General features: G+C 71.6%; 37 protein-coding genes (1 of these 37 cut by a window edge). 12 read left to right on the top strand and 25 right to left on the bottom strand.

What is annotated here, in order from left to right; all coding sequences use genetic code 11:
- Window positions 1–121: 121 nt before the first annotated feature.
- The 4 genes from M1E25_RS19540 to M1E25_RS19525 all read right to left on the bottom strand — a co-directional run bounded on the left by M1E25_RS19540 (window position 122) and on the right by M1E25_RS19525 (window position 4,421).
- Complete coding sequence (locus M1E25_RS19540) at window positions 122–595, bottom strand: phospholipase (protein WP_251417405.1); 474 nt, start codon at window positions 593–595, stop codon at window positions 122–124.
- A gap of 482 nt (window positions 596–1,077) precedes the next feature.
- Complete coding sequence (locus M1E25_RS19535; protein WP_251417403.1) at window positions 1,078–2,817, bottom strand: flavin monoamine oxidase family protein; 1,740 nt, start codon at window positions 2,815–2,817, stop codon at window positions 1,078–1,080.
- 58 nt (window positions 2,818–2,875) lie between these two features.
- Window positions 2,876–3,676, bottom strand: a complete 801-nt coding sequence (locus M1E25_RS19530; RefSeq protein WP_251417401.1) for a carbon-nitrogen hydrolase family protein — start codon at window positions 3,674–3,676, stop codon at window positions 2,876–2,878.
- 289 nt (window positions 3,677–3,965) lie between these two features.
- Window positions 3,966–4,421 (bottom strand): Lrp/AsnC family transcriptional regulator, encoded by a 456-nt coding sequence (locus tag M1E25_RS19525; protein WP_251417400.1) that lies wholly within the window; start codon window positions 4,419–4,421, stop codon window positions 3,966–3,968.
- Window positions 4,422–4,601: 180 nt separating this feature from the next.
- Between M1E25_RS19525 and M1E25_RS19520 the strand changes: the two genes are divergently transcribed.
- The gene (locus M1E25_RS19520; protein ID WP_251417398.1) at window positions 4,602–5,630 is read left to right on the top strand and encodes a GDSL-type esterase/lipase family protein; all 1,029 of its coding nucleotides are present in this window, start codon (window positions 4,602–4,604) and stop codon (window positions 5,628–5,630) included.
- A gap of 60 nt (window positions 5,631–5,690) precedes the next feature.
- Here the strand turns inward: M1E25_RS19520 and M1E25_RS19515 are convergent, their stop codons facing one another.
- The 6 genes from M1E25_RS19515 to rpe all read right to left on the bottom strand — a co-directional run bounded on the left by M1E25_RS19515 (window position 5,691) and on the right by rpe (window position 12,905).
- The gene (locus M1E25_RS19515; RefSeq protein WP_251417396.1) at window positions 5,691–7,127 is read right to left on the bottom strand and encodes a GuaB1 family IMP dehydrogenase-related protein; all 1,437 of its coding nucleotides are present in this window, start codon (window positions 7,125–7,127) and stop codon (window positions 5,691–5,693) included.
- Between the two features lie 170 nt (window positions 7,128–7,297).
- Window positions 7,298–8,443, bottom strand: a complete 1,146-nt coding sequence (locus M1E25_RS19510; RefSeq protein ID WP_251417394.1) for an RNA polymerase sigma factor — start codon at window positions 8,441–8,443, stop codon at window positions 7,298–7,300.
- 4 nt (window positions 8,444–8,447) lie between these two features.
- Entirely contained in the window at window positions 8,448–8,855 is a 408-nt protein-coding gene (locus tag M1E25_RS19505) for a YciI family protein (protein WP_251417392.1), read from the bottom strand.
- A gap of 203 nt (window positions 8,856–9,058) precedes the next feature.
- On the bottom strand, window positions 9,059–10,318 hold the full coding sequence (locus M1E25_RS19500) for a cytochrome P450 family protein (RefSeq protein ID WP_251417389.1): 1,260 nt from the start codon (window positions 10,316–10,318) through the stop codon (window positions 9,059–9,061).
- Window positions 10,319–11,102: 784 nt separating this feature from the next.
- Window positions 11,103–12,089, bottom strand: a complete 987-nt coding sequence (locus M1E25_RS19495) for a sugar-binding transcriptional regulator (protein WP_251417387.1) — start codon at window positions 12,087–12,089, stop codon at window positions 11,103–11,105.
- A 129-nt stretch (window positions 12,090–12,218) separates the two neighbouring features.
- Window positions 12,219–12,905 carry a ribulose-phosphate 3-epimerase gene (gene rpe / locus M1E25_RS19490; protein ID WP_251417385.1) on the bottom strand — a complete coding sequence of 229 codons (687 nt, stop codon included), beginning with the start codon at window positions 12,903–12,905 and terminating at the stop codon, window positions 12,219–12,221.
- 157 nt (window positions 12,906–13,062) lie between these two features.
- On the opposite strand from rpe, the gene M1E25_RS19485 reads away from it, so the two are divergent.
- The 10 genes from M1E25_RS19485 to M1E25_RS19440 all read left to right on the top strand — a co-directional run bounded on the left by M1E25_RS19485 (window position 13,063) and on the right by M1E25_RS19440 (window position 26,272).
- Window positions 13,063–15,177 (top strand): MMPL family transporter, encoded by a 2,115-nt coding sequence (locus M1E25_RS19485; protein WP_251417384.1) that lies wholly within the window; start codon window positions 13,063–13,065, stop codon window positions 15,175–15,177.
- Window positions 15,178–15,323: 146 nt separating this feature from the next.
- The gene (locus tag M1E25_RS19480; protein WP_251417383.1) at window positions 15,324–16,838 is read left to right on the top strand and encodes a PucR family transcriptional regulator; all 1,515 of its coding nucleotides are present in this window, start codon (window positions 15,324–15,326) and stop codon (window positions 16,836–16,838) included.
- A gap of 134 nt (window positions 16,839–16,972) precedes the next feature.
- Window positions 16,973–18,589: a purine-cytosine permease family protein gene (locus M1E25_RS19475; RefSeq protein ID WP_251417380.1), complete on the top strand. Its 1,617-nt coding sequence runs from the start codon at window positions 16,973–16,975 to the stop codon at window positions 18,587–18,589.
- Between the two features lie 28 nt (window positions 18,590–18,617).
- Complete coding sequence (locus tag M1E25_RS19470) at window positions 18,618–19,586, top strand: carboxyltransferase domain-containing protein (RefSeq protein ID WP_251417378.1); 969 nt, start codon at window positions 18,618–18,620, stop codon at window positions 19,584–19,586.
- Window positions 19,586–20,629 carry a 5-oxoprolinase/urea amidolyase family protein gene (locus M1E25_RS19465; protein ID WP_251417376.1) on the top strand — a complete coding sequence of 348 codons (1,044 nt, stop codon included), beginning with the start codon at window positions 19,586–19,588 and terminating at the stop codon, window positions 20,627–20,629. The genes M1E25_RS19470 and M1E25_RS19465 overlap by 1 nt, the downstream gene beginning before the upstream one ends.
- Window positions 20,626–21,402, top strand: coding sequence for a LamB/YcsF family protein (locus M1E25_RS19460; RefSeq protein ID WP_251417374.1), 777 nt, complete (start codon window positions 20,626–20,628; stop codon window positions 21,400–21,402). The genes M1E25_RS19465 and M1E25_RS19460 overlap by 4 nt, the downstream gene beginning before the upstream one ends.
- A gap of 31 nt (window positions 21,403–21,433) precedes the next feature.
- Window positions 21,434–22,780, top strand: coding sequence for an acetyl-CoA carboxylase biotin carboxylase subunit (locus tag M1E25_RS19455; RefSeq protein WP_251417371.1), 1,347 nt, complete (start codon window positions 21,434–21,436; stop codon window positions 22,778–22,780).
- Between the two features lie 13 nt (window positions 22,781–22,793).
- Window positions 22,794–23,009: a biotin/lipoyl-binding carrier protein gene (locus M1E25_RS19450; protein ID WP_251417369.1), complete on the top strand. Its 216-nt coding sequence runs from the start codon at window positions 22,794–22,796 to the stop codon at window positions 23,007–23,009.
- 107 nt (window positions 23,010–23,116) lie between these two features.
- Window positions 23,117–25,660: a SpoIIE family protein phosphatase gene (locus M1E25_RS19445; RefSeq protein WP_372501130.1), complete on the top strand. Its 2,544-nt coding sequence runs from the start codon at window positions 23,117–23,119 to the stop codon at window positions 25,658–25,660.
- Between the two features lie 93 nt (window positions 25,661–25,753).
- Window positions 25,754–26,272: a DM13 domain-containing protein gene (locus M1E25_RS19440; protein ID WP_251417365.1), complete on the top strand. Its 519-nt coding sequence runs from the start codon at window positions 25,754–25,756 to the stop codon at window positions 26,270–26,272.
- Between the two features lie 76 nt (window positions 26,273–26,348).
- Here the strand turns inward: M1E25_RS19440 and M1E25_RS19435 are convergent, their stop codons facing one another.
- The 3 genes from M1E25_RS19435 to fmt form a co-directional block, all read right to left on the bottom strand.
- Window positions 26,349–27,776 (bottom strand): RsmB/NOP family class I SAM-dependent RNA methyltransferase, encoded by a 1,428-nt coding sequence (locus M1E25_RS19435; RefSeq protein WP_251417363.1) that lies wholly within the window; start codon window positions 27,774–27,776, stop codon window positions 26,349–26,351.
- Window positions 27,777–27,895: 119 nt separating this feature from the next.
- On the bottom strand, window positions 27,896–29,830 hold the full coding sequence (locus M1E25_RS19430) for an ABC transporter ATP-binding protein (protein ID WP_251417361.1): 1,935 nt from the start codon (window positions 29,828–29,830) through the stop codon (window positions 27,896–27,898).
- Window positions 29,831–30,061: 231 nt separating this feature from the next.
- The gene (gene fmt / locus M1E25_RS19425; RefSeq protein ID WP_251417359.1) at window positions 30,062–30,994 is read right to left on the bottom strand and encodes a methionyl-tRNA formyltransferase; all 933 of its coding nucleotides are present in this window, start codon (window positions 30,992–30,994) and stop codon (window positions 30,062–30,064) included.
- A 250-nt stretch (window positions 30,995–31,244) separates the two neighbouring features.
- On the opposite strand from fmt, the gene M1E25_RS19420 reads away from it, so the two are divergent.
- Window positions 31,245–31,766 (top strand): hypothetical protein, encoded by a 522-nt coding sequence (locus tag M1E25_RS19420; RefSeq protein ID WP_251417357.1) that lies wholly within the window; start codon window positions 31,245–31,247, stop codon window positions 31,764–31,766.
- A 12-nt stretch (window positions 31,767–31,778) separates the two neighbouring features.
- Here M1E25_RS19420 and M1E25_RS19415 read toward each other — a convergent pair whose 3' ends face one another.
- The 12 genes from M1E25_RS19415 to M1E25_RS19360 form a co-directional block, all read right to left on the bottom strand.
- On the bottom strand, window positions 31,779–33,920 hold the full coding sequence (locus tag M1E25_RS19415; RefSeq protein ID WP_251417355.1) for a primosomal protein N': 2,142 nt from the start codon (window positions 33,918–33,920) through the stop codon (window positions 31,779–31,781).
- Between the two features lie 174 nt (window positions 33,921–34,094).
- Complete coding sequence (gene metK, locus M1E25_RS19410) at window positions 34,095–35,309, bottom strand: methionine adenosyltransferase (RefSeq protein ID WP_251417352.1); 1,215 nt, start codon at window positions 35,307–35,309, stop codon at window positions 34,095–34,097.
- Window positions 35,310–35,558: 249 nt separating this feature from the next.
- Window positions 35,559–36,770, bottom strand: a complete 1,212-nt coding sequence (gene coaBC, locus M1E25_RS19405; RefSeq protein WP_251417350.1) for a bifunctional phosphopantothenoylcysteine decarboxylase/phosphopantothenate--cysteine ligase CoaBC — start codon at window positions 36,768–36,770, stop codon at window positions 35,559–35,561.
- Between the two features lie 170 nt (window positions 36,771–36,940).
- A complete protein-coding gene (rpoZ, locus tag M1E25_RS19400; protein WP_251417348.1) occupies window positions 36,941–37,213 on the bottom strand; it encodes a DNA-directed RNA polymerase subunit omega in 273 nt (90 codons plus the stop codon).
- Between the two features lie 53 nt (window positions 37,214–37,266).
- Window positions 37,267–37,884, bottom strand: coding sequence for a guanylate kinase (gene gmk, locus M1E25_RS19395; protein ID WP_251417345.1), 618 nt, complete (start codon window positions 37,882–37,884; stop codon window positions 37,267–37,269).
- A gap of 36 nt (window positions 37,885–37,920) precedes the next feature.
- The gene (locus M1E25_RS19390; protein ID WP_031515413.1) at window positions 37,921–38,244 is read right to left on the bottom strand and encodes an integration host factor; all 324 of its coding nucleotides are present in this window, start codon (window positions 38,242–38,244) and stop codon (window positions 37,921–37,923) included.
- Between the two features lie 216 nt (window positions 38,245–38,460).
- Window positions 38,461–39,342 (bottom strand): orotidine-5'-phosphate decarboxylase, encoded by an 882-nt coding sequence (gene pyrF / locus M1E25_RS19385; RefSeq protein WP_251417343.1) that lies wholly within the window; start codon window positions 39,340–39,342, stop codon window positions 38,461–38,463.
- The gene (locus tag M1E25_RS19380; protein ID WP_251417341.1) at window positions 39,342–40,457 is read right to left on the bottom strand and encodes a quinone-dependent dihydroorotate dehydrogenase; all 1,116 of its coding nucleotides are present in this window, start codon (window positions 40,455–40,457) and stop codon (window positions 39,342–39,344) included. Before M1E25_RS19380 ends, pyrF begins: the two co-directional genes overlap by 1 nt.
- A 93-nt stretch (window positions 40,458–40,550) precedes the next feature.
- Window positions 40,551–43,862, bottom strand: a complete 3,312-nt coding sequence (gene carB, locus M1E25_RS19375) for a carbamoyl-phosphate synthase large subunit (protein WP_251417338.1) — start codon at window positions 43,860–43,862, stop codon at window positions 40,551–40,553.
- Complete coding sequence (carA, locus tag M1E25_RS19370) at window positions 43,855–45,003, bottom strand: glutamine-hydrolyzing carbamoyl-phosphate synthase small subunit (protein ID WP_251417336.1); 1,149 nt, start codon at window positions 45,001–45,003, stop codon at window positions 43,855–43,857. The genes carB and carA overlap by 8 nt, the downstream gene beginning before the upstream one ends.
- Entirely contained in the window at window positions 45,000–45,593 is a 594-nt protein-coding gene (locus M1E25_RS19365; protein ID WP_285830972.1) for a PH-like domain-containing protein, read from the bottom strand. The genes carA and M1E25_RS19365 overlap by 4 nt, the downstream gene beginning before the upstream one ends.
- 32 nt (window positions 45,594–45,625) lie before the next feature.
- A protein-coding gene (locus M1E25_RS19360) for a dihydroorotase (RefSeq protein WP_251417334.1) crosses the window boundary here: on the bottom strand, window positions 45,626–46,179 show its end. It continues 742 nt past the right edge of the window; only the last 554 of its 1,296 coding nucleotides appear in the window; its start codon lies beyond the right edge, outside the window — the gene reads right to left on this strand; the stop codon is at window positions 45,626–45,628.

The raw sequence follows: 46,179 nt of genomic DNA, 5'->3' as shown, positions 1-46,179 counted from the left end.
GCGGCTTCCGGGTGCCGTGGGGGCCTCGCTGGGCTCAGGGGCCGTGCACCGATTTCAGGTGAGGGCCGGTTTCACGGAGAGAATCCGGACTCGGGCCGGAGACCGTCAGGCCTGTGCCCCCTCATCCGCCCAGGGTCGCGTTCTTGTATCCGAAAACGCTGACGGCCTCGTAGTACGTCCAGGCGGTGGCGTTGCAGGAGCTCTTCGTGGCTCCGCTGTAGCGGTTGCACACGCGCTTGAGGTCCTCGTAGAAGGCGCTGTCGAGACGTGACTTGTTGGCGTCGAACGTGCCCATGGCCTTGTAGTTGCGGTAGCCGAAGTCATGGCGGGCACAGGACTGTTCGAAGGGGAAGCCGAACGGATTGTCCGGCGAGTTGGAACAGAGGTCCGTCGACCAGTCGTAGCCGTACGCGGCCCACGCTCCCTGGTTGGCATTGGCGGCGATCCAGGCGTTCTGGCTGCTCGCGCTGGTCTGGGTCCAGCTCGCGAGTACCTGCGGCTTGTCCGCGGGGGCGGCCGAGGCGGCGGTGGCCGTACCGACGAGGGTCAGAGTGGCGATGAACGATGCGGCAATACCTCTCAGGACTTTTCGCATCTCATGTCCTCCCGTTGAAAAACGGCCCCGCCCGTCGGAGCCGTCTTTAGCGAGGACATGACAGCATGCCTGTTTTTCACATTGCCATACTCTGTCGATGAGTTGGCCGAAAAGCGGGCGAGGCCGCATATTCGGGAATTTTGTATTCCGATTCCTGCGGAGCGGATGACGGTGTGGTCAGCGCTACCGGACTCCCCCAGCCGGACACCGCCGTCGCGAAAACGCGAACCCGGCGAACGTGGCCGGTAGTTGCTCAGGGCAATGCATTCCGGAACGCACGGGACCGGCCCGTCAGGTCACCGGCGCCGCACACCGGAAGGGGAGACGACGACCGGGATGCGAGGAGTTCACCGGCGAAGACACCAGCACTCGGCGACAAAGCGACGAGGCGACAATTGCCCACAGTCGGGAGCGGGTTCCTGCCGCTCGAGGGTTTCGGGGAATCCGGGGCGCCGGCAACCGGCGGCACCCCGGACGGCCCGTCAGTCCTCCGGCAGCTCCACCGGCGCGATCGCGTCGTAGACGTCGCCCGGTCCGGGGTTGGACGGGTCCGTCCCGCCCCCGAACTGCTTCATGACGCCCCACACCGCGTTGAGCGCAGTCTGGACCGCGCCTTCCGCCCACCCCGCCGTCCACGAGATGTCGTCACCGGCAAGGAAGATCCCGCGCTTGTCCTGCGGGAGCCGGTCCTGCATGAAGTGGGTGAACAGGCGCCGCTGGTACCGGTAGTGGCCGGGCAGGTTCGCCTTGAACGCGCCCATGAACCACGGCTCGTTCTCCCAGGAGACGGTCACCGGGTCGCCGATGATGTGCCTGCGGATGTCGACCTTCGGATAGATCTCCGACAGCGACTTCAGCATGACGTCCATCCGCTCCTTCGCGTTCAACGGCAGCCACTTGAGGCTGTCGTCGCACCAGGTGTAGGAGAGGCAGATGACGGCCGGCCGGTCCGGTCCGTCGTCGAGGAGGTAGGTTCCCCGCGTCATGCGGTCGGTGAGCGTCATGCTCATCACGTCACGGCCCGTGGGTTCGCCCCGGTCGTCGACCTCCTGGTCCCGCCAGAACGGCCGGTCGACCGGCACGAAGAGCTTGGACGACTCCATGTAGTGGGTACGCTCCATCGCCGTCCAGTGATCGATCGGGAAGAGCGAGTCGTCGCAGTCGATCCGGGACAGCAGCAACCAGCTCTGTGCCGTGAAGACCGCGGCACGGTAGGTGCGGACGGCTCCCGAGGCGTCCGTGACCGTGACCCGGTTGCCGGCGGTGCGGTGCAACCGGGTGACCGCCGGGCGCGGCGCGCCGTCGTGCAGCGAGGCGAGCGAGGTCCCGTACGGCCAGTGCACGACCTTGGCCGGCTCCCGCTCCCACAGCCGCAGCGGCAGCTGCTGGCTGCCGCCGACGATGCCGCGGTGGTCGTCGTCCGCGCCGGTGTAGACGACGCGCAGGATCTCCAGGATCGAGTTCGGGAAGTCGGTGTCCCAGCCGCCGGTGCCGAACCCGACCTGGCCGAAGATCTCCCGGTGCCGGAAGGACTTGAAGGCCGGCGAGTCGCAGAGGAAGCCGTAGAAGGTCTGGTTGTCGAGCTTCTCGACGAGCTGCGACCAGATCTCGCGGATCCTCGGCACGTCGCGCTCGCGGATGGCGCGCTGCATCCCGGAGAAGTCGGCGCCCTCCTCCAGACAGCGGTTCCAGGCGTGCATGACCTGGTGGTAGACCTCGGGGAGGTCGTCGAGGCTGCGCGCGTAGTGGGACTCGCCCTTGAGGTCGACGACGGTCGAAGGGGTACCGGGGGACAGGGGGTTGGGGAACGGCTTGGTCTCCAGGTCGACGAGGTCGACGTAGTGGCGGAAGGCCGTCGAGCTCGGGGGGAAGCGCATGGCGCCCATCTCCGCCGTCAGCGGAGCGCCGTCCCCGGCGGCCGCGTCGCAGCCCTCGAAGCCCACCGTGCGCAGCCGGCCGCCGATTCGGTCGGCCTCGTAGACCACGGGCCTGAGGCCCATCTTCATCAGTTCGTACGCGGTGACGATGCCGGAGAGTCCGCCGCCGATGACCGCGACCTCGCTGCCGTGCTCGGTCGCCGGAACCGATCCGAGACCGGCCGGGTGGGCGAGGTAGTCGTCGTAGGCGTAGGGGAAGTCCGGGCCGAACATGGTGATCGGCGGGTCGGCCTGCGCCGCGGCGTGCTGCTCGTCGTGGACCGCGGTGGGCACCGTGGACGTCATGGGCTGAACTCTCCTGCGGGAAAAGGTGATTCGGGGTCTGATCGGAGTGGTCGGCGGCTCAGACCAGCGAGGTGTAGAGCGCCGGGCGGCGATCGCCGAGATAGGGATTGCGCAGCCGGGAGGCCGTCAGCAACGCGGTGTCGGCCTCGGCGACGAGAAGGTCGTCGTCGGCTCCGGCGCGGGCCCGCACCGTGCCGTCGGGGGCGGCGAGGCAGCTGAGGCCGGCGAAGTCGAACTCCCCTTCCCGGCCGCAGCGGTTGGCGTAGGCGATGTACATCTGGTTCTCCCAGGCGCGCACCGGGAGAACGGTCTGCGGGACGATCTCGAAGGGCCGCATCAGGGCGGTCGGCACCAGCAGCACTTCGGTTCCGGCGAGCGCGTGGGCACGCACGGTTTCCGGGAACTCCACGTCGTAGCAGATGAGCAGACCGACGGTGACACCGTCGACGACGGCCTGGACCACGGGGACGTCCCCGGGGGTGAAGTGGGCCGTCTCGAAGTCGCCGAAGAGATGGGTCTTGCGGTAGTTGGCCTGCCGGCCGCCGTCCGGGCCGATCAGCTGGACGGAGTTGTGGAGCGCCTCGCCGTCCCGCTCGGGGTAACCGTAGGCGACGGAGATGCGGTGCTCGGCGGCGATCTCCGCCACCCGCCGCGCGCCGTCGCCGTCGGCGGGCTCGGCCAGATCCCGGACAGCGCCGCCGAGGGCATAGCCCGTCAGATAGAGCTCCGAGGCGACCAGCAGCGATGCGCCGGCGGACTCGGCACGGGCCGCGGCGCTCTCGAGCGCGGTGAGGCTTTCGCTGCTGGTGGCGGGGACGCCGCTCGGACCTTGGTGCAGCGCAATGCGCAGCGGCGTCATGGTTCCTCTTGCGTGGTGCGGTGGGGCTCTTTCGGAGTGACGTCATCGACGGTACGGCCGGCTCTCGCGGCGGACAAGGCTGCTCCGTTGCGCACCGGCGTGCGATTCGTTGCGCGTTTCCGGCCCGATCCGGCGATTCGTTGTCTGATGGGCGCCGGTCACCGGTCGGGGTTCGACGCCATGGATGTCAGCCGCGGCCCGAGGGCCACCAGAGAGGGAGAAGCGCGTACCGATGCTGGTGCCGACTCCCGGTTCGCGCGCTCTCAACTGCGGTGCTCCGCAGGGCGGTTCAACCGGGAGTGCCCGAACCGTAGCGGCGCAGCAGCGGGGAGAGCACCAGCACGGACTTGGTGCGCTCCACGAACGGCTCGCCCGCGATCCGCTCCAGGACGCGCTCGAAATGGCGCATGTCGGAGGCGAAGACCTGGACGATGGCATCGGCCTCGCCGGTCACGGTGGAGGCGGAGGCCACCTCCGGGTATCGGGACAGCCCCCGGTGGATCGCCTCGGGCGAGGTGTTCCGGCGGCAGTACATCTCGATGAACCCCTCGGTCTCCCAGCCCAGTGCGGCCGGGTCCACCCGCACGGTGAACCCGGTGATGGCCCCTTGGGCGCGGAGCCGGTCGACCCGCCGTTTGACGGCGGGCGCCGACAGGCCCACCTCGGCGCCGATGTCCGCGTAGGAGCGGCGGGCGTCCTCGGCGAGGACGTGGACGATGCGTTCGTCGAGATCGTTGAGTCGCACGACGGGTGGATCACTTCTCCGAGGGGGCGTGTGGGCTCTGCCGGATGCGGCGCCGAAGCCGCATCTGAAGTACAACACGAGGCAGACGGGCTCTCGCAGCACCGGAAGATCACATTCCTGCGTGGGTCCGGCCCGGGGCGGGGTAGCCGGGATGCGACCCCTGACGAACGGCGGTGAGCGATGAGCGGCGACTGGCAGGATCCGGCGCCCTACCTGCGAGGTCTGTCCTGGTGGTACGAGGGTCGGCCGGTGCGGGCGGACCCCGACGACCGGCTGCGGTTGCCCCTGGACATGTGGGAGCGCGCGGCGCTGCCGGCCGGCGTCCGGCTGGAGCTGACGGCCGACGCGGGTGCGCGTCTCGAGGTGCGCTACCGCGCGGGCGAGCCCGGTCCGGCCGAGGCCCTCAGGGTGGCCGAGCCCGTCTTCGAGGCGTGGCGCGGCGACGTACCGCTCGATCGTGTACCGGCGGTGGTGGGCGAGGACGAGACGGTGCGACTGACCCTGCCGCCGGGCCTCGGCCCGGTCACCGTCCACCTGCCGGAGTCCCTGTCCCCCGTCGTCCTGGGCGTGCGCGGCAGCGGAGCCGTTGCCCCCGCACCCCCGCGACCGCGCTGGGTCGTGCACGGCGACTCCATCACCGAGGGCTGGCTCGCCACCCGCCCTGCGCTGAGCTGGCCGTCCGTCGTGGGACGCACTCTCGGGCTCGACACGGTCAACCTGGGCTACGCGGGTTCGGCGCACGGCGAGGCCGCGTGCGCCGAACAGATCGCCGCGCTCCCCTGCGACCTGATCACCCTCGCCTTCGGCACCAACTGCTGGTCGGGAGTGCCGGCTTCGGCTGCGCTGCTGTACGAGACGACGCGGACCTTCCTCGACCTCGTCCGGCAGGGCCGGCCCGGTACGCCGCTGCTCGTCGTGTCCCCGCCGCTGCGTCCCGAGGCGGAAGACGTCCCGAACCGGCTGGGCGCCACGCTCGGCCGGTTGCGCGACGCCCAGGAGTCGGCGGTGCTGGAGCGTGCGGCAGCCGGGGACCGGCATCTGGCACTGCTGCCGGGCCTCCGGCTGCTGGGTCCGGAGCATCTCGCCGACGGTCTGCACCCGAACGACGACGGGCACGCGACCTTGGCCGCCGCCGTCGCGGACGCCCTGCGCATGGCCGTCACCCCGCCCTCAGCCGGCGGCGGCCGCCGCCGGCTGAGGGCGGGGTGACGGCAGGCGTGCGCTGCGCCTGCCGTCACCCGCGGCCGGGCCCCAGGGGTCCGGCCGCGACTACCAGCTGGCATGCAGGGGCTTGCCCTCCGCGTACCCCGCAGCGCTCTGCACTCCGACGACGGCGCGCTCGTGGAACGCTTCCAGGGTGTCGGCGCCCGCATAGGTGCAGGAGCTGCGGACCCCGGCGATGATCGAGTCGATCAGGTCCTCGACTCCGGGCCGGTCCGGGTCGAGGAACATCCTCGACGTGGAGATGCCCTCCTCGAACAGGCCCTTGCGGGCCCGGTCGTAGGCCGATTCCTCGCTGGTGCGGTTGAGCACGGCGCGGGCCGAGGCCATCCCGAAGCTCTCCTTGTACGGGCGGCCGTCGGCCGCGTGCTGGAGGTCCCCCGGCGACTCGTAGGTGCCCGCGAACCAGGAGCCGATCATGACGTTGGAGGCACCGGCTGCCAGGGCCATCGCGACATCACGGGGGTGCCGGACCCCTCCGTCCGCCCAGACGTGCTTGCCGAGCCGGCGCGCCTCGGCGGCGCACTCGAGAACCGCGGAGAACTGCGGGCGGCCCACGCCGGTCATCATCCGGGTGGTGCACATGGCGCCCGGCCCGACGCCCACCTTGACGATGTCCGCCCCGGCTTCGACGAGGTCGCGGACGCCCTCGGCCGCGACGACGTTGCCGGCGACGACGGGGACCTGGGGATCCAGCGCGCGCACGGCCCTGAGCGCGTTGATCATCGACTCCTGGTGGCCGTGCGCGGTGTCGACCACGAGGGTGTCCACACCGGCGTCGAGCAGGCCCTCGGCGCGCCCCGCGATGTCGCCGTTGACGCCGAGGGCCGCGGCGATCCGCAGCCTTCCCCGGTCGTCGGTGGCCGGGGTGTAGAGCGTGGCGCGCAGTGCCCCCTTGCGGGTGAGGATGCCGGCCAGCCGCCCGTCGCGGTCCACGGCGGGCGCGAGCTTGCGGTGGGCGGAGTCGAGACGGTCGAAGGCCTCGTGCGGGTCGATGTCCGCGGCGAGCAGCAGGAGCTCCCGCGACATCACCTCGGACAGCTGCGTGAAGCGGTCCACGCCGGTGAGGTCGGATTCGGTGACGACGCCGACCGGACGGCCCTCGGCGACGACGACTCCCGCGCCGTGCGCCCGCTTGGGCAGCAGGGACAGTGCGTCGGCGACCGTCGAGTGCGGCTCGAGCACGATGGGCGTGTCCAGGAGCAGATGCCGCTGCTTGACCCATCCGATGACCTCGGTGACCACGTCCAGCGGGATGTCCTGCGGGATGACGGTCATGCCGCCCCGGCGGGCGACCGTCTCGGCCATGCGGCGGCCGGCGATCGCGGTCATGTTGGCGACCACGAGGGGAATCGTGGTGCCCGTCCCGTCGGGCGACGACAGGTCGACCTGCTGACGGGAGCCGACCGCGGAACGGCCGGGCACCATGAACACGTCGTCGTACGTCAGGTCGTACGACGGTTCGATGTCGTTGAGGAAACGCATGCTGACTCTCTCACCTGCTGCTTCGCGTCGGGGCTGGTGGGGAGTTCAGTGCCGTCCGGCATCCGGAGCGGTCTCCGGCTCCTCGATCATCATCTCCGATGACCCCCGTCCGTGGCCATCCAGGGTCCCGCACGGCCGTCACGGAGGCCGGAAGAGCCGATCCCGACCCGTCAGCGGCACCGGGCATTGAGCCGGGCGGCCCGGCGCGTCAGGTGGTCACGCTCGGCGAGGTTGGAGGCCTGGCATGCCGCCTCGGCGTACAGACGTGCGGCCGTCACCAGGTCGCCGTCGCGCTCGTGGAGGTGCGCCGACACCGCCGCATGGCGGGGCATGGAGGCGTCCACCTCCGCAAGCGCCGCCAGCCCGGCGCGCGGCCCGTCGGCCTCACCGACGGCCACCGCGCGGTTCAGTCGGACGACCGGGCTGCCGGTAAGGCGTACGAGCTCGTCGTACCACTCGACGATCTGCCCCCAGTCGGTCTCTCCGGCGGTGGGTGCGTCGGCGTGGAGTGCAGCGATGGCGGCCTGGGCCTGGTACTCCCCCAGCCGGTCGCTGGCGAGAGCCGCCTGGAGGATCTCGATGCCCTCGGCGATCGACTCGGTGTCCCACCGGCTGCGGTCCTGTTCGGCGAGCGGCACCAGGCTGCCGTCGGGCGCGGTCCGGGCGGAGCGCCGTGCGTGGTGGAGCAGCATGAGGGCGAGCAGACCCGCCACCTCGGGATGGTCGATCGCGGCCGCCAGTTGCCGGGTGAGCCGGATGGCCTCGGCGGCGAGGTCGACGTCGCCCGAGTAGCCCTCGTTGAAGACCAGGTAGAGGACGCGCAGCACGGTGGCGACATCGCCGGGCCGGTCGAACCGCACCCCGGAGACGGTGCGCTTGGCACGGCTGATGCGCTGCGCCATGGTCGCCTCGGGGACCAGGTAGGCCCGGGCGATCTGGCGGGTGGTCAGCCCGCCGACGGCGCGCAGCGTGAGCGCGACCGCCGACGACGGCGTGAGGGACGGGTGGGCGCACAGGAAGTACAGCCGGAGCGTGTCGTCCACCGCGGGCCCGGGCGCCGGCTCCGCCGCGTCGACGCTGACGAGGTCCTCACGCCGGCGGCGGGCGGTGTCCGCCCGGGCCCGGTCGAGGAACTTGCGCCACGCGACGGTGACCAGCCAGCCCTTCGGGTCCTGCGGAGGACCGGCCGGCCAGAGGCGGACCGCCTCGACCAGCGCGTCCTGCACGGCGTCCTCGGCCGCCGCGAAGTCGGCTCCGCGGCGGACGAGGACGGCGAGCACGCTCGGCGTGAGGCTCCGGAGCAGGGCCTCGTCCATCTGTTCACTCCGTGACGGTGGGCGGCGCGGTCAGGAACGGGCGGACCTCGAGCCACTCGTGGATCGGCTTGCCGCCCGCCCCGGGCGCGGCCGACAGTTCCCCGGCCAGCTCGACGGCCCGCTCGTGGCTGTCGACGTCGATCACCATCCAGCCGGCGATGAGGTCCTTCGTCTCGGCGAACGGGCCGTCGGTGACCGGCGGGAGTCCCTCGCCGTCGTACCGGACCCACGTCCCCTCGGGGGCGAGCGCCTGGCCGTCGACGAACTCGCCGGACCTCTCCAGCCGGGCCGCGAAGTCGTTCATGTACTGCACGTGCGCCGAGATCTCCTCCGGCTCCCACTGGTTCATGGGCACGTCGTTGACCGGAGCCGGGGCGCCGCGGTAGTGCTTCAGCAGCAGGTACTTGGCCATCGTGGTTCTCCTCGGTGCTGGTGCGACCCATTGTGGTCGCGTTCACACCGGGGACGGAGCCGGTCACGGGTTCTCGACACCGCCGCGCGAGGTTTTTTCCGCTCTCCGGACGACACGCATGCCGGTGATCTCCGCGAGCCTCCCACCGCGCAGATCACCGGCACACGAGGCGCCCGGATGCCGACTCGGTGCTGCTTGGTTTCTCAGGCTGCGAGAGCCTGCGGCTCCAGATGGACGGGCAGCGCCTGGAGGCCGTTCATCCCGTAGGACGTGAGGGGGACGAGGTCGCGGTCGGCCACGGCCGCCGTCAGTCGGGGGAAGCGCGTGAAGAGCGCCCGCAGGGCGATCGCGGCCTCCACGCGGGCCAGCGGCGCGCCGATGCAGAAGTGGGCACCGGCGCCGAAGGCGATGTGGGAGCGGTTGTTGCGGGTGATGTCGAAGCGTTCGGCCTGCGGGATCACGTCGGCGTCGCGGTTGGCGGAGGCAAGGGCGACCATGACGGGTTCGCCGGACCGGACCAGGGTCCCCGCGATGTGCGTGTCGCGGGTCGCGAACCGCAGGTAGATGCCGCGGACGGGTCCGGACCACTGCAGACCGGCCTCGACCGCGTCGGCCCAGTCGTGCACGCCCCGCTGCAGCCGGTCGAGCTGATCGGGGTGGGACAGCAGGGCCCGGACGGTGTTGGTGATGAGATTGACGGTGGTGTCGTGGCCGCCGAGCAGGAACAGCAGAAGCGTGTCGATGAGTTCCTGTTCGCTGAGCCGGTCGCCGTCCTCCGCGTGGGCGGCGATGAGTGCGGTGGTCAGGTCGTCGCCCGGGACGCGCCGCTTGCCGTCGACGAGCCGCCGCAGCTCGCTCTGGATACCGAGGTGGGCGGCCTGGAGTTCCTCTGGTGTGGGCGTGCTGCTGAGCAGGGTCTCGAAGTGGGTGTGCAGGGCGTTCCGGTCGCGCGGGTCGGGGACGCCGAAGAACTCGCAGATCACCGCCATGGGCATCGGGTAGGCGAACTCCGCCTTGAGGTCGGCCGGTCCGTCGGCGGTCCCCGCCGCAAGACGGTGGAGGAGCCCTTCGGTGATCTCCTCGATGCGGGGGGTGAACTCCCGGATCCGGCGCGGGGTGAACGCCTGGGCGATCAGCGTGCGCAACCGCCTGTGGTCCGCGCCGTTGGCGTTGAGCATGTTCGCCCCGGCCAGGATCGGCAGCAGCGGCCAGCCCTGCGGAACCCGGCCCTCCTGGAGGGCCCGCCAGTGCGCGAGGCCCTTGGCCAGGTCCGGGTGGTGGTCCAGCACGGCCTTCGAGGCGGCGTGTCCCGTGGTCATCCAGACCGGCACCCCGGAGACCGTCACCGGGATGATCGGACCGTACCGGCGCAGGAGTTCGCCCTCGGTGTGGAGGTCGGCGGCGTCCGGGTCGAGGGCGCCCACGGGGTGGTCGAGTGTGTGGACTGCGGGACAGAGAACCATGGCGCTGCCTCCACAAAACGGGTGGCCGGACGGGACGCGTGGACCGGCCGGGGTGCTGCCGAGCGCCGGCCGGACCGCTGTCCCGGTACCGGGTGCGGGTGTTCAGGCGCCGGGTGCTGCGGACTCGGCCGTTTCCGATCGCACCCGTCCCTACCGAATGTGACGGCCGGGGCCCGTACCCGACAGGGCGCACGGTCGCGTGGAACGCCGCGGCCGTGGGTTCGTGGGTCGCCCCGCCCGGCCGGTGACTGTCCGGACGGGACGGCTCGAGGGCCGTACGAGCTGACCGGCACGGTGTCCGGGCCGGTCAGCGGCGGGAGCGGGCCGAACCCTGGCCGGAGGCGGTCCGAGGTTCACGAGGGGAGCACACCCAGCGTTGCCGTTCGAAGGGTGTTCGGCAGAACTGACCGCGTCATAGTCGGATGTCAAGGACCGTATCGGCCCTGCCCGGCAGAACCCGCGTTCCTGCCGGTTCCAGGGGGCACGCGACGACCGTGCCGCAGCCTCGCTGGGTGTCTCCACGAACCGGCGTCGCGTCGCTGAACTGCTTGTTCACCCGCCCGTCGGCGCCGGCTGGGCAGTTCGGCAGCCGTCGTGAGGAGGACCGTCCGTGCGGGCACGGCCAAGGGACCGGCTCCGTCATCGGCGAGCGGTCCGTCACCTTCCGGATGCTCCCGTGCGCCCCTTCCGGAGAGGCTTGCCGACGCTGTCACGGGGAAGCAGGAAGACCTGCCGCGGCACGGGCCGTCCGGCACCGCCGGAGGAGACGTCCGGGGCGGCCGGGTCAGCCGTCCGGGTCTGCGCGGTCCAGAGCCGGGCGCGGGCCGGGAACGCTCTCGTGGAGCAGGAAATCGGCGGCAGCGGTGTCCGTGACCAGGCTGGTGACCAGGCCGGATCGCAGGACGGCGCCGATCGCCGCGGCCTTGCGGCGGCCCCCCGCGATGGCGACGACCTCAGGGATCCGGCGCAGCCGGTCCGCCTCGACCGTGATGCAGCGCTCCTGCAGGTCGCGGCCGATCCGCCGGCCCTCGGAGTCGAAGAGGTGGGCCGACATCTCGGCGGCGGTGCCGAGCGAGGCGTAGTGGGCGCGCTCGTCGTTGGACAGCATGTCGTACACCGTCGAGACGCCCGGCTCCCACGAGCCGATGGACACGCACGCGACCGTGACCTTGTCGAAGTACTCGAAGGCCCGGGCGATACCGGTCTGTCCGCGCAGGGCGGCGGCCGTGGCGGGATCCGGCAGCAGCATGGGTGCGTAGATGGGGTGCGCCTCGCCCCCGGAGACCTGCGCCGCCCGGCGCACCGCCTCGACGGAGCCGCGCTCGGCCGTCCCCGCGTCGTACACCCCGGTGAGCTGGACGACCGTGCAGGGCGGAAGGCGGTCCAGGGCGGCGGCCATGTGGATGGTGGAGCGGCCCCAGGCCAACCCCAGAACGTCCCCCTCCGTCACGAGTTCACCGAGCAGGCCGGCCGCGACCTCGCCCAGGTTCTCGGGGTCGGGTGCGTCGTCCGCGGCGTCGGCCGGGGACTCGACGACGACGGCATGCCGAAGGCCGTACCGGGCCCGCAGGGCGTCGGAGCGTTCCGCGTCGAGCTCGGCCGGCACCCGGATCTCGATCCGGACGAGATCGCGTTCGAGCGCGGTCTCCAGCACCCGCGCGACCTTGAAACGGCTGACCCCGAATTCCTCCGCGATCTGGATCTTGGACTTGCTCTCGAGGTAGAAGCGGCGGGCCATGGCCGCCGCCTGCACCAGCTCAGCGGGTCCCATCCGGCCAGTCGACACCGCGATCTCCTCACTGCTCAATTGCTCGATCTGATGCTCATCCTGTCAGACGCCATAGGAGTCGATCATCCTCGCGCGTCCCCGGCCTGCGGCGACCGGAGCGAGACCCCCGGGTCAGTGGGCGCAGGCCCACGGAGCCTTGTGCGTCGCCTCCTCGGCCTGGTTCCGCAGCGCCTCGACGGCCGCTGCGGGGTTGTCCGCCCCGTAGACGGCCGATCCGGCGACGAACACATCGGCGCCCGCCTCGGCACAGCGTTCGATGGTGGACGCCGAGACCCCGCCGTCCACCTGGAGCCACAGCTCGAGCCCGTTGCGGGCGATCAGTTCCCGGGTACGGCGGATCTTCGGCAGCATGACGTCGAGGAACGCCTGGCCGCCGAAGCCGGGCTCGACGGTCATGACCAGCAGCATGTCGAGTTCGGGCAGCAGGTCCTCGTACGGCTCGATCGGGGTGGCCGGCTTCAGTGCCATCGACGCCCGCGCGCCCTTGGCCCGGATCTCGCGGGCCAGGCGCACCGGCGCGGCCGCCGCCTCGGCGTGGAAGGTGACCGAACCGGCCCCGGCCTCCACGTACGCAGGCGCCCACCGGTCTGGGTCCTCGATCATCAGATGGCAGTCGAGCGGCGTGCCGGCGGCCCGGCTGAGGGATTCCACGACCGGCACGCCCAGGGTGAGGTTGGGGACGAAATGGTTGTCCATGATGTCCACATGAAGCCAGTCGGCGCCGTCGACGGCCTTCGCCTCCTCCGCCAGGCGCGAGAAGTCGGCGGAGAGGATACTGGGGTTGATCTGCACGGCCATGGCACAAGCCTGCCATGGCCGACGGCTGCGCACGGACACGGAACGGGCACATTCCGGAAGCCGTCGGGCCGAATCGTATGGGGAACTGTTTCGTGGGCGTCCGCCGGGCACGCTCACCGGCGATGGGGGCCCTGTGTCGAACAGACCGCGTGGGAGCGTGGCGTGGCTGGTGTGCGGCCGCCGCTCCAAGTGGCTGGTGCTGCTGCTGTGGCTGCTGGTGCTGTTTGCGCTGGCACCTCTGGCCCAGAAGCTCGGTGACGTCGAGGACAACGACGCGGTCTCGTGGCTGCCCGGGGGCGCCGAGTCGACCCAAGTGCTGGAGCTGTCCAAGGAGTTCCGGCCCGAGACGCTACCCGCCGTGGTGCTCTACGCACGGGCGTCCGGCCTGACGGACGCCGACCGCCGGGAGATCGCCGGAGCAGCGGCCCGCTTCCGGACTCTGGACAAGAACGGCATCCGCGGCGAGCAGACCCGCGGCCCCGTCTACAACAGCCCGTCGGCTCCCCGGGCCGCCCTGGTTCTCGTGCCGGTCACGGTCGGTGAGAAGGGTTTCGACAGTGTCGCCGAGGCCGTCGACGTCATCCGCCGGGACGTGGGCGGTGGCGGCGGGCTCTCGGTCCACGTCACCGGACCGGCGGGTACCGCGGCGGATTTCTCGGAGACCTTCGCGGGAATCGACTCGACCCTGCTGCTGGCGGCCCTCGCCGTCGTGGTCGTGGCCCTGCTGATCACCTACCGCAGTCCGACGCTGCTGCTGGTTCCGGTGGTGTCCGTGGTGGCCGCGCTGCTGTGCGCACAGGCGATCGTCTATCTGCTCGCCGCACACGCCGATCTGACGGTCAACGCGCAGAGCGCCGGCATTCTCACGGTGCTCGTGTTCGGCGCCGGCACCGACTACGCCCTGCTGCTGGTCGCCCGCTACCGCGAGGAACTGCGCCGCCACGAGGACCGGCACGAGGCGATGGCGCTCGCCCTGCACCGGGCCGGGCCGGCCGTGCTGGCGAGCGGTGCCACGGTCTGCATGGGCATGCTCGTGCTTCTGGTCGCCGAGATGAACTCGACCAGCGGCCTGGGACCGGTGTGCGCGGTCGGCGTCCTGATCGGCGTGATCGCCATGCTCACGCTGTTCCCGGCGCTGCTGGTGATCGTAGGGCGGTGGGTCTTCTGGCCGCCGATCCCCCACCAGGGGACCGTCGAGCCGACGGAGAAGGGACTGTGGGCCCGCGTGGGCAGGCGGCTGGCCGTGCGGCCGCGGGCCGTCTGGGTGATCACGGCCGTGGTCCTGGGCGCGGTGTCGTTCGGCATCCTCGGGCTGCGTGCCGAGGGCATCAGCAACGCCGATGCGTTCACCGAGGACAAGGAGTCGATCACCGGGCAGCGGCTGGCCGCACGGTACTTCCCGGCGGGCAGCGGCGACCCGCTGCTGATCGTCACCCGTACGGGCACCGAGCGGGAGGTCGGTCGGGTGGTGGCGACCACCCCCGGTGTCGTCCCGCGGTCGATCGGGATCCCGCAGGGTGCGGCGCCCCGGCACGACGGCAGGGTGCTGTTCGAGGCGACGATGACCGCGCCGTCCGACAGCCAGGCGGCCAAGGACACCGTCCGGCGCGTGCGCGACGCCGTGCACACGGTACCGGGGGCCGACGCGAAGGTCGGCGGCGGCACGGCGGCGCTGCTGGACGCGCAGACGGCGTCCTCCCGCGACAACGTCGTGGTGATCCCGCTGGTGCTCGTCGTGGTGCTGGTGATCCTCACCCTGCTGCTGAGGGCCCTGGTGGCGCCCCTGGTGTTGATGGCCACGGTGGTGCTGTCGTTCGCGGCCGCTCTGGGCATCAGTGCCCTGGCCTTCCGTCACGTCTTCGACTACGCAGGCGAGGACAGCGCGTTCCCGCTCTTCGTGTTCGTCTTCCTGGTGGCCCTCGGCATCGACTACAACATCTTCCTGTCCACCCGGATCCGCGAGGAGTCCGCCCTGGAGGGCACCCGCCGCGGAACGCTCACCGCCCTGGCCGCGACCGGCGCGGTCATCACCTCGGCCGGTCTGGTACTCGCCGGCACCTTCGCGGCGCTGGGGACACTGCCGCTCACCGGCTTCTCCGAGATCGGTTTCACGGTCGCCGTCGGCGTGCTGCTGGACACCTTCATCGTGCGGTCCGTCCTGGTCACCGCACTGTTCCTGGACGTCGGGCCGCCCATGTGGTGGCCGCACCGGCTCAGCCGCCGCCCGGACGAACCCGAGCACAGCGGCACGGCGGGCACCCCGGAATCCTGACCGGCCGATCCGCGCGGGGCAGGTGCGGACGCCGCCGCGCGGACCGGCCGGAAAGCACCCGGCTCAAAATCCGGCAAACACGCCATACTGGACGTAATCGAATCCGCGCCCCTCGCAGGCCCCGGCCTGTGCGCCCGGGAGAACAGATGCCGTCCTCGCTCAGCTTCCTGCTGGCGCGCCGGGACCTGGCTCTGAAGGCGATCGTGCCCGCCGAACCGGACCGGCCGGTGTGCCGCGTCCATGTGAGCGAACTCGACGATCCCACCCCCTACCTCGAGCCGGGCGAGCTTCTGCTGACCACCGGGCTGCAGCGCACCGAACCGGACCCCGGGTGGGACGGGTACGTCGCCCGGCTCGCCGAACGGCGGGCCGCCGGACTCGGATTCGGAGTCGGCCCGGCACATGGCGAGATCCCCGGTGCGCTCGTCGAGGCCGCCCGCCGGCACGGCTTCCCGCTGATCGAGGTCCCGTCCGCGACGCCCTTCATCGAGATCAGCAAGGCCGTCGCCGGGGCCGTCGCCCGCGACGAGCAGCAAGGCCTGCTCGGAGCGGTCCAGGCCCAGTACAACCTGACGCGCGGAGCGCTGTCGTCCGGCGGGGTCCGCGAGGTCGTCAACCGGCTGGCCCGGGCTCTCGACTGCTGGATCCTGCTGCTGGACCCGACGGGGTCCCTGCGCTGCGGGGCGCCGGAGTCGGCCCGCAAGCACGCCGCCAGGGTGCGGATCGAGATCGATCGGCTGTACACCGCGGACCCGCAGCGCAGCGTCGCGCTGACCATGGCCGGGGAGAGCGTCGCGATGCTGCCGCTGCCGGTGCACGGCCGGATCGGCGGCTTCCTGGTGGCCGGCCGGGCCACCGCGCTCAGCCCGGTCGAACGGTCGGTGCTGACCACCGCGGTGGGGCTGCTCTCCCTGGACCTGTACGGACGGTGGGACCTGCGGGAAGCCGACCGGCGGGCCCACTCGGCCGTCGTCCAGCTGGCGGTGAGCGGTCACTGCGACCTCGCGGTCCGGCTCGCGGAGACCCTCGCCGTCCCCTTCCCGGACCCGCCGCTGCGCATCGCCGTGCTGGGCGCTCCGCACGAGCAGTTGCCCGATCTGCTGCAGGCTGCCGAGGACCATCAGGCGCTGCGCATGATGTCCGCTCTGACCGCTTCCCACGAGCCGGACATGGTGCTCGTCGTGCTCTCGGAGGCCGAGGGCGAGACGACGAGCCTCGAAGAGGTCCTGATGCACGTACCGCACTCGCGCGGAGCGGTCAGCGATCCCGCCCCGATGAACGAACTGCCCGACGCCTGGCGGCGGGCGCGCGCCGTCTTCCATGCCTCACCGTCGTCGGGCCGTCTCGTTCTCGCCCGGGACCTCGCGGCGGCGGGACTGCTGAAGCATCTGCGCACCCCGGACGCCGCCGGCTGGGCCGGGTCGCTGCTGGAACCGCTGGACCGTCACGCGAACCGGTCACGGCTGGACCTGGTGGCCACGCTCCACGTCTTCCTCTCCCACAACGGCCTGGTCGACGCCTCCGCATCGGCACTCGGCATCCACCGCCACACGCTGCGCTACCGGCTCAACCGGATTGCCGAACTCCTCGACTGCGAGCTGGACGATCCCACGGTCCGCGCCGAACTCTGGATCGCCCTCCGGCTTCGCGAACAGTCCTGACCTGCGAAATCACCCAGTGGGCCAAAGCCCTTCGCCGAGCTGTCCCAACCGCGCATTGGTCGGGGACGTCTTCATCCGGAGTCTGGCTTGCACGCCTCGCCAGGAGAGTCCGGCGAATGCGTGGGAGGTTGCGCATGTCCCGAGAAGCAACCGAGCGAGCCGAGCTCGAGGTCTCGTTCGAAGACGACCCCAGAGTGGTGAAGGAAGCGGCGACGGAGGACTACTCCACACACGTCGTTCCGCGTTCCTGGCGCAGCGGCCGGCTGTCGCTGTCCATGGCCTGGGCCGCACTGTTCAGTGCGATGTTCTGGCTGGTGGTGGCCGCGTCGGTGGCCTCCGCCGTGGGCACCGGGCCGGCGCTCGTCGGCATCGGTCTGGCCGTCGCCACCCACGGGGGGCTCAACTACGTGCTGTCCCGCTACGCCGCCCGCACGGGCCTGACCGTCGCGCTGATGTCGCGCCGCATGTTCGGCTACTTCGGCGCCGTGCTGGCCCCGCTGATCTTCGCCGCAACCGCGATCTACTACGCGGTGTTCGAGGGATCCGTGGTGGCCGTGGCCCTGCATCACTACTTCGGCGGCATGGACATCGCCTTCTGGTACCTGGTCGTGGTGGCCTACAGCGTGCCGCTGGTGTTCGGTGGCGTCCGCGCCTGGCTCGACAAGCTGAACGGCGTCCTGCTGCCCTTCTACGTCATCGGCCTGACCGCCGCCGTCATCTGGGCGGGCGTCCGCTACGGCTTCAGCGGAGACTGGCTGCATGTCCAGGCCACGGCGCCGGCCGTCCCCGGGGTCCCCGGATGGCTGTTCGCCTACACGACGTACATGGGCGTGTGGATCATGATGATGTACACGATCGACTTCGCCCGGTTCTCCAAGGAGCGCGACGCCCGGTTCCACGGCGCGGTCACCTTCGGCCCCGTCTTCTACCTGGCGACCTTCCTGGTCAACGGACTCATCGGGATCTACCTGGCCTCCACCGTTCCCACCGAGGGCGGCTTCAGCGAGGTGTCCGTCGTGTACGCGGTGGTGGGGCTCATGGGCCTGGCCGGAGTCGGCCTGATCTGGGTCAGCCAGACCCGCATCAACACCGCCAACTTCTACCTCGCCTCGACGAACCTCGAGGCCTTCTGCTCCCGCCTGTTCAAAGTGCGGCTGCACCGCACGGTGTGGACGGTCGCGGCCGGCGTCCTGGTCTACCTGCTCATGCTGACCGACGTGCTCAGCTACCTCCTCACGGCACTGCAGTGGCAGGGCGTGTTCGTGGTGGCCTGGGTCGGCATCGCCCTCACCCACATCGTGCTCGCCGAGGACGACCGCGACGGCCTGCCCGAATTCCGGCCCGGACGGCTGCGTCTGATGACGCCCGGCGTCCTGGTCTGGCTGGCGGCCGCCGGCACCGGCATCGCGATGGCCGAGTTCGGCGGCCCCACCGCCGCGTCCTGGTCCGCCCCCGCCAGCCTCGCCCTGGCCGTCGGCGGCTACGCGGCGGCGCTGAAGCTCGGCCCGGGTCCGCTGCTGCACCGCGGGAACGACCCGCGCGACGAGGTCGACGACATCTGGGAGGCCCGCATCCGCTGCCACGTCTGCGACAAGCACTACGTGGCCGTCGAGATGGACCGCGACCCCAGTGCGCAGCACGCCGCGATCTGCTCCGGCTGTGCCGCCGAGAGCCCGGGCTTCTATCACGCCGCCCGTGCCGAGTCCGCAGAACGGCGCGCCCCGAAGGCCCCCGCGCTCAAGGGCGCCTGAGCAGCCGAGACCACGTCAGGAGACACCCATGACTGCTCCCGCGATCATCTCGACGACACCCGCGGTCGCGGACCGTCCCGCCATCACCTACCGCCCCGCCGGGGACCGTCACATCCTGGTCGAGTACGGCGAGCCCAAGCTCGACCTGCGGCTGAACTTCTTCGTCATCGCCGCGCTGGCCCGGCTGACCGAGTCCCCTCCCCCGGGCTTCGTCGAGGCGGCACCCGGGCTGCGTTCCATCCTCGTCAGCTTCGACCCCACCGTGACCAGGCGCTCCGATCTGATCGACGCGCTGGAGGCGGTGCACGACGCGGAAGGCGACACGTCGTCGCTGGTCATCCCGAGCCGGCGGATCACGCTGCCGATCGCCTTCGAGGACTCGACGAGTTTCGACGCCGTCGAGCGCTACATGACGACCATCCGGCAGGACGCGCCCAACTGCGTGGGTGGCAACAACATCGACTACGTCGTGGATCACACCGGACTGGCCGACCGCGAGGCGCTGTACGAGAACATCATGGCCACCGAATGGTGGAACGCCTTCACCGGTTTCTTCCCCGGCCTGCCGTTCATGTTCCCGCTGGATTCGCGACGCGAGATCACCGTTCCCAAGTACAACCCGACGCGTACCTGGACGGCGGAGGGCGCGGTGGGCATCGGCGGTCCGTGCGTGGCCGTCTACCCGGTGGAATCGCCGGGCGGCTACCAGCTGTTCGGGCGCACGGTGCCGATCTTCGACATCCTCGGCCGGCACCGTGCCTTCCACGACAACCCGCTGCTGCTGCGGCCGGGTGACCGCGTCCGCTTCACCCGGGTCAGTGAAGAGGAACTCCTGGAGTTTCGCCGCCGGGTCTTCGAGGACGACTACGAGTACGCGATCGAGGACTCGCCCTTCGTGGTCGCCGACCACCTCGCCGAGGCCGAGCGGCATGCCGCCGAGGCCGAAGAACTGCGCGCGCAGCGCGCCGCCGCCGTCAGAAACGTGGAGGTGCCGTGATGGCAACGCCGTCCCAGCCGACGAATCCCGCCGACTCCTCCGGGACGACCGAGCGGCCGGTGGCCCTCGAGGTCATCGAGCCGGGCGTACAGACCACCGTGCAGGACTACCCGGGCCGGCGCGGACTCCAGGCGAAGGGCTTCTTCCCGGCAGGACCGGTCGACCACCTTGCCTTCCGGGTGGCCAACCTGCTGGTCGGCAACGAGCAGGGGGCGGCCGGGCTGGAGATCCCCATGGGCCGGTTCAAGGCCCGGTTCGGGTTCGAGGGGACCGTTGCCGCCACGGGTGCGGAGGGGGCCAAACCGACCCTCAACGGCGAACCCATGCCGCTGTGGGAGTCCGTCCGGGTCTCCCCCGGTGACGTCATCGCCTCCGGCATCGCCAAGGGCCCCGGCTTCCGGCTGTACCTGGCCGTCTCCGGCGGCATCGACGTACCCGAGGTCCTCGGTTCCCGGTCGACCTACACGATGGGCGGCATGGGCGGCCTCGACGGGCGCGCACTGGCCCGCGGTGACCGGCTGTTCGTCCTTCCCGAGGGCGTCGGCCGGACCCGTCGGCTGCGGCTGCCGCAGTCGCTGCGCCCCGCCTACACCAACGAGTGGGAGATCGAGGTCATGCGCGGGCCGCACGCCGACCCCGACTTCCTCACCTCGCAGGACTGGAGCGACTTCTGCTCATTGAGCTGGAAGGTCGACCTGAACTCGAACCGGGTCGGCACCCGCCTCAACTCCCACCGCTTCACCTGGGCGCGGGAGAGCGGCGGAGTCGCCGGCGGCCACCCGTCGAACGTGCTGGACGGCAGCTATCCGCTCGGCGGCATCAACACCAACGGCGACGTCCCGGTGATCCTCGGGCCGGACGGACCCACCTCCGGCGGGTTCACCATCATCGCCACCGTCGTCCACCCGGCCCTGTGGAAGATCGGCCAGCTGCGACCGGGCCGCGACACCATCCGTTTCCGCGAAGTGGACTTCGACGAGGCCATGGCGCTGACCGAGCACGTCGGGTATCTCCTCGACCCGGCCCACCTGGAGGAACTGTGAGCACCACCCCACGCATCGACGTCAACTGCGACATGGGCGAGAGCTTCGGCCGCTGGTCGCTGGGCGACGACGCGGCGATGATGCCGTACCTGTCGTCGGTCAACATCGCCACCGGCTACCACGCCGGCGACCCCGTCACCATCCGCCGGACCGTCGAGGGCGCGGTGGAGCACGGGCTGGGCATCGGTGCTCACATCGCCTTCCCCGACCTCATGGGCTTCGGCCGTCGGCGCATGGTCATCCCGCCCCGGGATCTGCAGGACTACTGCCTGTACCAGATCGGCGCGCTCCAGGGCTTCGTCCGCGCGGCCGGCGGGCGTCTGGCGCACGTCAAGCCGCACGGCGCGCTGTACGTGATGGCCTCCGAGGACCCGGAGATGGCACACGCCATTGCCGCGGCCACCGCGGCCGTCGACCCGTCGCTCCCCCTGATGCTGCTGAACCGTCAGTGCGAGGACGCGGTGGTGCGGGCCGGCGTCACCCTGGTTCCGGAAGCTTTCCCCGACCTGGGTTACGACGACCACGGCAAGCTCGTGATCGAGAAGTCCAAGGCCGCCTGGAACCCGGACACCGTGGCCGAACGTGCCGTCAGGATGGCCGTCGAGGGCAAGGTCGCCTCGGTCGGCGGCGTCGACATCGACGTCGACGCCCGGTCGCTGTGCATCCACGGCGATGCCCCGAACAGCGTCGACATCGTCCGCACCGTCCGCGCGGCGCTCGACGCGGCGGGGGTCGACATCGTCCCGCTCGGCTCCCTGATACCGGCTGTCTGAATCGCCCGCTGACACGTTAAGGAAATCCACCGTGTTCGACACAGTGCTCGTCGCCAACCGTGGCGAGATCGCGCGCAGGATCCTGCGCACCGCCCGGCGCCTCGGCATCCGCGGGGTCGCCGTGTACTCCGACGCCGACGCGTCCATGCCCTTCGTCACCGAGGCCGACACCGCCGTCCACCTGGGCGGTTCCGCACACGCGGAGTCGTACCGCAACATCGACAAGGTCATCGCCGCCGCACGGGAGTCGGGGGCGCAGGCCGTGCACCCCGGCTACGGCTTCCTCTCCGAGAACGCCGAGTTCGCCCGTGCCGTCCAGGATGCCGGCCTGATCTGGATCGGCCCGGACCCGGAGGTCATCGACCTCATGGGAGACAAGATCAACGCCCGGAACGTCATGGAGCGTGCCGGGGTGCCGGTGGGCAAGGGGACCGGGGACCCGGTCACCGACGTGGAGGCGGCCGTCAAAGCCGCGGCGGCCATCGGCTACCCGGTGATGATCAAGGCATCGGCGGGCGGCGGCGGCATGGGCATGACCGCCGTGCACGGCGAGGAGGAGCTGCGCAAGCAGTTCGACGCCATCCAAGGCTTCGCCGAGCGGACCTTCGGCGACGCGTCGATCCTGCTGGAACGCTTCTTCCCGCAGGCCCGCCACGTCGAGGTGCAGATCCTCGGCCTGGCCGACGGACGGGTCGTCGCCCTCGGCGAACGGGACTGCTCGGTGCAGCGGCGCAACCAGAAGGTCGCCGAGGAGACGCCCTCGCCCGGCGTCGGCGAGGAGCTCCGGCAGCGCATGCTGGAGGCAGCCGTACGGGCCGGGGAGGCGGTCGGCTACCGCAACGCGGGCACCGTCGAATGCCTCGTCAGCGGGGACGAGTTCGTCTTCCTGGAGATGAACACCCGGCTCCAGGTCGAGCACCCGGTCACCGAGGCGGTGTTCGGCATCGACCTGGTGGAGGAGCAGTTCCGGGTCGCGGCCGGCGAACCCGTGACGTTCGACCCGGACACGCTGACCGCCACGGGGCATGCACTGGAACTGCGGATCAACGCCGAGGACCCGAAGCGCTTCCTGCCCGGCCCCGGCGCGATCACCCAGTGGCGGGAGCCCACGGGCGAGGGCGTCCGGGTCGACTCCGGATACGCCGCGGGCACCAAGGTCACCCCGTTCTACGACTCCCTGATGGCCAAGCTGGTCGTTCACGCACCCACCCGGGAGGAGGCACTGGCCCGCGCCCGGAGTGCGGTGGCGGAGTTCGAGGTGCAGGGTCCCAAGAGCAACCTGGCGTTCTTCACCGAACTGCTCGACCACGAGGAATTCGTATCCGGTCGGTACGACACCGGGCTCGTTGCCCGCATGCGCCGTCCGTCGGCCCCCTGACAGGAGAACCGAAATGGCTGAGAAAGTCGTCGCCGAGCTCGCCGCCAATGTCTGGAAGGTGCTCGTGACCGAAGGAGCCACCGTCGAGGAAGGTGACACGCTCGTGGTGCTGGAGTCGATGAAGATGGAGATCCCGGTGCTCGCCGAGATGTCCGGAACGATCGCCTCCGTCGCCGTGTCCGAGGGCTCGGTCGTCGACGAGGGCGATCCGATCTGCGAGATCACATGACCGGACGGTGTCCGTGCCCGTCATCCCCGGCCGCGGACCCGTTCCCCGCGGGGGCGGCAGGCCGCCCGCTGCCGCCGCGCGGTTGTCCGTGACCCGGGCGGTGGCGCATGCTGGGGAGGAAGCGTGATCAGTGCAGCATGCCCGGACACGCGGTCACCTCAGCGAGACGGGGCGGTATGAACGCCTTCGATGCCCTTCCCCTCAGCGGGCGAGAGGCGGAATCGAACGCCCTGAGCGCAGCCGTGATCATGGCTGACGACCAGGGTGTGGTCACGGGGTGGAGCCCTGCGGCCCAGCGTCTGCTCGGGCACGCCACGGCCGATGTCCTGGGCCGCCCCGCGACCGACCTCCTTCACGCCCTCGGGGGTCCTCCGTTCTGGAAGCTCCCGGCCGGGGAGCACGTCTGGCTGGGCGAGCTGGCGATGCTGCACCTGGACGGTCACTTCCTGCGCATCGAGGCCGTCTGCTACCGGGTGGCGGAGGACGACGCCCGGGATCGCTGGCTGCTGGTCGCGGGCGGTCGCGGGGAGCCCGATCATTCGGGGGCCGTGCACGACCGCGCAATGCTGGACTGGCTCTTCACCCGCTCGTCGGTCGCCCTCAGCGTCTACGACCGGGAGCTCCGCTTCGTCCGGCAGAACGCGGCGATGGAACGGCTGTGCGGCGTGACCGAGGAGGAGCGCCGCGGGACACGGCTGCCCCAGATCCTCACCGGCGACGACGCCGTCGCCTGGGAGCGGCGCATGCGCGAGGTCGTCGAGACCGGTGAGCTCGCGGCCAGCGAGGAGATACGCGGCCGGATGCCGGCCGACCCGGAGGCCGACCACTTCTACTCGGCCGTCGCCTCTCCGCTGCGGGACGCTCAAGGCAGGGTGCTGGGCCTGTGCACGACCGTCAGCGACGTCACCGAGCAGCACCACGCCCGGGAGCGGCTGGCCATGCTCAACGAGGCGGGCACCCGGATCGGCACCACCCTGGACGTGATGCGCACCGCGCAGGAGCTCGCCGACATGGCAGTCCCGGTGCTGGCCGACTGGATCAACGTCGATCTCCTCGAGACGCTGCTCGGAGGCAAGGAGCCCGGCCTGTTCCGCGGCGGGGTCGCCCTGCGCCGGGTCGCCAACCAGTCGGTACTGCACGGTGCCGAGGCGCTTCACCAGCCCGGCGACGTCGACTGCTACCCCGCTCACTCCCCGCCCGTGCGCTGCATGACGACCGGCGAGTCGCTCATCCACGAGGTCGGGGACGAGGCCACCCGCTCGTGGCTCGCCGCCGACGACATCCGCGCCGACAGCTTCGCCGAGCACGGCTTCCGGTACGTGATGTGCGTACCCGTGCGGGCCCGGGGCACCACGCTGGGAGTCACCGTCTTCCTCCGGCGCAGCGAGCAGCCCTACAGCAAGGACGACCGCCTGTTCGCCGAGGAACTGGTCGCCCGGGCCGCCGTCTGCCTCGACAACGCACGGCGCTACACCCGGGAGCGCACCGCAGCCCTCGAGCTCCAGCACAACCTGCTCCCCCAGCGGCTTCCCACCCAGATCGCGGTCGACGCCGCGTCCCGCTACCTGCCCGCCGGAGGGCAGTACGGCCTGGGCGGCGACTGGTTCGACGTCATACCGCTGTCCGGCGCCCGCACGGCTCTGGTCGTCGGTGACGTGGCAGGACACGGCATCAACGCGGCGGCCACCATGGGGCGGTTGCGTACGGCAGTGCGGACCCTGGCCGACGTCGACCTGCCGCCGGACGAACTGCTCACGCATCTGGACGACCTGGTCTCGCGGCTGGCGTCCGAGGAGTACCAGGCGGACAGCGAGGCCGAGGACCTCGGCGCCACCTGCGTGTACGCGGTCTACGACCCGGTCTCGCGGAGGTGCTCGATCGCCCGGGCCGGGCATCCGCCGCCGGTGCTGGTCACACCGGACGGCGAGGCGCGGTTCGTCGACGTGCCCCCGGGGCCACCGCTGGGGCTGGGGACGCTGCCGTTCGAGGCCACGGAGCTGGAACTCGACGAGGACACTCTGATCGCCCTGTTCACCGACGGCTTCTTCGAGCGGCAGGGGGACATGGAAGGGGGGATGGAACGGCTGTGCCGGGCTCTCGCCAAGCCGGCCCCGTCACTGGAGGAGCTGTGCGACAGCATCCTCGCCGACGTCCTGCCGGAGCATCCGAGCGACGATGTCGCCCTGCTCGTCGCCGCCACCCGCGCGCTGGGCGACGAGCAGGTGGCCGTCAGGGACCTGCCGTCCGACCCGGCCGCGGTGTCCGATGCCCGTGCCTGGGCCGGCGACCGGCTCGCCGAGTGGGGCCTGGAGGACGCCTTCGTCACCGAGCTCGTGGTGAGCGAGCTGGTCACCAACGCCATCCGCTACGGGCACGGCCCCATGCAGTTGCGGCTGATCCGGGACCGGACGCTGATCTGCGAGGTGTCCGACGCCAGCAGCACCGCCCCGCACCTGAGGCGGGCACGGCTGTCCGACGAGGGAGGACGCGGATTGCTGCTGGTCGCCCAGCTCACCGAGCGCTGGGGGACCCGGCACACCCGGGACGGCAAGACCATCTGGTGCGAGCAGGTGATTCCCGGTCAGGAGGGTGCCCCCGACCCGCTCGACGTCGCCGGCCTGCTGGCGGATGACCTCGAGGACGTGGGCTGACCTTCCGTCCCCGGAAGCGGCAGGACGGATCGCCGTCTTCCGTGCGCTGTGTGACGGCAGGTCAGGCGGGGCCGATCCGGCATCATGACCGCCATGGCCGGATCTTTCTCGTTTCTGCGACGGCATCTGCGACTGGTGATCGCCACCGGGGTCCTCATGACGGCCGCGGTGGTTTTCGTCCTGCTGTACTTCGAGCCGCAGAAGCTCGTCCTGGACGACCGGGTGGACGAGCCGCCGCCCGCCGCGGCGGGCACGCCGGCGACCGTGCTGTCCCAGGGGCGGGTGATCTCCCGCGGCCACCCCGGTTCGGGGACCACGCGTGTCCTGCGGCTGCAGAACGGCTCCCGCGTCCTGCGTCTGGAGCAGCTGAACGTGGAGAACGGACCGGACCTGCGCGTCCGGCTGACCGAGGCGGGGCCGCGAGCCTCCGACGACAGCTACCGCCACGACTACGTCGATCTCGGAGCGCTGAAGGGCAACCTGGGCAACCAGAACTACGGCGTGCCGGCCGGCGTACGCCTCGACCGCTTCCGCGCCGTCGTGATCTGGTGCCGCCGCTTCACCTACGCCTTCGCCGCCGCTCCGCTGTCCGTCTCCCGGCAGGACGCCTGACGGGGGAGGTCGTACGTCCCCTGCCGCCACGGGCACTCCGGCCCGGCCACCCGGCCCCGGCTCAGCCGGTCCCGGCTCAGCCGGTCCGGCGCAGCAGCGCCAGGTACATGGCGTCGGTGCCGTGCAGGTGTGGCCACAGCTGAACGTCCGGGCCGTCGCCGGTCGCCGGAACACCGGGCATCAGCGGGCGGGCGTCGATCCATTCGGCCTCGGGGGCACCGCTGTCCCGCAGCACGTCGTCGACCACGGCCCGGGTCTCGGCCGGATGCGGGGAGCACGTGGCGTAGGCGACGACACCGCCCGTGCGTACCGCGCGCAGCGCCTCGCGCAGCAGCGCCCGCTGAAGCGGCGCGAAGCGTTCGAGGTCCTCGGGACGACGCCGCCAGCGGGCCTCGGGCCGCCGCCGGAGCGCGCCGAGCCCGGTGCACGGCACGTCGACCAGCACCCGGTCGAAACTGCCCGGTTTCCAGGGCGGCCGGGTTCCGTCGGCGGCGATCACCTGGTGGGGGCCGGGGTTGCCGGACAGCGCACGCTCGACGAGTCGGGCACGGTGCGGCTGCTTCTCGGAGGCCAGCAGTACCGCTCCGCGCTGCGCGGCGAAGGCGGCCAGCAGCGCGGCCTTGCCGCCCGGCCCGGCGCAGCCGTCGAGCCAGCGACTGTCCCGGCCGTCGACCGGGGCGGCTGCGAGGGCTGCGGCGACCAGCTGGCTGCCCTCGTCCTGGACCCCCGCCCGGCCTTCGCGCACCGCATCGAGCGCTCCGGGCTCGCCGCCCTCGGCGAGCCGTACGGCGAGGGGCGACCAGCGCCCGGGCAGTGCGGCGCCCTCGGGCAGGGAGTCGAGCAGCTCTTCGGGCGTGGACCGTCCGGGCCGGGCGACGAGCGTCACTTCGGGCCGCTCGTTGTCGGCCTCCAGCAGTTCCTCGATACCGGCCCGCCCGCCGCCGAGGGCGTCCCACAGCGCGGAGACGATCCAGCGCGGGTGCGAGTGGACCACGGCGAGGTGGTCCTCGGGGTCCTCGTCGTAGGGCGGCGCGACCCTTTCCAGCCAGCCGTCCAGGTCGTCCGCCGCGACCTTGCGCAGCACGGCGTTGACGAACCTGGCCCGCCCGTCCCCGAGCACCACGCGGGCCAGTTCGACGGTCGCGGACACGGCGGCGTGGGTGGGGATGCGGGTGCCGAGAAGCTGGTGCGCCCCGAGGGTCAGGACGTCGAGCACCGGCGGGTCGACCTCGCGCAGCGGCCGGTCGACGCACCGCGCGACGATCTCGTCGTAGGTGCCCTGGCGCCGCAGCGTGCCGTAGACGAGCTCGGTGGCGAGGGCGGCGTCGCGTGCGTCGAACGTGCCGCTCTCGCGCGCCTTGCGCAGCAGCGGCGGCAGGACGAGGTTGGCGTAGGCGTCCCGCTCGTCCACGGCCCGCAGCGCCTCGAAGGCGAGGATCCGTACGGGGTCCTTCTGCGGACGGCGGTACGGCTTGCCGGGACGGCGACGGGGCGATGCGTTCACGAAAGGTGCTCCGGGAATTACGGGGAGGGGGACACGCGGCTGCCGAGGGGACGCGGACCGGTCGCCACGGACCGGGAACCACCAGCCTACGTCGCCCGCCGCCCGCCTCGGTGCGGACCTCAGCCCGGGGCCTTCCCGGAGACGGGGACAGCCGGCGGGGCCGGTGCCCGGTCCGCCGCGGAGGTGTCGTCCTGCTGGGAGAACTGGGTGCGGTGCAGCTCCTCGTACCGTCCGCCGGCCGCGAGCAGTTCGGTGTGCGTACCGCGCTCGACGATCCGCCCGTCCTCGACGACGAGGATCCGGTCGGCGGCGCGGACGGTGGACAGCCGGTGTGCGATGACGACCGCCGTCCGTCCGGCCAGCGCCTCGGTCAGTGCCTCCTGGACGGCTGCCTCCGACGTGGAGTCCAGGTGCGCGGTGGCCTCGTCGAGGATCACCACGCGGGGACGGGCCAGCAGCAGGCGGGCGATGGTCAGCCGCTGTCGTTCGCCGCCGGAGAGCCGGTAGCCGCGTTCTCCGACCACGGTGTCGAGCCCGTCGGGGAGAGCCGCGACGAGGTCGTCGATCCGTGCCCGGCGCAGCGCGTCCCACAGCTCCTGATCACCGGCGGCGGGCGCGGCGATCAGGAGGTTGGCACGGACCGAGTCGTGGAAGAGGTGCCCGTCCTGGGTGACCAGTCCGAGACAGGCGCGCAGGGAGTCGGCCGTCAGATCGCGGACGTCGATGCCGGAGAGCCGTACGGCGCCCTCGTCCACGTCGTACAGCCGCGGCAGGAGCTGGGCGATCGTCGACTTGCCGGCACCGGACGAGCCGACGAGGGCGGTCATGCGACCGGCCTCGGCACGGAAGGACACGTCGTGCAGGACCCGTACGCCGCCACGAGTGTCGAGGGAGGCGACCTCCTCGAGGGATGCCAGGGAGACCTTGTCGGCGGACGGGTAGGCGAAGTGCACACCGTCGAACTCGACGGTCACCGGTCCCTCGGGGACGCTCCGCGCGTTCGGCCGCTCGGTGATCAGCGGTTTCAGCGACAGCACTTCGAAGACGCGCTCGAAGCTGACCAGAGCGCTCATCACCTCGACCCGTGCCCCGGCCAGCGAGGTGAGCGGCGAATAGAGACGGGTGAGCAGCAGTGCGAGGGCCACGACGGCGCCGGGGTCCAGGGAGCCGCGCAGCGCGTAATAGCCGCCCAGCCCGTAGACGAGTGCGAGCGCCAGGGCCGACACGAGGGTCAGCGCGGTGACGAAGGAGATCTGAACCATGGCGGAGCGGACGCCGATGTCGCGCACCCGGGCGGCACGCGTCCGGAATTCGGCGGACTCGTCGGCGGGCCGCCCGAAGAGCTTGACCAGGGTGGCACCGGGAGCGGAGAACCGCTCGGTCATCCGGGTGCTCATCGCCGCGTTGAGGTCCGCGCCCTCGCGTCTCAGTGCGGCCAGCCGGCGGCCGACCCGGCGTGCGGGCAGCAGGAACAACGGGAGCAGGAGCAGCGCCAGCAGCGTGATCCGCCAGGAGATGCCGAGCATCACGCCCAGAGTGAGCAGCAGGGTCACCAGATTGGATACGACGCCGGAGAGGGTGTCGCTGAACGCCCGCTGTGCCCCGATGACGTCGTTGTTGAGACGGCTGACGAGCGCGCCGGTTCGGGTGCGGGTGAAGAAGGCAACGGGCATCCGCTGGACGTGGTCGAAGACGGCCGTCCGCAGGTCGAGGATCAGACCCTCACCGATGGTGGCCGACAGCTTGCGGGTCACCAGTCCGATCCCGGCCTCCGCCAGCGCGATCACGGCGATGAGGGCGGCGAGGCCGGTCACCACGTCCTCGTCGGCCCGGTCGACGATCGCGTCGACGACCCGGCCGGCGAGCAGCGGGGTGGCCACGGCCAGCATGGCCGTCACCGTGCTGAGCAGCAGGAACCACAGAAGCCGGCGGCGATGGGGGCGCGCGAAGACGCCGATCCGGCGGAGGGTGGCGCGGGAGAACGGCCGCGCGTCGCCGTCCTGGGCATACGCCGCTCGGTGCAGCGCCGTCCAGGCCGCGACTTCCATGTCCATGGGGGGACCTCCGGGCTCAGGTAGCACCCGGCGGGCCCGGGCGTGAAAGGAACCTAAGACCTCAACCGAACGTGAGGTCAAGGCGGTTCCGGCGCCGGGGGCGTTGAAGCACGGCATTCACGGCCCGGAAGGGCGCCGGCGGTTCGGGTCGCAGTTGCCGGGCAGGCCGGCGGCTCCGCACATCCCTCCCGGAGGGAGTGCCCGTGCCGGTTCACACGGCACCGGGCGCGGTCATCCTCCCAGCCGCTCCCCCGCGCCGATCCGTACTCCCCTGGCCCAATCGGCCGCGCGCATCGGCTTCTTGCCCTGCGGCTGCACCCAGAGGAGTTCGACGGCGTGCGAACCCGTGCCGACGTGAACGGCGTTCTTGCTCACGGCCGGTTCACCGGGGGCCAGGCCCTCCCGCTCGGGACGCGGCGCGACGGCCACCAGCTTGAGCCGCTCGCCGCGGAAGCCCGTCCATGCGCCGGGGGCCGGGGCGCAGCCGCGCACGAGCCGGTCGATGCGCAACGCAGGGGCCGTCCAGTCGACCCGGGCGTCCTCGACGTTGATCTTGGGGGCGAGGGTGACGCCGTCGGCGGGCTGCGGCACGGCCTGGAGGGAGCCGTCCTCGACGCCGTCCATGGTCGCGGCGAGCAGTCCCGCCCCGGCGAAGGCCAGCCGGGTCAGGAGGTCACCGCTGGTGTCGGTCGGGCGGATCTCCTCGGTGATCACGCCGTACACCGGGCCGGAGTCGAGACCCTCCTCGATGAGGAAGGTCGAGGCGCCGGTGACCTCGTCCCCGGCGAGCAGGGCGTGCTGCACGGGCGCTGCGCCGCGCCAGGCCGGGAGCAGCGAGAAGTGCAGGTTGACCCAGCCGTGGCGGGGGATTTCGAGTGCGGCCTTCGGCAGCAGGGCTCCGTAGGCGACGACGGGACAGCAGTCGGGTCCGATCTCCCGCAGCCGGGCCTGGAAGTCCGCGTCCCGGGGGGAGGCGGGCTTGAGCACCTCGATCCCGGCCTCCTCGGCGCGCTCGGCGACCGGGCTCGCCACCAGCCGGCGTCCGCGGCCGGCCGGGGCGTCCGGCCTGGTCACGACGGCGGCGACCTCGTGGCGCTCGGAGGCGAGCAGGGCGTCCAGGGCGGGAACGGCGACCTCGGGGGTGCCGGCGAAGACCAGCTTCATCGGTGGCGGACTGCCTCTCGGAAGGGGGACGAAGGACGCCGTCGTACGTGCGCGGCTGAGCTCTCCAGTCTAGATCTCCGGATCGACGGGGGCGCACGGTGTCCGGGCGCACCCTGACCGGCGACAGCATGCGCGGCGTGCACCGTGACCCCGGAGGCGGTTCGGACGTTGGTCAAGACAGATTGACCGAAGTGCCGGACTGCCGGGTGCGGTCCGTGCCGACACCATCGCCGGCTCGAGAGGCTTGTCCATGGCCGACCACGCAACCCCCGACGCCCAGGCCCGGGCCAGCCTGCATCTGCTGGTCCGGGACATCGAGCGGGTCCGCCGCCAGGTGGACGCCCTGCGCACGCTGACCGCGCAGCTCGGCAACGTCTACCGGCCGCGGCGCAGCGGGCCCTCGGCGGGATTCGTCGTCTACGGGCGGGCCCCGGCTCCCACCGTGCGCCTGGCCCAGGAACTCCGGGACAGTGTCGAGGCACTGGTCACCGCCGCCGTGGACTTCGACCGCTCGCTCGGCTTCTCGTGGGACGCGGTGGGCTCCGCACTGGGCGTCACCAAGCAGGCGGTGCACCGCCGTTACGGCACCCGGCGCGCAACGGCGAGGGCGGAGCGCGGCGGTGCCTCACCAGCCGCACGGACCGCCGAGACGACGACGGACCTTCAGGTTCCCGCAGTGCCGGCGGCCCGCACGGAGCCCGGCCGGGCCACGGGGGCCACGGATCGGGAGGATTCCCGGACCGGTGCCTTCCCCGGCCCCCGGCTCGGCTGACGCACCCCCTGTTCAGCCGACTTCGGGGGGATCGACGCGGAGTCGGACCGGCGCGCTGTCGCGCCGGGCCGTCCGCGCCGCCTGTGCCGTCCTGAGCGCGGCCGCCAGAGCCGCTCCCCTGCCCGGTGGGATGCGCAGCAGGGCGCGCTCCCACGTTTCCCCGGACTCCTCCTGGCTGCCGCGGGCCCCGGCCGGGCGAGGTGCGGGCGCCGGTACCGGTCCGAGCACCTCCGCCTCACGGGGGAGTCGTACTGTCGCGAGGAAGTCGGCCACGGCTTCCGGCGGTCCGGACACGGACGCCATCCGGGAGACCGGCGGAAAGCCGAGCTGCGACCGCTCGGCGAGTTCGCGCACCGCGTGCCCCACCGGATCCCACCGGACGAGCGCCTGTACCGGGCGCAGCGTCGGCTCCGCGACGACCACCACGGTTCCTCCGGCGCTCTGTGCCCGGACCAGGGACGCCGCGCCCAGCCAGCGGCGCAATGCCTCCTCGTCGGCTCTCAGGTCGGGGCGGCCGAGCATCGCCCAGCCGTCCAGCAGCAGGGCAGCCGCGTAGCCGCCTTCGGCGACCGGTTCCGCACCCGGTGTGCTGACGATCAGGGCCGGGGTGCCGGGGACGGCGTCCAGTACCTGATCCCGTCCCGAAGTGCGCACGGGTACCTCGGGGAAGGCGCGCCCCAGTTCCTCGGCGGTACGGCGGGCGCCGACGACCTGGGCGCGCAGCCGGAACCCGCCGCACTCCGCGCAGTGCCACGACTCCTCGGAACGTCCGCACCAGCCGCAGACCAGTCGTTGCCCCTCCCTGCCCTCGAGCGGCCCGGCGCACTCGCGGCAACGGGCCGGGTTGCGGCAGCGTTCGCAGGCCAGCCGCGGAACGTACCCGCGGCGCGGTACCTGGATGAGCACCGGCCCGTTCTGCAGGCCGTCCCGGACCGTCCGCCAGGCCAGTGTGGGCAGCCGGGCGGCGCGGGCGGCCTCGTCCCGTTCCAGGTCGGTGTCGCCGATGGTGCGGACGATCGGTGCGGCGGCGCGGAAGCGGTCGCGCGAGGGGGTGAGCGGGAGCGCCCAGCCCGTCCCCACCAGCTGGGCCGCCTCCACGGTGCAGCTGACGCCGCCGAGCAGGAAGGCCGTCCGCTCGTGAGCGGCGCGCAGCTCGAGGACTTCGCGTACGTGCGGGAAGGGCGCGTTGTCATCGCTGAGGCTGGCGTCCCCGTCGTCCCAGACGGCGACGAGACCGAGGTCCCGGACGGGGGCGAACATCGCGGCCCGGGTTCCGACGACGGCTCGCACCGAGCCGCGGCTGACGGCCAGCCACTGCCGGTAGCGCTTCTCCGGTCCGGACTCGGCAGTCAGCACGGCGTGGCGGCCGTCGCCGAGGTGGGCCCGCAGGGCGGCGTCGACCCGGGCGACGCGCCGTCCGTCCGGCACGACGAGCAGGGCTCCGCGCCCCGATGCCAGGGTGGACGCGGCGGCACGCGCCAGTTCGTCGGGCCAGTGCGGGCCGGGAAGCGCGGTCCACACCGCGCGCGGAGTGTCGCCGTCCGCGAGTGCGGCGACGAACTCGGCCCCGCGCTCGTACCGCTCCCAGCTTCCCGGGCCGGGCGCCGTCGGCGGGGGCAGCGGTTCGGGGGAGGGCGCCGCCTCGGCCCGTGCATTCCGCGGCGGGACGGCGAGCTGCAGCACGTCGGCGAGGCTGCCGGCGTACCGGTCGGCGACGGCGCGGGCGAGAGCGAGCATGCCGGGGCTCAGCACCGGCTCGGGTGACACGACGTGGGCGAGTGCCGCGAGCGGTCCTTCGAAGTCGGACTCGGCCCGGCGCTCGATCAGGAAGCCGTCGACGAGCCCGCCGCCCTCCCGGCGGCCCTGGCGCACGTGACGTGCGCCGGCACCGAAGCGGACCCGGACGCGGACGCCGGGCCGGGCCGTGGCGTCGAGTTCCTCGGGCACGGCGTAGTCCCACAACCGGTCGAGGTGCAGCGCGCCCCTGTCGACCACGACCCGCGCGACCGGAAGCTCCTCGGCGAGGGCCGCTCCACGCCACGTCCTCGGCTTGGCCTTCGGCGCCTTGGTCCTGCGGACCGTCTCGCGGATGAGCGCAAGCTGCTCGGGCCCGTCCTCGGCTGGCTCCTGCGGCTCCTGGTCGTCCCTGCTCACAGCCGAATCCTGCCAGAGGGCACCGACAGCACGGCGAGGCGGCCAGGTTCCGGGACCGGCCGGGCTGCACGGAGCGTCCGGGGCCGCCCCACTGCGGCGACGACGTGCGGGGCCCCGGCCCGTCGGGCGACGGTCCGGGGCCCTCGTGACGCATCAGCAATGCCAGGGGGCGTGCTATCGCCCCGCTGCCGCGCGCAGTTCGTCGACGCGGTCGGTGCGCTCCCAGGTGAAATCGGGCAGCTCGCGGCCGAAGTGGCCATAGGCGGCGGTCTGCGCGTAGATCGGCCGCAGCAGCTCCAGATCACGGATGATCGCTGCGGGGCGCAGGTCGAAGACCTCCCCGATCGCCTGCTCGATCTTCTCGGCGTCCACGGTCGCGGTTCCGAAGGTCTCCACGAACAGGCCCACCGGCTCGGCCTTTCCGATCGCGTACGCCACCTGCACCTCGCACCGCGTCGCCAGGCCGGCGGCCACCACGTTCTTGGCCACCCAGCGCATCGCGTACGCCGCGGAGCGGTCGACCTTGGACGGGTCCTTGCCGGAGAAGGCGCCGCCACCGTGCCGGGCCATACCACCGTAGGTGTCGATGATGATCTTGCGGCCGGTCAGACCCGCGTCACCCATCGGCCCGCCGATCTCGAACCGCCCGGTCGGGTTCACCAGCAGCCGGTAGCTGTCGGTGTCCAGCGCGATCCCGTCCTCGAGCAGCTGCTTGAGGACGTGCTCGACGACGTACTCGCGGATGTCCGGGGCGAGGAGCGAGTCCAGATCGATGTCGGAGGCGTGCTGCGAGGAGACCACAACCGTGTCGAGTCGCACGGCCTGGTCGCCGTCGTACTCGATGGTGACCTGGGTCTTGCCGTCCGGACGCAGGTAGGGAATGGTCCCGTTCTTGCGCACCTCGGACAGCCGACGCGACAGCCGGTGCGCCAGGTGGATCGGCAGCGGCATCAGCTCGGGCGTCTCGTCGCACGCGTAGCCGAACATCAGACCCTGGTCACCGGCGCCCTGCCGGTCCAGCTCGTCGCCCTCGTCACCGGCGCCGGTCCGCTTCTCGTAGGCGGTGTCCACGCCCTGCGCGATGTCGGGAGACTGCGAGCCGATGGACACCGAGACGCCGCAGGACGCGCCGTCGAAGCCCTTCTTCGACGAGTCGTATCCGATCTCGAGAATCTTGTTCCGCACCAGGGTCGCGATGTCCGCGTACGCCTTGGTCGTCACCTCGCCGGCCACGTGCACCAGGCCGGTGGTGATCAGCGTCTCCACGGCGACCCGGGAAGCCGGGTCCGCCGCCAGGAGAGCGTCGAGGATCGTGTCGCTGATCTGGTCAGCGATCTTGTCGGGGTGGCCCTCGGTCACGGATTCCGAGGTGAACAGGCGGCGGGACACATCGCTCCCTGGGGTTGCAGCGGCTGCTGGCTCATCATTTGCGGAACGGCCGGGAGCTGCGCCCGGCCCGAATCCGCGACCAGTTTATCCGGCCGGTCCGTTCTGCGGGCACGGTGTCTCGACACGCAGGAGATGTGTGACGCGCGGCACGGTCCCCGGGCCCGGGCGCACAGCCTGTCGCGCACCCGTTTTCCGGGCTCCGGCGGGCCCTCCGTCCGGTCCCGCCGCAGCCCGGCGCGACTCGGCCGATCAGGCGAGCCGGCCGACGACCAGGTCCCAGACCGTGTCGGCCAGGTCCTCCTTCGGGCCGAACGGCACGGCCGTCTCGGTGCCGTCGGTCCCCAGCACCACGGCCTCGTTCCCCTCGGTCCCGAACGCCTTCCGGTCGCCGACCTCGTTGACCACCAGGAGGTCGCAGCCCTTGCGGGCCAGCTTGGAACGGCCGTTGACCAGCACGTCGTCCGTTTCGGCGGCGAAGCCCACCACCACCTGGCCGGGGGCCGGCCGGTCCGCGGAGATCTCGGCCAGGACGTCCGGGTTGCGGACCAGACCGACCGGCGCCGGTTCCTGGTCGTCCTTCTTCTTGATCTTGCCTTCGGTGTAGCGGGCGGGCCGGAAGTCGGCGACTGCCGCGGCCATGACCACGACGTCCGCATCCGCGGCGGCCTTGAGGACCGCCTCCCGCAGCTGCACGGCCGTCCCCACGTGCACCACGTCGGCACCGGCGGGATCCGCGAGCGCGTCCGTGTGCGCGGCGACGAGAGTGACGCGGGCGCCGCGGGCGACCGCGGTGCGGGCGAGCGCGTAGCCCTGTTTGCCCGAGGAGCGGTTGCCCAGGTAGCGGACGGGATCGAGAGGTTCACGGGTGCCTCCGGCGCTGATCACCACGTGACGCCCGGCGAGGTCCTGGTTGAGGGCCTGCGGTCCGCGGGCGAGCACGCGGCGGCAGGTCTCGAAGATCTGGACGGGGTCGGGGAGCCGGCCCTTGCCGGTGTCCGCACCGGTGAGGCGGCCCACTGCGGGCTCGATGACGACGGCGCCGCGCCGGCGCAGCGTGGCGACGTTGTCCTGGGTCGCCGGGTGCTCCCACATCTCGGTGTGCATGGCGGGGGCGAAGACCACCGGGCACCGGGCGGTCAGGAGGGTGTTCGTCAGCAGGTCGTCGGCGAGCCCGTGGGCGGCCCTGGCGAGCAGATCGACCGTGGCCGGAGCGACCACCACGAGGTCGGCGTCCTGGCCGATGCGCACGTGCGGCACCTCGTGGACCCGCTCCCAGACCTCGGTCGAGACGGGGTTGCCGGAGAGCGCCGACCAGGTGGCCTCGCCGACGAAGTTCAGCGCCGAGCCGGTGGGGACGACCGTCACGTCGTGCCCGGTCTCGGTCAGCCGGCGCAGCAGTTCGCACGCCTTGTAGGCGGCGATACCGCCGCTGACCCCCAGCACGACCTTCGGCTTGTCCATCCCTCGCCTTTCCCAGCGCTCTTCTGCGTACGTCCCCATCCTGCCCGAGCCGCCGGCCGGCTGTTCCCGGGTGGGGGCCGGTCGGCAGCGACTCGACGCAGGCCGGGTCCCCGGAGACGCCCCGGGCCCGGCAGCGGCGCTGCCGGGCCCGGGTCATGCATGAGGTGGTGCTACTGGGCCGGGCCCTCGATGGACTCCGACGTCAGCAGGCCCGCGTTGATCTCGCGGAGCGCAATCGACAGCGGCTTCTCGTGAACATGGGTGTCCACGAGCGGGCCGACGTACTCGAGCAGGCCTTCACCGAGCTGCGAGTAGTACGCGTTGATCTGGCGGGCGCGCTTGGCCGCGTAGATCACGAGGCTGTACTTCGAGTCGGTGGCCTCGAGGAGCTCGTCGATCGGCGGGTTGATGATGCCCTCGGGCGCAGTCATGGAAGAGGACACGCTCTACCTTCCGAAAAGGGTGGAAAATTCCTTTGAATCTGGGACGCCCCAGTTCAACACAGCAAGGCTAGCAGTTCGCGCGCCACGTCCTCGACGGAGGTATTGACCAGGGTCCGGTCGAACTCGGGCTCGGCCGCAAGTTCGACCCGGGCGGCCTCCAGGCGCCGCTCGATGACCTCGGGCGCCTCGGTTCCACGGCCGGTCAGCCGGCGCACCAGCTCGTCCCAGTCGGGCGGGGCGAGGAAGACCAGCTGAGCCTCCGGCATCGAGGCGCGCACCAGCCGTGCACCCTGGAGGTCGATCTCCAGCAGCACCGGCTGCCCGGACTCGAGCCTGTCGAGGACGGCCCGGCGCGGGGTGCCGTAGCGGTTGCCCGCAAACTCGGCCCATTCGAGCAGTTCACCGTTGGCGACGAGCTTGTCGAACTCCTCGTCCTCGACGAAGAAGTACTCGACGCCGTGCCGCTCACCTGGACGCGGTTTGCGGGTGGTGGCCGAGACGGAGAGCCAGACCTCGGGATGCACCTGGCGCATGTGCGCGACGACCGTGCTCTTGCCGACCCCGGAGGGGCCGGAGAGCACGGTCAGCCGCGGCTTCCTGACCTGGGGGGAGGGAGATTCCCCCGGCGAAACGAGGGGGTCGCTCGTCCCCCGGGGGCCTGCAGTACTCATGCAGCGATTATCCAGGTTCTGGGCAGCTCCCGGAAATCAGGCGGCAGTGCCGCCGAACTCCCGCTCCAGGGAAGCGATCTGGTTGGAACCGAGGCCGCGCACGCGACGGCTCTCGGAGATTCCGAGACGCTCCATGATCTGCTTGGCGCGGACCTTGCCCACGCCCGGCAGGGACTCGAGGAGCGCCGAGACCTTCATCTTGCCGATGACGTCGTTCTCCTGGCCCTGCTTGATGACCTCGTGCAGCGAGGCGCCGGAATGCTTGAGTCGATTCTTGACCTCGGCCCGCTCCCGGCGAGCCGCGGCGGCCTTTTCGAGCGCGGCTGCGCGCTGTTCAGGGGTAAGGGGCGGAAGAGCCACGCCTGCGTCACCTCGGATGTCGAACTGTCGGATACGAAAGTGATGCGGACCCCGTCGGCCCACGTCACATGAGCAACGAGCAAGGTCTTGCACGTCCACTCCCGACGGAGACTAGCGCCCAAGGCCGCTCGAGTCAGCGAGAACGAACGAAAACTCCTGGTCAGACTCTATCCGCAGAGACAAATAGTGCGAAACATCCCCACTTTCCGCCGCTATTCACCGAGTGGCCGTGCCGCCCGCGCCGGCCACGGCCGCCCGTGAGGCTTCGGCGAACCGGGCAGCCGCCTCGCGCAGCCCCGCCGCACCGGGACCGTGACGGAGCACCCCGCGGCTCACGCTCGGCAGCACGTTCCCGGTCTGCCGGCCGAAGACGCGGGGCAGATCCTCCGGGGCGGCTCCCTGAGCACCGATGCCGGGTGCGAGCAGCGGACCGTTGATGTCGAGGTCCGCACCGGACTCGCCCAGCGTCGCGCCCACGACCGCGCCGACCGATCCGAGGGGCTGTGCACCGGCGTTCTCCTCACGCATGTGGTCGAGCATCACCTGCGCGAGTGACCGGCCGTCGTCCGCGGTTGACCGCTGGACCTCGGCGCCCTCGGGGTTCGAGGTGAGGGCGAGCACGAAGACCCCGGAACCGCCGTCGCGTGCCGCGTCCAGAGCGGGACGCAGCGAGCCGAAACCCAGGTACGGACTGAGGGTGACGGCGTCCGAGAACAGCGGGCTGCCGGGCGTCAGGTAGGTGGCGGCGTAGGCGCCCATGGTGGACCCGATGTCACCCCGCTTGGCATCCATCAGGACCAGCGCCCCGGCGGCGCGGCCGTCCTCGACCGCCCGCTCCAGCACGGCGATGCCGCGGGAGCCGAACCGCTCGAAGAACGCGCTCTGCGGCTTGAGCACCGCGACCCGGTCGGCCAGCGCCTCGACCACGGTGAGGGTGAACCGCTCGAGCCCGGCGACGTCGTCGTTCAGTCCCCAGTCGGTGAGCAGCGAGGCATGCGGGTCGATGCCGACGCACAGCGGACCGCGGGTGTCCATGGCGCGGCGCAGCCGGGCGCCGAAGGACTGCGTCTGCTGGTGCGGGGGTGCGGACTGGGACATCAGACTGCTGCCTTCCGGGTGTCGGCGCCGACGGCGTCGGCGAGGGTGGCGTAGGGGCTCGCGGCCAGCCGGGCGGCGAGCCCGCGGTGGATCCGACGGGCCCAGCAGGGGCCCTCGTAGACGAAGGCGCTGTAGCCCTGGACAAGTGTGGCCCCGGCCAGGATCCGTTCCCAGGCGTCGTCCGCGGTCTCGATGCCGCCGACGCCGACCAGGGTGATCCGGCCGCCGACCCTGGCGTACAGGCGGCGCAGGACCTCCAGGGAGCGGGACCTGAGCGGGGCTCCGGAGAGCCCGCCCGCGCCGATCGCCTCGATCGCCGACGCCTCCGTGGCCAGTCCGAGGCCGTCGCGGGCGATGGTGGTGTTCGTGGCGATGATGCCGTCGAGGCCGAGCTCGACGGCGAGGTCGGCGACCGCGTCCACGTCCTCGTCGGCCAGATCGGGGGCGATCTTCACCAGGAGCGGAACGCGCCGGCCGGGGACACTGCGGTCGGCCGCCTCGCGCACCGCGCTCAGCAGCGGCCGCAGCTGCCCGACTGCCTGGAGGTCGCGCAGGCCCGGAGTGTTCGGCGAGGACACGTTGACCACGAGGTAGTCGGCGTGGCGGGCGAGACGTTCGGCCGAGGTGACGTAGTCGGCGGCGGCTTCGTTCTCCGGGATGACCTTGGTCTTGCCGATGTTGACGCCGACGGTGACCGGGAACACGGGGTTCCGGGCGGCGAGGCGGGCTGCGACCGCGGCCGAACCCTCGTTGTTGAACCCCATCCGGTTCACCAGAGCCCGGTCCGGGACGAGCCGGAAGAGGCGCTGCCGCGGATTTCCGGGCTGCGGTTGCCCGGTGACGGTGCCGATCTCGACGTGGCCGAAGCCGAGCATCGCCATCCCGTCGATCGCGACGGCGTTCTTGTCGAAGCCGGCCGCCAGCCCGAACGGACCGGGCAGGCTCAGCCCGAAGGCCTCGGTGCGCAGCTGCGGCAGGCGGGGAGCGAGCACGGCCGCGACGAGACGCCGGAGCACCGGGACACGTGAGACCTGCCGGATCCAGCCGAAGGCCAGGTGATGGGCTCGTTCCGGGTCCATGCGCCGGAAGAGCAGGTCGAAGAGGAGACGGTACATGCCGGGCCTTCCACGGGAGCGAGGTGAGGGGGGCGGCGGCGCCGCGGGGGCACACAGCGGAAGGGGGCGCCCGCCGGGGCGCCCCCTCCTGCCTCACTCCTCGCGTGCCGCGGTGAGGTGTTCCGCGTGCTCCTGGAGGGAGCGGACGGTGACGTCACCTCGGCTCAGCGCCTCGATGCCCTGGACGGCGGCGGCGAGTGCCTGGACCGTCGTCAGGCACGGCACGCCGCGGGAGACGGCCGCGGTGCGGATGTCGTAGCCGTCGAGCCGGCCGCCGGTGCCGTACGGGGTGTTGACGATCAGGTCGACCTGGCCGTCGTGGATGAGCTGGACGATGGTCCGCTCGCCGTTCGGCCCCGGGCCCTCGTTGTGCTTGCGCACGACGGTGGCGTTGATGCCGTTGCGCTTGAGGACCTCGGCCGTGCCCGAGGTGGCGAGCAACTCGAAACCGTGGGCCACCAGTTCGCGCGCCGGGAACACCATGGACCGCTTGTCGCGGTTGGCGACGGAGACGAAGGCACGCCCCTTGGTGGGCAGCGCGCCGTACGCTCCGGCCTGCGACTTGGCGTAGGCGGTGCCGAAGACCGAGTCGATGCCCATGACCTCACCGGTGGAGCGCATCTCCGGTCCGAGGATGATGTCGACGCCCTGCCCCGAGGAGTCGCGGAAGCGGCTCCAGGGCATGACGGCCTCCTTGACGGAGATCGGCGCGTCGAGCGGCAGGGTGCCGCCGTCGCCGGTCTTCGGCAGCATCCCCTCGGCCCGCAGCTCGGCGACGGTGGCGCCCAGCGAGATGCGTGCCGCCGCCTTCGCCAGCGGTACGGCCGTCGCCTTCGAGGTGAAGGGGACGGTGCGCGAGGCACGCGGATTCGCCTCGAGCACGTAGAGGATGTCCCCGGCCATGGCGAACTGGATGTTGATCAGTCCGCGGACGCCGACGCCCTCGGCGATGGCCTCGGTCGACGCCCTCAGCCGCTTGATGTCGAACCCGCCGAGGGTGATCGGCGGGAGCGCGCAGGCGGAGTCGCCGGAGTGGATGCCGGCCTCCTCGATGTGCTCCATGACGCCGCCGAGGTAGAGCTCCTGGCCGTCGTAGAGCGCGTCGACGTCGATCTCGATGGCGTCGTCGAGGAACCGGTCGATGAGGACCGGGTGTTCGGAGATCAGGCCGGCGTGGCGCTCCAGGTACTCGGCGAGGGACTTCTCGTCGTAGACGATCTCCATGCCCCGGCCACCGAGCACGTACGACGGCCGGACCAGCACCGGGTAGCCGATCTCGTCGGCGATGGCCTTGGCCTCGTCGAAGGAGAACGCCGTGCCGTGCTTGGGCGCGGGAAGCCCCGCCTGGGTCAGCACCCGGCCGAACGCCCCCCGCTCCTCGGCGAGATGGATGGACTCCGGCGAGGTTCCGACGATCGGCACCCCGTTGTCCTTGAGGGCCTGGGCGAGACCCAGCGGGGTCTGCCCGCCGAGCTGCACGATGACGCCGGCGACCGGACCGGCCTGCTGCTCGGCGTGGACGATCTCCAGGACGTCCTCCAGGGTGAGCGGCTCGAAGTAGAGCCGGTCGGAGGTGTCGTAGTCGGTGGAGACGGTCTCCGGGTTGCAGTTGACCATCACGGTCTCGTAGCCCGCGTCGTGCAGGGCGAACGAGGCGTGGACGCAGGAGTAGTCGAACTCCACGCCCTGGCCGATGCGGTTGGGGCCGGAGCCGAGGATGATCACCGCCGGCCGCTCGCGCGGCTCGACCTCGCTCTCCTCGTCGTAGGACGAGTAGAAGTAGGGGGTGTCGGCGGCGAATTCGGCGGCGCAGGTGTCGACCGTCTTGTAGACCGGACGCACTCCGAGCGCGTGCCGAACCTCCCGGACGACGTCCTCGCGCAGGCCCCTGATCGCCCCGACCTGGGCGTCGGAGAAACCGTGGCGCTTGGCGTCGGCGAGCAGCTCCGGCTCGAGCCTGCCCGCGGCGGCGATGTCGTCCGCGATCTCCTTGAGCAGGAAGAGCTGGTCGACGAACCAGGGGTCGATCCTGGTGGCGTCGAAGACCTCCTGCGGGGTCGCGCCGGCGCGGATGGCCTGCATGACGGTGTTGATCCGGCCGTCGGTGGGGATGCGGCTCGCGGCCAGCAGTCCGCCCTTGTCACCGGGGTCGCCGGTGAAGCTGAACTGGGACCCCTTTTTCTCCAGCGAACGCAGGGCCTTCTGAAGCGCCTCGGGGAAGTTGCGGCCGATGGCCATGGCCTCCCCCACCGACTTCATGGTGGTGGTGAGGCTGTTGTCGGCCGCCGGGAACTTCTCGAACGCGAACCGCGGCACCTTGACGACCACGTAGTCGAGCGTGGGCTCGAAGGAGGCCGGTGTCTTCTCGGTGATGTCGTTGGGGATCTCGTCGAGGGTGTAGCCGATGGCCAGGCGGGCGGCGATCTTGGCGATCGGGAAACCGGTGGCCTTGGAGGCGAGTGCCGAGGAGCGGGAGACCCGCGGGTTCATCTCGATGACGATGACCCGGCCGTTCTCCGGGTTGACCGCGAACTGGATGTTGCAGCCGCCGGTGTCGACGCCGACCTCGCGGATGACCGCGATGCCGATGTCGCGCAGGGTCTGGTACTCGCGGTCGGTGAGCGTCATCGCCGGGGCGACGGTGATCGAGTCCCCGGTGTGCACGCCCATCGGGTCGAAGTTCTCGATGGAGCAGACGACCACGACGTTGTCGTGCTTGTCGCGCATCAGCTCCAGCTCGTACTCCTTCCAGCCGAGGATGGACTCCTCGAGGAGCACCTCGGTGGTCGGGGAGAGCGTGAGCCCCTGGCCGGCGATCCGGCGCAGGTCCTCCTCGTCGTGCGCGAAGCCGGAGCCGGCGCCGCCCATGGTGAAGGAGGGCCGGACCACGACCGGGTAGCCGCCGAGTTCGTCGACGCCGCGCAGCACGTCGTCCATGGAGTGGCAGATCACCGAGCGGGCCGACTCACCGTGCCCGATACGGGCGTTGACGGCGTCCACGACGCCCTTGAACAGGTCGCGGTCCTCGCCCTTGTTGATCGCCTCGACGTTGGCACCGATCAGCTCGACGCCGTAGGTGTCGAGGACGCCGGACTCGTGCAGCGAGATCGCCGTGTTGAGCGCGGTCTGTCCGCCGAGGGTGGGCAGCAGCGCGTCCGGGCGCTCCTTGGCGATGATCTTCTCGACGAACTCCGGTGTGATCGGCTCGACGTAGGTGGCGTCGGCGATCTCGGGGTCGGTCATGATCGTCGCCGGGTTGGAGTTCACCAGGACGACCCGCAGGCCCTCGGCCTTGAGCACCCGGCAGGCCTGGCTGCCGGAGTAGTCGAACTCGGCGGCCTGGCCGATGACGATCGGGCCGGAGCCGATGACCAGGACGGACTGGATATCGGTGCGCTTAGGCACGCTGGCCCTCCATCAGGGAGACGAAGCGGTCGAACAGGTACGCCGCGTCGTGCGGACCCGCTGCTGCTTCGGGGTGGTACTGGACGCTGAATGCCGGACGGTCGAGCAACCGGAGGCCCTCGACGACCTGGTCGTTGAGGCAGACGTGGCTGACCTCGGCCCGCCCGTAGGGGGTCTCGGAGACCTCGTCGAGCGGGGCGTCGACGGCGAATCCGTGGTTGTGCGCGGTGACCTCGACCTTTCCGGTGGTCCGGTCCTGCACCGGCTGGTTGATGCCCCGGTGGCCGTACTTGAGCTTGTACGTGCCGAAGCCGAGCGCGCGGCCCAGGATCTGGTTGCCGAAGCAGATGCCGAACAGCGGGGTCCGCCGCTCCAGCACGCCGCGCATCAGGGCGACCGGGCGGTCGGCGGTTGCCGGGTCACCGGGGCCGTTGGAGAAGAACACGCCGTCGGGGTTCAGCGCGTAGATCTCGTCGAGGGCGGCGGACGGCGGCAGGACGTGCACCTCGATGCCGCGCTCGGCCATCCGCTGCGGGGTCATGCCCTTGATGCCCAGGTCGATCGCGGCGACCGTGAACCGCTTGGTGCCGACGGCCGGGACGACGTACGGCTCGGCGGTGGCCACCTCGCCGCACAGATCCGCGCCCTTCATCTGCGGGGCCCCCTGGACCCTGGCCAGGAGCGCGGCGTCGCCGGCCAGCGCGTCACCGGAGAAGATGCCCACGCGCATCGCGCCGCGCTCGCGCAGATGGCGGGTCAGGGCACGGGTGTCGATGCCGCTGATGCCGACGACGCCCTGGGCGACCAGTTCGTCGTCGAGGCTGCGCACGGAACGCCAGTTGGACGGGATGCGGGCGGGATCGCGTACGACGTAGCCGGAGACCCAGATCCGCTTCGACTCGGGGTCCTCGTCGTTGATGCCGGTGTTGCCGATGTGCGGGGCCGTCATGACGACCACCTGGCGGTGGTACGACGGGTCGGTCAGGGTCTCCTGGTAGCCGGACATGCCGGTGGAGAACACCGCCTCGCCGAAGGTCTCCCCCACCGCCCCGTAGGAGCGGCCGCGGAACGTGCGGCCGTCCTCCAGGACGAGAACGGCGGGGGCCGCGGTCGCGGCGGATCCCCGGTTGGAGGTCGTCATCGTGCGCCTTCCTGGTCGTGCTGGGCGGCGACGCCGGTGTCGCCGCAGAGTGTGCTGATCCGCTCGGTCCACGCCCGGTGCTCCGCCGAGCGGTCGGAGCGGAAACCCGAATCGATCAAGATGTCGCCGTGCTGCCAGGTGACGACCAGCAGCCCGCCCTCGGTGAGGACCTTGCCGGCGATGCCCTTGTCCAGGCGGGCGCCGCGCAGGGCAGTGGTCGGGATGAGGAAGTCCCGGGCCCCGGGGCGCACGACGGTGATGCCGTTCGCGGTCAGGGCGAGCTCGGCGCGACTGCGGGTGCCCAGGCCGTGGGCGACGATCCGGTCGAGCCACTGCCCGGAGGTGGTGCTGCCGTGGTAGCGGCCGGTCATGGTCAGCTCGGCTTCGGCCGTCCCGGCGGGGACCGCGGGCAGCTCGGGCAGTCCCGACTGGAGCAGACCGCGCCACTTCCAGCCCTCGCGCATCAGCCAGTAGACAAGCGCGACGAACAGCAGCAGGCCGACGACCCAGCCGATACGCGCGGCCCAGTCGGTGACCTCCTGGGACTTCGGCTCCGCGGCGAGAGCGGCCAGCGCCGTCTGCGCTGCCAGGGGGTCGAGTGTCTGCAGAGTTCCCACGGTGCTCACGCCAGCTTCCCGTCCACGACCGTTGCCCGGCCCCGCAGGAAGGTGTGCGTCACGCGTCCCGGCAGCTCCCTGCCCTCGTAGGGGGTGTTGCGGCTGCGGGAGGCGAAGCCCACGGGGTTCACCACACCACGGTAAGCCGGATCGACCAGCGTGAGGTTGGCCGGCTCACCCGTCGAGACGGGCCGTCCCTGGTGGCCGAGGCGGCCGATGGCCGCCGGGCGGAACGACATCCGATCGGCGACCTGCGCCCAGTCCAGCAGGCCGGTCTCGACCATCGTGTGCTGGACGACGGACAGCGCCGTCTCCAGGCCCACCATGCCCATGGCTGCGGCGCCCCACTCGCAGTCCTTGTCCTCGTGCGGGTGGGGGGCGTGATCGGTGGCGACACAGTCGATGGTGCCGTCGGCCAGTCCCTCCCGGAGCGCCGTCACGTCGGCCTCGGTGCGCAGCGGCGGGTTGACCTTGTAGACGGGGTCGTAGGAGCGCACCAGTTCGTCGGTGAGCAGCAGGTGATGCGGGGTGACCTCGGCGGTGACGTTCCAGCCCTTGG

It is taken from the genome of Streptomyces meridianus, from assembly GCF_023703325.1.
Lineage (GTDB): Bacteria > Actinomycetota > Actinomycetes > Streptomycetales > Streptomycetaceae > Streptomyces > Streptomyces meridianus.
This window is presented reverse-complemented; position numbering and strand designations above follow the sequence as displayed.

Excerpts from the sequence above, each read along its gene's own strand:
- M1E25_RS19470 (WP_251417378.1), top strand. The coding sequence starts at position 18,618 with ATGACTGCTCCCGCGATCATCTCGACGACACCCGCGGTCGCGGACCGT.
- M1E25_RS19465 (WP_251417376.1), top strand. The coding sequence starts at position 19,586 with ATGGCAACGCCGTCCCAGCCGACGAATCCCGCCGACTCCTCCGGGACG.
- M1E25_RS19515 (WP_251417396.1), bottom strand. The coding sequence starts at position 7,127 with ATGCGTTTCCTCAACGACATCGAACCGTCGTACGACCTGACGTACGAC.
- M1E25_RS19420 (WP_251417357.1), top strand. The coding sequence starts at position 31,245 with ATGGCCGACCACGCAACCCCCGACGCCCAGGCCCGGGCCAGCCTGCAT.
- pyrF (WP_251417343.1), bottom strand. The coding sequence starts at position 39,342 with ATGTCCCAGTCCGCACCCCCGCACCAGCAGACGCAGTCCTTCGGCGCC.
- M1E25_RS19480 (WP_251417383.1), top strand. The coding sequence starts at position 15,324 with ATGCCGTCCTCGCTCAGCTTCCTGCTGGCGCGCCGGGACCTGGCTCTG.
- fmt (WP_251417359.1), bottom strand. The coding sequence starts at position 30,994 with ATGAAGCTGGTCTTCGCCGGCACCCCCGAGGTCGCCGTTCCCGCCCTG.
- M1E25_RS19475 (WP_251417380.1), top strand. The coding sequence starts at position 16,973 with ATGTCCCGAGAAGCAACCGAGCGAGCCGAGCTCGAGGTCTCGTTCGAA.
- M1E25_RS19505 (WP_251417392.1), bottom strand. The coding sequence starts at position 8,855 with ATGGCCAAGTACCTGCTGCTGAAGCACTACCGCGGCGCCCCGGCTCCG.
- M1E25_RS19530 (WP_251417401.1), bottom strand. The coding sequence starts at position 3,676 with ATGACGCCGCTGCGCATTGCGCTGCACCAAGGTCCGAGCGGCGTCCCC.
- rpe (WP_251417385.1), bottom strand. The coding sequence starts at position 12,905 with ATGGCCGTGCAGATCAACCCCAGTATCCTCTCCGCCGACTTCTCGCGC.
- M1E25_RS19430 (WP_251417361.1), bottom strand. The coding sequence starts at position 29,830 with ATGGACATGGAAGTCGCGGCCTGGACGGCGCTGCACCGAGCGGCGTAT.
- M1E25_RS19500 (WP_251417389.1), bottom strand. The coding sequence starts at position 10,318 with ATGGTTCTCTGTCCCGCAGTCCACACACTCGACCACCCCGTGGGCGCC.
- M1E25_RS19510 (WP_251417394.1), bottom strand. The coding sequence starts at position 8,443 with ATGGACGAGGCCCTGCTCCGGAGCCTCACGCCGAGCGTGCTCGCCGTC.
- M1E25_RS19495 (WP_251417387.1), bottom strand. The coding sequence starts at position 12,089 with ATGGGACCCGCTGAGCTGGTGCAGGCGGCGGCCATGGCCCGCCGCTTC.
- M1E25_RS19380 (WP_251417341.1), bottom strand. The coding sequence starts at position 40,457 with ATGTACCGTCTCCTCTTCGACCTGCTCTTCCGGCGCATGGACCCGGAA.
- M1E25_RS19445 (WP_372501130.1), top strand. The coding sequence starts at position 23,117 with ATGCTGGGGAGGAAGCGTGATCAGTGCAGCATGCCCGGACACGCGGTC.
- gmk (WP_251417345.1), bottom strand. The coding sequence starts at position 37,884 with ATGAGTACTGCAGGCCCCCGGGGGACGAGCGACCCCCTCGTTTCGCCG.
- M1E25_RS19520 (WP_251417398.1), top strand. The coding sequence starts at position 4,602 with ATGAGCGGCGACTGGCAGGATCCGGCGCCCTACCTGCGAGGTCTGTCC.
- M1E25_RS19535 (WP_251417403.1), bottom strand. The coding sequence starts at position 2,817 with ATGACGTCCACGGTGCCCACCGCGGTCCACGACGAGCAGCACGCCGCG.
- carA (WP_251417336.1), bottom strand. The coding sequence starts at position 45,003 with ATGACGACCTCCAACCGGGGATCCGCCGCGACCGCGGCCCCCGCCGTT.
- coaBC (WP_251417350.1), bottom strand. The coding sequence starts at position 36,770 with ATGGACAAGCCGAAGGTCGTGCTGGGGGTCAGCGGCGGTATCGCCGCC.
- M1E25_RS19540 (WP_251417405.1), bottom strand. The coding sequence starts at position 595 with ATGCGAAAAGTCCTGAGAGGTATTGCCGCATCGTTCATCGCCACTCTG.
- M1E25_RS19450 (WP_251417369.1), top strand. The coding sequence starts at position 22,794 with ATGGCTGAGAAAGTCGTCGCCGAGCTCGCCGCCAATGTCTGGAAGGTG.
- M1E25_RS19440 (WP_251417365.1), top strand. The coding sequence starts at position 25,754 with ATGGCCGGATCTTTCTCGTTTCTGCGACGGCATCTGCGACTGGTGATC.